This window comes from Streptomyces varsoviensis (genome assembly GCF_000718635.1).
GTDB lineage: Bacteria > Actinomycetota > Actinomycetes > Streptomycetales > Streptomycetaceae > Streptomyces > Streptomyces varsoviensis.
In genome coordinates this window covers 55,602-113,272 of the sequence record NZ_JOBF01000008.1, presented here as the reverse complement: position 1 = coordinate 113,272, position 57,671 = coordinate 55,602, and the positions used below count along the sequence as shown (strand labels likewise).

Annotated in this window: 49 protein-coding genes and 4 tRNA genes (2 of these 53 cut by a window edge); 38 read left to right on the top strand and 15 right to left on the bottom strand. The window is 71.3% G+C overall.

Annotated features, from left to right (window positions below; genetic code table 11):
- Positions 1–86: the 5' portion of a LysR family transcriptional regulator gene (locus IF55_RS14100; protein WP_048831959.1), read on the bottom strand. The gene continues 820 nt to the left of window position 1, outside the view; 86 of the gene's 906 nt are visible here — the first part of the coding sequence; the start codon lies at positions 84–86; the stop codon falls past the left edge of the window.
- An 89-nt stretch (positions 87–175) separates the two neighbouring features.
- On the opposite strand from IF55_RS14100, the gene IF55_RS14095 reads away from it, so the two are divergent.
- Complete coding sequence (locus IF55_RS14095) at positions 176–910, top strand: SDR family oxidoreductase (protein ID WP_030883223.1); 735 nt, start codon at positions 176–178, stop codon at positions 908–910.
- A 234-nt stretch (positions 911–1,144) separates the two neighbouring features.
- Positions 1,145–2,020: a protein-L-isoaspartate O-methyltransferase family protein gene (locus tag IF55_RS14090; RefSeq protein ID WP_078644349.1), complete on the top strand. Its 876-nt coding sequence runs from the start codon at positions 1,145–1,147 to the stop codon at positions 2,018–2,020.
- A 155-nt stretch (positions 2,021–2,175) separates the two neighbouring features.
- Here the strand turns inward: IF55_RS14090 and IF55_RS14085 are convergent, their stop codons facing one another.
- Both IF55_RS14085 and IF55_RS14080 read right to left on the bottom strand, forming a co-directional pair.
- Entirely contained in the window at positions 2,176–4,209 is a 2,034-nt protein-coding gene (locus IF55_RS14085; protein WP_030883219.1) for a CocE/NonD family hydrolase, read from the bottom strand.
- Between the two features lie 18 nt (positions 4,210–4,227).
- Positions 4,228–5,718: a peptide MFS transporter gene (locus tag IF55_RS14080; protein WP_030883217.1), complete on the bottom strand. Its 1,491-nt coding sequence runs from the start codon at positions 5,716–5,718 to the stop codon at positions 4,228–4,230.
- A 556-nt stretch (positions 5,719–6,274) separates the two neighbouring features.
- Here IF55_RS14080 and IF55_RS14075 point away from each other — a divergent pair.
- From IF55_RS14075 to IF55_RS14060, 4 genes are all read left to right on the top strand, one after another.
- On the top strand, positions 6,275–7,285 hold the full coding sequence (locus tag IF55_RS14075; protein WP_030883216.1) for a polyprenyl synthetase family protein: 1,011 nt from the start codon (positions 6,275–6,277) through the stop codon (positions 7,283–7,285).
- A 918-nt stretch (positions 7,286–8,203) separates the two neighbouring features.
- Entirely contained in the window at positions 8,204–9,538 is a 1,335-nt protein-coding gene (locus IF55_RS14070; protein WP_030883214.1) for a LolA family protein, read from the top strand.
- Between the two features lie 104 nt (positions 9,539–9,642).
- Positions 9,643–10,638, top strand: coding sequence for an ABC transporter ATP-binding protein (locus IF55_RS14065; RefSeq protein ID WP_048831958.1), 996 nt, complete (start codon positions 9,643–9,645; stop codon positions 10,636–10,638).
- Positions 10,625–11,551 (top strand): ABC transporter permease, encoded by a 927-nt coding sequence (locus tag IF55_RS14060; RefSeq protein WP_030883211.1) that lies wholly within the window; start codon positions 10,625–10,627, stop codon positions 11,549–11,551. The genes IF55_RS14065 and IF55_RS14060 overlap by 14 nt, the downstream gene beginning before the upstream one ends.
- 102 nt (positions 11,552–11,653) lie before the next feature.
- Here the strand turns inward: IF55_RS14060 and IF55_RS14055 are convergent, their stop codons facing one another.
- The 7 genes from IF55_RS14055 to IF55_RS14025 all read right to left on the bottom strand — a co-directional run bounded on the left by IF55_RS14055 (position 11,654) and on the right by IF55_RS14025 (position 21,387).
- Positions 11,654–13,006: a M28 family metallopeptidase gene (locus IF55_RS14055; protein ID WP_048831957.1), complete on the bottom strand. Its 1,353-nt coding sequence runs from the start codon at positions 13,004–13,006 to the stop codon at positions 11,654–11,656.
- A gap of 57 nt (positions 13,007–13,063) precedes the next feature.
- On the bottom strand, positions 13,064–14,122 hold the full coding sequence (gene rarD / locus IF55_RS14050) for an EamA family transporter RarD (protein ID WP_030883206.1): 1,059 nt from the start codon (positions 14,120–14,122) through the stop codon (positions 13,064–13,066).
- A gap of 242 nt (positions 14,123–14,364) precedes the next feature.
- Positions 14,365–15,444, bottom strand: coding sequence for a 2-oxoacid:ferredoxin oxidoreductase subunit beta (locus IF55_RS14045; RefSeq protein WP_030883204.1), 1,080 nt, complete (start codon positions 15,442–15,444; stop codon positions 14,365–14,367).
- Positions 15,437–17,395: a 2-oxoacid:acceptor oxidoreductase subunit alpha gene (locus IF55_RS14040; protein ID WP_030883203.1), complete on the bottom strand. Its 1,959-nt coding sequence runs from the start codon at positions 17,393–17,395 to the stop codon at positions 15,437–15,439. Before IF55_RS14040 ends, IF55_RS14045 begins: the two co-directional genes overlap by 8 nt.
- Before the next feature lie 279 nt (positions 17,396–17,674).
- Complete coding sequence (locus IF55_RS14035; RefSeq protein WP_106980390.1) at positions 17,675–18,346, bottom strand: response regulator transcription factor; 672 nt, start codon at positions 18,344–18,346, stop codon at positions 17,675–17,677.
- A 225-nt stretch (positions 18,347–18,571) separates the two neighbouring features.
- On the bottom strand, positions 18,572–19,963 hold the full coding sequence (locus IF55_RS14030) for a sensor histidine kinase (protein ID WP_030883199.1): 1,392 nt from the start codon (positions 19,961–19,963) through the stop codon (positions 18,572–18,574).
- 227 nt (positions 19,964–20,190) lie between these two features.
- A complete protein-coding gene (locus IF55_RS14025) occupies positions 20,191–21,387 on the bottom strand; it encodes a sensor histidine kinase (protein WP_030883197.1) in 1,197 nt (398 codons plus the stop codon).
- A gap of 181 nt (positions 21,388–21,568) precedes the next feature.
- Between IF55_RS14025 and IF55_RS14020 the strand changes: the two genes are divergently transcribed.
- The 12 genes from IF55_RS14020 to IF55_RS13965 all read left to right on the top strand — a co-directional run bounded on the left by IF55_RS14020 (position 21,569) and on the right by IF55_RS13965 (position 34,122).
- The gene (locus tag IF55_RS14020) at positions 21,569–21,985 is read left to right on the top strand and encodes an NADH-quinone oxidoreductase subunit A (RefSeq protein ID WP_030883195.1); all 417 of its coding nucleotides are present in this window, start codon (positions 21,569–21,571) and stop codon (positions 21,983–21,985) included.
- The gene (locus IF55_RS14015) at positions 21,976–22,662 is read left to right on the top strand and encodes an NADH-quinone oxidoreductase subunit B (RefSeq protein WP_078644323.1); all 687 of its coding nucleotides are present in this window, start codon (positions 21,976–21,978) and stop codon (positions 22,660–22,662) included. Before IF55_RS14020 ends, IF55_RS14015 begins: the two co-directional genes overlap by 10 nt.
- Positions 22,659–24,317, top strand: coding sequence for an NADH-quinone oxidoreductase subunit C (locus tag IF55_RS35980; protein WP_051776163.1), 1,659 nt, complete (start codon positions 22,659–22,661; stop codon positions 24,315–24,317). Before IF55_RS14015 ends, IF55_RS35980 begins: the two co-directional genes overlap by 4 nt.
- A complete protein-coding gene (locus IF55_RS14005; RefSeq protein WP_030883190.1) occupies positions 24,314–25,279 on the top strand; it encodes a complex I subunit 1/NuoH family protein in 966 nt (321 codons plus the stop codon). The genes IF55_RS35980 and IF55_RS14005 overlap by 4 nt, the downstream gene beginning before the upstream one ends.
- A gap of 128 nt (positions 25,280–25,407) precedes the next feature.
- Positions 25,408–26,034: a 4Fe-4S binding protein gene (locus IF55_RS14000; RefSeq protein WP_048831969.1), complete on the top strand. Its 627-nt coding sequence runs from the start codon at positions 25,408–25,410 to the stop codon at positions 26,032–26,034.
- The gene (locus IF55_RS13995; RefSeq protein WP_048831956.1) at positions 26,031–26,681 is read left to right on the top strand and encodes an NADH-quinone oxidoreductase subunit J family protein; all 651 of its coding nucleotides are present in this window, start codon (positions 26,031–26,033) and stop codon (positions 26,679–26,681) included. The genes IF55_RS14000 and IF55_RS13995 overlap by 4 nt, the downstream gene beginning before the upstream one ends.
- Complete coding sequence (gene nuoK / locus IF55_RS13990; protein WP_030883187.1) at positions 26,681–27,061, top strand: NADH-quinone oxidoreductase subunit NuoK; 381 nt, start codon at positions 26,681–26,683, stop codon at positions 27,059–27,061. The genes IF55_RS13995 and nuoK overlap by 1 nt, the downstream gene beginning before the upstream one ends.
- The gene (locus IF55_RS37140; protein ID WP_048831955.1) at positions 27,058–29,385 is read left to right on the top strand and encodes an NADH-quinone oxidoreductase subunit 5 family protein; all 2,328 of its coding nucleotides are present in this window, start codon (positions 27,058–27,060) and stop codon (positions 29,383–29,385) included. The genes nuoK and IF55_RS37140 overlap by 4 nt, the downstream gene beginning before the upstream one ends.
- A gap of 17 nt (positions 29,386–29,402) precedes the next feature.
- Entirely contained in the window at positions 29,403–30,980 is a 1,578-nt protein-coding gene (locus tag IF55_RS13980; protein WP_030883185.1) for a complex I subunit 4 family protein, read from the top strand.
- Entirely contained in the window at positions 30,980–32,617 is a 1,638-nt protein-coding gene (locus tag IF55_RS13975; protein ID WP_030883184.1) for an NADH-quinone oxidoreductase subunit N, read from the top strand. Before IF55_RS13980 ends, IF55_RS13975 begins: the two co-directional genes overlap by 1 nt.
- Positions 32,618–32,767: 150 nt before the next feature.
- Positions 32,768–33,631, top strand: coding sequence for a zinc metalloprotease HtpX (gene htpX / locus IF55_RS13970; protein WP_030883183.1), 864 nt, complete (start codon positions 32,768–32,770; stop codon positions 33,629–33,631).
- 98 nt (positions 33,632–33,729) lie between these two features.
- Positions 33,730–34,122, top strand: coding sequence for a YccF domain-containing protein (locus IF55_RS13965; RefSeq protein WP_030883180.1), 393 nt, complete (start codon positions 33,730–33,732; stop codon positions 34,120–34,122).
- Between the two features lie 154 nt (positions 34,123–34,276).
- On the opposite strand, the gene IF55_RS13960 is transcribed toward IF55_RS13965, so the two are convergent.
- Positions 34,277–34,765: a YajQ family cyclic di-GMP-binding protein gene (locus IF55_RS13960; protein WP_030883178.1), complete on the bottom strand. Its 489-nt coding sequence runs from the start codon at positions 34,763–34,765 to the stop codon at positions 34,277–34,279.
- Positions 34,766–34,950: 185 nt separating this feature from the next.
- Here IF55_RS13960 and IF55_RS13955 point away from each other — a divergent pair.
- Positions 34,951–35,032: transfer RNA gene (locus tag IF55_RS13955), tRNA-Tyr, on the top strand.
- A 97-nt stretch (positions 35,033–35,129) separates the two neighbouring features.
- Here the strand turns inward: IF55_RS13955 and IF55_RS13950 are convergent.
- On the bottom strand, positions 35,130–35,792 hold the full coding sequence (locus tag IF55_RS13950) for an NAD(P)H-binding protein (RefSeq protein ID WP_030883176.1): 663 nt from the start codon (positions 35,790–35,792) through the stop codon (positions 35,130–35,132).
- Positions 35,793–35,918: 126 nt separating this feature from the next.
- Here IF55_RS13950 and IF55_RS13945 point away from each other — a divergent pair, with 126 nt between their 5' ends.
- Positions 35,919–37,007 carry a hypothetical protein gene (locus IF55_RS13945; protein WP_048831954.1) on the top strand — a complete coding sequence of 363 codons (1,089 nt, stop codon included), beginning with the start codon at positions 35,919–35,921 and terminating at the stop codon, positions 37,005–37,007.
- Between the two features lie 65 nt (positions 37,008–37,072).
- On the opposite strand, the gene IF55_RS13940 is transcribed toward IF55_RS13945, so the two are convergent.
- Entirely contained in the window at positions 37,073–38,383 is a 1,311-nt protein-coding gene (locus tag IF55_RS13940) for an amidohydrolase family protein (RefSeq protein ID WP_030883172.1), read from the bottom strand.
- 192 nt (positions 38,384–38,575) lie between these two features.
- Here IF55_RS13940 and IF55_RS13935 point away from each other — a divergent pair.
- The 8 genes from IF55_RS13935 (at position 38,576) to IF55_RS13900 (ending at position 43,486) form a co-directional block, all read left to right on the top strand.
- Positions 38,576–38,648: transfer RNA gene (locus IF55_RS13935), tRNA-Thr, on the top strand.
- 49 nt (positions 38,649–38,697) lie between these two features.
- A tRNA-Met gene (locus IF55_RS13930) sits at positions 38,698–38,770 on the top strand.
- 84 nt (positions 38,771–38,854) lie between these two features.
- Positions 38,855–39,019, top strand: a complete 165-nt coding sequence (gene rpmG, locus IF55_RS13925) for a 50S ribosomal protein L33 (protein ID WP_003948671.1) — start codon at positions 38,855–38,857, stop codon at positions 39,017–39,019.
- Between the two features lie 162 nt (positions 39,020–39,181).
- Entirely contained in the window at positions 39,182–39,634 is a 453-nt protein-coding gene (locus IF55_RS13920; protein WP_030883171.1) for a MaoC family dehydratase N-terminal domain-containing protein, read from the top strand.
- A 5-nt stretch (positions 39,635–39,639) separates the two neighbouring features.
- Complete coding sequence (locus IF55_RS13915; protein WP_030883169.1) at positions 39,640–40,074, top strand: MaoC family dehydratase; 435 nt, start codon at positions 39,640–39,642, stop codon at positions 40,072–40,074.
- A gap of 148 nt (positions 40,075–40,222) precedes the next feature.
- Positions 40,223–40,786: a TetR/AcrR family transcriptional regulator gene (locus tag IF55_RS13910; RefSeq protein ID WP_030883168.1), complete on the top strand. Its 564-nt coding sequence runs from the start codon at positions 40,223–40,225 to the stop codon at positions 40,784–40,786.
- A gap of 170 nt (positions 40,787–40,956) precedes the next feature.
- Positions 40,957–42,330, top strand: coding sequence for a DHA2 family efflux MFS transporter permease subunit (locus IF55_RS13905; protein ID WP_245661197.1), 1,374 nt, complete (start codon positions 40,957–40,959; stop codon positions 42,328–42,330).
- Positions 42,331–42,430: 100 nt separating this feature from the next.
- A complete protein-coding gene (locus IF55_RS13900) occupies positions 42,431–43,486 on the top strand; it encodes a UDP-N-acetylmuramate dehydrogenase (RefSeq protein WP_030883163.1) in 1,056 nt (351 codons plus the stop codon).
- A 239-nt stretch (positions 43,487–43,725) separates the two neighbouring features.
- Here IF55_RS13900 and IF55_RS13895 read toward each other — a convergent pair whose 3' ends face one another.
- Both IF55_RS13895 and IF55_RS13890 read right to left on the bottom strand, forming a co-directional pair.
- Positions 43,726–44,772 (bottom strand): adenosine deaminase, encoded by a 1,047-nt coding sequence (locus IF55_RS13895; protein WP_048831953.1) that lies wholly within the window; start codon positions 44,770–44,772, stop codon positions 43,726–43,728.
- A gap of 138 nt (positions 44,773–44,910) precedes the next feature.
- Entirely contained in the window at positions 44,911–46,149 is a 1,239-nt protein-coding gene (locus IF55_RS13890) for a pyridoxal phosphate-dependent aminotransferase (protein ID WP_030883159.1), read from the bottom strand.
- Positions 46,150–46,386: 237 nt separating this feature from the next.
- On the opposite strand from IF55_RS13890, the gene IF55_RS13885 reads away from it, so the two are divergent.
- From IF55_RS13885 to IF55_RS13840, 10 genes are all read left to right on the top strand, one after another.
- Positions 46,387–46,459, top strand: a tRNA-Trp gene (locus IF55_RS13885).
- Positions 46,460–46,567: 108 nt separating this feature from the next.
- Entirely contained in the window at positions 46,568–46,858 is a 291-nt protein-coding gene (gene secE, locus IF55_RS13880; RefSeq protein ID WP_030883158.1) for a preprotein translocase subunit SecE, read from the top strand.
- A 77-nt stretch (positions 46,859–46,935) separates the two neighbouring features.
- Entirely contained in the window at positions 46,936–47,829 is an 894-nt protein-coding gene (gene nusG / locus IF55_RS13875; RefSeq protein WP_030883156.1) for a transcription termination/antitermination protein NusG, read from the top strand.
- Between the two features lie 191 nt (positions 47,830–48,020).
- Complete coding sequence (gene rplK / locus IF55_RS13870; protein ID WP_030883153.1) at positions 48,021–48,455, top strand: 50S ribosomal protein L11; 435 nt, start codon at positions 48,021–48,023, stop codon at positions 48,453–48,455.
- Positions 48,456–48,531: 76 nt separating this feature from the next.
- Positions 48,532–49,254 carry a 50S ribosomal protein L1 gene (gene rplA / locus IF55_RS13865; RefSeq protein ID WP_030883151.1) on the top strand — a complete coding sequence of 241 codons (723 nt, stop codon included), beginning with the start codon at positions 48,532–48,534 and terminating at the stop codon, positions 49,252–49,254.
- Between the two features lie 159 nt (positions 49,255–49,413).
- Positions 49,414–50,316, top strand: a complete 903-nt coding sequence (locus IF55_RS13860) for an SCO4651 family lipoprotein (protein ID WP_030883149.1) — start codon at positions 49,414–49,416, stop codon at positions 50,314–50,316.
- A gap of 330 nt (positions 50,317–50,646) precedes the next feature.
- Positions 50,647–51,207 carry a 50S ribosomal protein L10 gene (gene rplJ / locus IF55_RS13855; protein ID WP_030883147.1) on the top strand — a complete coding sequence of 187 codons (561 nt, stop codon included), beginning with the start codon at positions 50,647–50,649 and terminating at the stop codon, positions 51,205–51,207.
- Positions 51,208–51,313: 106 nt separating this feature from the next.
- The gene (gene rplL / locus IF55_RS13850) at positions 51,314–51,700 is read left to right on the top strand and encodes a 50S ribosomal protein L7/L12 (RefSeq protein WP_030883145.1); all 387 of its coding nucleotides are present in this window, start codon (positions 51,314–51,316) and stop codon (positions 51,698–51,700) included.
- A 547-nt stretch (positions 51,701–52,247) separates the two neighbouring features.
- The gene (gene rpoB / locus IF55_RS13845) at positions 52,248–55,730 is read left to right on the top strand and encodes a DNA-directed RNA polymerase subunit beta (RefSeq protein ID WP_030883142.1); all 3,483 of its coding nucleotides are present in this window, start codon (positions 52,248–52,250) and stop codon (positions 55,728–55,730) included.
- A 95-nt stretch (positions 55,731–55,825) separates the two neighbouring features.
- Positions 55,826–57,671, top strand: partial view of a DNA-directed RNA polymerase subunit beta' gene (locus tag IF55_RS13840; protein WP_030883140.1) — the start only. 2,063 nt of this gene lie beyond the right edge of the window; 1,846 of the gene's 3,909 nt are visible here — the first part of the coding sequence; it begins with the start codon at positions 55,826–55,828; the stop codon falls past the right edge of the window.

The following is a 57,671-nucleotide window of genomic DNA, read 5'->3' as shown; positions in this document are numbered from 1 at the left end:
GCGGCCCGGCCGAAGTTGGCGTGCTCCGCGACCGCCGTGAAGTAGCCGACGAGCCGAAGATCGAGGTCCGAGCCGGGAATGCGCACACCGCCAGGTTACCTCCATGCGGTGCGCGCATGACGGGTTGCAATTCAGGTCTTGGACGCCGTCCGCGAGGCCGGTATTTCATCGAGGCATGGGAAATTACGAAGGAAAGCGCGCCCTTGTCACCGGCGGCAGCGAGGGAATCGGACTGGCGATCGCGCGGCTGCTGACGGCCGAGGGCTCTCGGGTGATGATTACCGGGCGCAAGGAATCCGCACTGGAAACGGCGGCCAAAGAGGGGCTGATCGCGGTGCGCGGCGACGTCACCTCGAAAACCGACACCGAGGCCCTGGCCGGGAGGATCGAGGACGAATTCGGGCAGTTGGACGCGGTGTTCCTGAATTCCGGCGTCACCACATTGGTGCCGTTCAACGCGGTGACCGAGGAAATGTACGACACCATTTTCACGGCCAACACCAAGGGCCCCTTCTTCACATTGCAGCGGCTCCTCCCGCTGCTCGCCGAGGGCAGCGGCGTGGTGCTGACCACCTCCATCTCCAACGAACTGGGCCTGCCCGACCACACCGTCTACTCGGCCAGCAAGGCTGCCCTCCGCTCACTGGCCCGCAGTTGGGCCCGCGAACTCCAGCCGCGCGGCATACGCGTCAACGCGGTCAGCCCAGGCCCGATCGACACGGGAATCCTGTACAAGACCCTGCCCGCCGAGGTCGTGGAAGAAATGCGGGAGAACTTCGCCGCCCTCATCCCGATGGGCCGCATGGGCACCCCGGAGGAGGTCGCACGAGCCGCCGCCTTCCTCGCCTTCGACGCCACCTTCACCACCGGCGCCGAACTCACAGTCGACGGCGGCGGCACCCAACTGTGACCCCGCCCGCCTGAACCCCGCCCCAGGGCCTGCGGCCCCGCCTTGCTCGCGGTTGATGCGCGAGTCACTCGTTCGGGTTGCACATCAGTAAGTGTGTTCCCCCGCCGGGCCGTTGAGGCCACGATGGAGCCCTGGCCTCGTTGAGGGGCAAGAGGAGCAAGAGGGGCAAGTCGAGGGGGACGTTGTGGGGGAAGCGGTGTGGAGCCGGGGGGCTCGTTCAGTTCCTCCTCCTCCATGCCGAGTCTGGTGTTCTCGATGCTGCGGGATCTCGATGTGCGGCCGGGGCAGCGGGTCTTGGAGGTCGGGACGGGCACGGGGTGGAATGCCGCGTTGCTCGCGCACCGGGTCGGGGCGGCGAATGTCGTCACGGTGGAGGTGGACGGGGCCGTCGCCGCGCGGGGGCGGGCGGCCCTGGAGCGGTTCGGGGCGCCCGTGGAAGTGGTGCACGGGGACGGGGCCCTGGGGTGCCCTGAGCGGGCTCCGTTCGACCGGGTCATTGTCACGTGTGGGGTGCGGGATGTTCCCGGCGCGTGGGTTCGGCAGACCCGGCCCGGCGGGGTCGTCCTGGTTCCGTGGGGGACCTATTACGGGGCCGACGAGGCCACGGCACGGCTTGTCGTCGATGAGGACGGGCGGATCGCCTCCGGGGCGTTCACGCGTTCCGTCGCGTTCATGCGGATGCGGTCCCAGCGGTTCGTATGGCCCCGGCACGACGCCTACGTCTCCGGGGCCGAGGCCATGGACGCCGCGGAGGTCTCGTACACCGACGTGCCGGAAGACGGCTTGCGGCGGGCCGGGTTCGTCGTCGGGCTCCGCGTGCGGTACGTCGCCCGCAACGCCGACCGCGACCGCGGCGGCCGGCGTGCGGTCTGGTTCTACGGGCTCACGGACCGGTCCTGGGCTGTCGTCGTCTTCCGGGACGGCCGCGAGCGGGCCAAGGTGTACCAGTCCGGGGCGCGGCGGCTCTGGGACGAAGTGGAGGGCGCCTTTCGCTGGTGGGAGGGGCACGGGCGGCCCGGGCCCGAGCGGTTCGGGCTCACCGTGGGAGCGGACGGGCGGGCCCCCGCCGCCTGGTGGGGCGCGGACCGCGACGCGGCCTGGCCGGTCTGACGGGACCGCGACGCGGCCTGGCCGGTCTGACGGGACCGCGACGCGGCCTGGCCGGTCTGACGGGGCCGCGACGCGGCCTGGCCGGTCTGACGGGACCGCGACGCGACCTGGCCGGTCTGACGGGGCCGCGACGCGGCCTGGCCGGTCTGAGGAAATCAGCCCGCCGTGCGCGGGATTCGCTTGCGCCATTCGCGTTCGAAGACGATGTCCTCGCCCTCGCGGCAGGTCACCTTGTTGTAGGTCTCGAAGTCCGTCGCGTCGGCGGTGATCTGCGACTCCGTGTCGATGCGTACGTCCCAGCCGATGTCGGGGCGGTGCAGGCGGATGTGCCAGTCGGAGCGGGTTCGGGCGGTGAGGGGGTCGTAGGTGCGGATGCGGTAGGTCTCCAGGGCGTCTTCGGTGAAGTGGAGGCCGTCGGGGTAGACGCGGGTGCCGCCATAGCGGGGGTCGACCTCCAGGGTCCAGTCGGCGGTGGCGACGTCGCGGATGACGCGGCGTTCCGGGCGGGGGGTCTCCGACTCGGGGGGCTCCGGGTATTCGACGGCGAGGGGTTGCGACTGTTCCGGGGCGGCGAAGGCGATCGCCGGCCTGGTCGAGTCCCCCGACGCGTCCCTGACCGGCAGGTCCATCGCGCTGTGGGACGGGTGCACCGTCCAGCCGTCGCCGTCCGGCTGCGGCCAGATCCACGGCCAGTACGCGGAGGAGAGCGAGAGCCGGATGCGGTGGCCGGGCGGGAAGGCGTGGCCGATGCCGTTGAGGTCGAAGGCCACGTCCTCCGTCGTGCCGGGAGCCCATTCGACGGGGTGGTCGCGGCCGTGCCGGGCGGCGAGATTCAGGACGCCGCGCGTCACCAGCGTCGACGAGCCGTCCGGGGCCACGTCGCAGACGCGGGCGATGACCTGGCCGCGCCGCGCCTGGGAGGTGAGGCGGAGCCGGACGCGGGGGCGGCCGAGGATCTCGACGCGCTCGGTGAGCGGGGCGGAGTCGAAGGAGACCGAGCGGCCGTCCTCCTCGCGCTGGTCCGGCGGCAGGTCGGCGTCGTTGCCGAAGGGGAAGAAGCGGCCCGCGTCGACGCCGGTGTGCTGCGGGGAGGCGACCTCGACGGGCGCGTCGCCGGGCAGCGCGTAGGCGGTCGTGCGGATGGCGGGGGAGGGCCAGGAGGTCTCGCCGACCCAGCGGCCGGGCAGTTCGGTGTAGACGGTGGCCGGCGGGTGGGATTCGCTGATCCAGGCCCGTAGCAGCGGGTCGTCCATGACGCCGGTGTCGGCGTCCTTGAGCCAGTGGTCCCACCAGCGCAGGGTCTCCTGGAGGAAGCCGATGGCGGGGCCGGGCGGCAGGCCGCGGTCCGGGTACTGGTGCGACCAGGGCCCGATCAGCCCGCGTACGGGCGCGCCGCCGTCGCCCGAGAGGTGTTCGACCAGGCGCAGCACGGTGTCCCGGTACGGGTCGTGCCAGCCGCCGACCGCGAGCACGGCGGCGTCGATCGCGGAGTAGTCCTCGCTGACGCTGCCGTGCCGCCAGTAGTCGTCCCGCGACTGGTGGGCCAGCCAGGTGTGGATGAAGGGCTCCACGGCCTCCAGCCGGTCCAGCCACATCCGCCGCCAGTCGTCGCCCACATGGGTGGGGTCCGGCGGCCGGCAGACGAAGGCCAGCATGGTGGCGGCCCAGGCGTGCATGTCGACGGCGAGCACGGAGCCGCCCATGTAGTGCACGTCGTTGTCGTAGCGGTCGTCCGCCGAGCAGACGGTGACGATCGCCTTGAGCGCCTCGGGGGCGCGGGCGGCGATCTGGAGGCTGTTGAAGCCGCCCCAGGAGATGCCGAACATGCCGACCCGGCCGCTGCACCAGGGCTGCGCGGCGAGCCATTCGACGACTGCGACGCCGTCGGCCAGCTCCTGCTCGTCGTACTCGTCGCCCGGCATGCCCCGCGAGTTGCCGTGGCCGCGCACGTCGACCCGTACGGACGCGTAGCCGTGCCCCGCGTACCAGGGGTGGCGCTGCTCGTCGCGCGGCGCGGTCCAGTCGCCGAGCCGGTACGGCAGGTATTCGAGGAGGGCGGGTACGGGCTCGGAGCCGTACGGGCGCCAGATCCGCGCGTACAGCTCGGTGCCGTCCGCCATGGGGATGCGGACGTCCTCGCGGAAGACGCGGTGCGGGAAGTCGGTGCGGATGTGCGGGGTGTTCTGCATGGCGGGGTCCCAACAGCCTCAGTGGACGGGGTGCATGGTGCGGCGCAGCCAGGGGCCGAGGGCGATGACGGCGATGCCCGCGAGGACGGCGACGGCCCCGTTGGCGCCGAAGTACAGCGCGTTGGAGATCTCGCCGAAGAGCTTCACGGTCTGCGCCTGGATGCCGTTGGCGAGGGCCAGCGAGAGGAACCACAGCGCCATCGTCTGACTGGCGAAGGCGGCCGGCGCGAGCTTGGTGGTCGCGGACATGCCGGTGGTCTCCAGCAGGATGTCGCCGAGGCCGAGGAGCACGTACGAGACGACCAGCCACCAGGCGGCCATCTTCCAGTCCCCGGCGCGGCCGGTGGTGGCGGGCACCATCACCAGGAAGGACAGGCCGCCGAGGATCACGCCGTAGGCGATCTTGTGGGAGGCGTGCGGCTGGCGGCGGCCCATCCTGACCCAGAGCGCGGCGACGAACGGCGCGAGCACCACCTCCACCACGCCGAGCACGGAGTTGTACCAGGTGGAGGGGAAGTCGAAGCCGAGGACGGAGGTCCGCGCGTGGTCCGCGGCCAGCAGCGTCATCGTCGAGTACGACTGGAAGAGGATGAAGTTGAAGACCACGGACGCCGCGAACAGCACCACGTACGGGCGCAGCCGGCCGCGTTCCGGCGCGGTCACCCGCGGGCTGCGGAACATGACGGTGAAGTAGACGACCGGCGCGAGCACGGAGACGACGGTGACCGCGTCGACCGTACGGTCCATCGTCAGCCAGCCCGCGGCGTGCAGCGCGAGGCCGATGACGGCCAGCGCGACCACGCCGCCGGCGGTCAGCAGCCCCGCGCGGCGCATGGCGGTCGGCGGCAGCGCGAACTCGGCGCTGTGCTTGCGGCCCACCAGGCCGCGGCGGCCGAGCACGTACTGGGCGATGCCGAAGGTCATGCCGATGGCGGCGGCGGAGAACCCCCAGTGCCAGCCGATCTTCTGGCCGAGCCAGCCGGTGATCAGCGGGCCGAGGAACGCGCCGATGTTGATGCCCATGTAGTACAGCGCGAACCCGGCGTCGCGCCGCTCGTCGTCGGTCGCGTACAGCTTTCCGACCATGGTGGAGACATTGGGTTTGAGCAGCCCCGTACCGGCGATGATCAGCCCTAGGCCGACCCAGGTCATGGCGCCCGCGGGCACGGCCATCGCGTAGTGCCCGCAGGCGATGAGGACGCCGCCCCACAGGACGGCGCGGTAGGTGCCGAGGACGCGGTCGGCGAGCCAGCCGCCCGCGACCGAGACGAGATAGACCAGGGTGCCGTAGGCGGCGGTGACGGAGGCGGCGGTGTTCGAGGCCATGCCGAGGCCGCCGTGGGCCAGGGTGTCCGCGAAGTACAGGACCAGGATCGCCTGCATGCCGAGGAACGAGAACCGCTCCCACATCTCCAGGCCGAAGAGCGTGAGCAGGCCGCGGGGGTGCCCGAAGAAGGAGTGGTCGGCTTTGGTCGGGGGTCTCTCGTCGACCGGCGCGGTCTCGGTCAAGGTGCTGGCTCCAAGGTCATCAGTGGTCCGACTGCCGCTGCTGCCCCTTCCTTTCCGGGCAAAACCCATTGCTCCGGGTGATCAAGAACATACCGGGTCGAACGGCGGGGTGCGCGGCGGCGGCGGACGGCGGAGGGGGCCGACGGGAGAGGGGGTGCGGGCCGTACGGAGAGGGGGTGCGGGCCGTACGGAGACCGGCCGGATACGGACCGGACGCCGACCTGGACGCCGACCGGGCGCCGACCTGGACGCCGCCCGGGCGCCGACCTGGGCGCCGCCCGGACGCCGGCCGGGGCCGACCGGATGCGGACCTGGACGCCGACCGGATGTCGACCGGGGGAAGGGTCCCTTCCCGGCGGAGGCCGACCGCGCGCCGATCCGGCGGCAAGCGGAAGGGACACGGAGCGGTCACGGAGCGGTCCTCGGCGCCACGGCCCGGCCACTTCGCCGGGCGGGCGGCCACGGTGATCCATACGGGACCGGATACGCTGACTTTCGGTGGAGACAGCGATACATCGACAAACCTCGTGATCGCAGGCAGACAGGAGTAACCCTCGTGACCGTCGTAGGGCCCTTCGGGCTGAGCGTGCGGGACCAGGCTCTTGAAGCCGATGTCCAGGCCGGGCTGGCCGCCGTCGAGGAGGGCCTCCTGGAGGCCACCAAAAGTGAGGTGCCATTCATCACCGAGGCCGCGCAGCATCTGGTGCGGGCCGGCGGCAAACGGTTCCGGCCGCTGCTGGTGATGCTCGCCGCCCAGTTCGGCGACCCGTACGCGCCGGGGATCGTGCCCTCGGCGGTCGTCGTGGAACTCACCCACCTGGCGACGCTCTACCACGACGACGTGATGGACGAGGCCGAGGTACGGCGCGGCGTGGACAGCGCCAACGCCCGCTGGGGCAACTCCGTCGCCGTCCTGACCGGCGACTTCCTCTTCGCGCGCGCCTCGCACATACTGGCCGACCTGGGCCCGGAGGCGGTCCGCATCCAGGCCGAGGCGTTCGAACGGCTGGTCACCGGGCAGATCCTGGAGACGGCGGGCCCCAGCGACGGCCGCGACGAGGTCGAGCACTACCTCGACGTCCTGGCCGGCAAGACCGGCTCGCTGATCGCCGTCGCCGGGCGGTTCGGCGCGATGATGGCCGGGGCCGACGAGGGCACGGTCGACATCCTCACCCAGTACTGCGAACGGCTCGGCATCGCCTTCCAGCTCGCCGACGACGTCCTCGACATCGCGAGCGAGGGCCACGAGTCCGGCAAGACGCCGGGCACGGACCTGCGCGAGGGCATCCCCACCCTGCCGGTGCTGCGGCTGCGCGAACAGGCCGCGGCCAGCGGCTCCGCCGACGACCGCGAACTCGTCGAACTGCTCGGCGGCGACCTCACCGACGACGCCAGGCTCGCGCACGTGCTCGGCCGCCTCCGCGTCCACCCCGCCCTCGAACAGGCCCGCCGCGACACCGTCCGCTACGCCCAGGACGCCCGAACCTGCCTGGCCCCCCTCCCCGACTGCTTCGCCAAGTCGGCCCTTGAGGAGCTGTGCGACGCGGTGGTCCACCGCGCCGGCTGACGATGCGGGCGAAGCCCGCGTCGTCCGTCCATAGGGGCGGACCCGATGCGGGCGGGCGCCCGCATCGGGTCCGCCCCTGCCACCACCTCCGGCCCGGGGCCGCCACCCCGGGCCCCTCCAACCTCCGCGGTTGCACGGCCCGCTCTGGGCCTGCCTCGCCGACGGCCTACGGTCGGGGGCCCGCCGACGGGAGCACGGCCGGCCGCGCCCGGCGGGGGGTGCCCGTGAACTTCGTCAGTGGCCGCACGGGCCTCACGCGCCCGCGGGGATACAGGGGTACCTGACCTCGCCGCCGGTCATACGGATTCGCCTCGCCGGGGTCGTTGGGGCGGGCTTGCCCGCGGTTGTAGGCGTCGGGCGGTGCCGTCCGACGTACGGTTGGGTCTCGTCTGTTGCTCCGCGCGGCGGCATTCGTCGGTGGCCGTACGAGCCGGGCTCTCGTCGGCATACGGGCTCGGCTCGCCCGGGGCGTCGGGCCGGGCCTTGCCCGCGACCGTAGGCGTCGGGCCGCGCTGCCCGCTGTACGGCCGGGCCCCGCCCGTTGCTCCGCGCGGCGGTCTTCGCCGCCGGTCGTACGAGCCGGGCTCGCTCGTCCGCGTGGGGGGAATGGGCCCCGCCCATTGGGGTACCGGCCGTGGCGGGGTGGCGTAGGTGGGCCCGTAGGAAATGTGGTGGAGGCGGGGCGTCCCCTAAGGGGGCGGGAGCGGGGGGTGCGCCCGTAGGCGCACGCGGAGCGGCCCGGCGGCGAGCCACCGTCATACCGGAGGGTGACATGGAGTTGATCCCCGGGGCTGACGTTTCTTACCGGCCGTTTTGGTGGGATTGCTAGCGCCACCACAGGGCGGTCGGGCGACAATGGCCCGAGGGTGGACGAGTGCAGGACGCGACAGACCGCCGCCGACGACGGAGGTAGAGCAGATGCCACGAATCCGACCGACACACGAGGCCGATGGCGCGGACGGGGCCGAGGGGCCGCGTACGGGCCGTCGCAAGGCCGTCCGGTACGGGGTACCGGTCGCGGTGGCGGGGGTGGCGGCGGCGACGATCGGGCTGGTCCCGGCGCTCGCCAGCAGCGGGGACCCCGACCTCCCGCAGATCACCGCACAGGACCTGATAGCCAAGGTCGCGGCCTCCGACACCCAGCAGCTCTCCGGTTCGGTGAAGGTCTCGACCGACCTGGGCCTGCCCTCGCTGCCGTCCGGCATGTCCTTCGGCGGCAGCGGCAGCGGCAACGGCGGCAAGGGCGGCGGCGGCTCCGACGCCTCCCCGCAGTCCAAGCTCACCGAGCTCGCCGCCGGTACGCACACCCTGCGGGTGGCCGCCGACGGGCCCGACAAGCAGCGCCTGTCCATCGAGGAGAAGGCCGCCGAGTACAGCCTGATCCACAACGGCGACCAGCTCTGGGGCTACGACAGCGCCAGCAACTCCGCCTATCACGCGACCGTTCCCAAGGACGTCGGCAATGGCGGTCACGGCAAGGGCTCCGACGCCGCGAAGGGGCTTCAGAACGCCTCCCCTCAGGAGCTGGCCAAGCAGGCGCTCGCCGCCGTCGACGGTTCGACCTCCGTCTCCGTGGACGGCACGGCCAAGGTCGCCGGCCGGGACGCGTACCAGCTCTCGGTCAAGCCCAAGCAGAGCGGTTCGACGATCGAGTCGGTCCGGATCGCGGTCGACGCGAAGAACGGCGTGCCGCTGAAGGTCACGGTCAACGCGAAGAGCGGCGGCAAGCCGGTCGTCGACGCGGGCTTCACGAAGGTGGACTTCGGCAAGCCGGCCGCCAGTACCTTCGACTTCTCGCCGCCGAAGGGCGCGAAGGTCACGGAGGCGAAGGACGCCAAGGCCGACGCCGAGCGCAAGGGCGGCTCGGACCTCTTCACCGGCAAGGGCAAGGGCGACGGCAACGGCATTGGCGCCGGTCAGGCCGAGGACTGGGCGAAGAGCTTCGGCGGCGGCGCCAAGGGCGACTCCGAAGTCAACGTCACCGGCCAGGGCTGGGCCTCGATCGCCGAGATCTCGATGCCCAAGGGCAGCACCCCCGGCAAGAGCGGCGAGACCGGCAAGACCGGTAAGGGCAGCGGCGACGACGCGTCCGGCCTGATGGACTCCTTCGGCACGAAGGTGTCCGGGAAGTTCGGCTCCGGCCATGTCTTCAGCACCCGGCTGGTCAACGCCCTGCTGACCGACGACGGCAAGCTCTACGTCGGTGCCGTCGACAAGGACGCGCTGGTCAACGCGGCGAACAACGCCAAATAGGCCGAGTGGGCGAGTACTCCGAGTACTCGCCGCCCGCGTCAACCCTGCCCCGGCCGCCCGTCGGCCGGGGCAGGCCCGTAACGGAACGAAAGCCGCAGACGAAGGTGGAGCCCGTGAACGACGCGCCCCCGGCCGTTCCCGCCCCCGGCGGCGACGCCGTCATCGCCACGCGCGGGCTCAGCAAGCGGTACCGCGGCGGGCAGCTCGCCGTCGACGGGCTGGACCTCACCGTGCCGCGCGGCAGCGTCTTCGGGTTCCTCGGGCCCAACGGCTCCGGGAAGACGACCACCATCCGGATGCTCGTCGGGCTGATCGAGCCGACCTTCGGCGTGGCGCGCGTGCTGGGCGAGCAGATGCCGCGCGCGGGGCGGCGGGTGCTGCCGAGGGTGGGCGCGCTCATCGAGGGCCCCGCCCTCTACGCGTTCCTCAGCGGCCGCGACAACCTCGCCCGGTACGACGCCGCCGACCCCACCGCCGATCCCCGCACCCGTTCTGCCCGGGTCTCCGCCGCCCTGGACCGCGTGGGGCTCGCCGCCGCCGCGGGAAAGAAGGCGCGCGCGTACTCGCTCGGCATGAAGCAGCGGCTCGGGCTGGCCGCGGCCCTGCTCCAGCCGCGCGAACTGCTCGTCCTGGACGAGCCGACCAACGGCCTCGACCCGCAGGGCATGCGCGAGATCCGCACCCTGGTGCGCGAGCTGGCCGCCGAGGGCACCACCGTCTTCCTCTCCTCCCACCTCCTCGACGAGATCGAGCAGGTCTGTACGCACACCGCGGTCATGGCGCGGGGCCGGCTGCTCACCCAGGGCACGGTCGCCGAGCTGGCCGGGGCGGCCCGCGGCAGGCTGGTCGTGACCACCCCCGACACGGCGGACGCGATGCGCGTCCTCAAGGAGCACGGCGTGAGCGACCTCGTCGTCACCGACGACCGGATCACCGGCGAACTGCACGTGGCGGGCCCCGGCGGCCCGCTCGATCTCGCCGACCTCAACGCCGCTCTCGTACGGGCCGACGTGCGGGTGCGCGGCTTCGGCACGGAGCGGGCCTCGCTGGAGGACGCGTTCGTCGCGCTCACGGGGGAGGGCTTCGATGTCGCGGGCTGAGACTGATGAGGCCGCTGAGGCTGAAGTTTGGGCAGGGGGCGGGGCCGGAGCCCGGGCCGGAGCCGTACGGGCGCCGAATCCGCTGTGGCGGCTCGGGCTCGTACGCAGCGAGATCGGTACGGTCTTCCGGCGCTGGCGGACGCTGGCGCTGCTGGCCGTGCTCGCGGCCGTACCGGTCCTGGTCGGCATCGCCGTGAAGATCCAGACGGACGACGGCGGCTCGTCGGGCGGCGGCGCCGGCGGGCCCGCGTTCATCGCGCAGGTCACCAACAACGGGCTCTTCCTGGTCTTCACCTCGCTCGCGGCGACCCTGCCGTTCTTCCTGCCGATGGCGATCGGCGTGGTGGCGGGCGACGCGATCGCGGGCGAGGCCGGCTCCGGCACGCTCCGCTATCTGCTGGTCGCCCCCGCGGGCCGTACGCGCCTGCTGCTCGCCAAGTACGCGACCGTGATCACGTTCTGTCTGGCCGCGACCCTGGTGGTGGCCGTCTCGGCGCTCGCGGTGGGGGCGCTGCTCTTCCCGCTGGGCGATGTCACCCTGATCTCCGGCACGACGGTCTCCTTCGCGGACGGCCTGCTGCGGGCCGGGGCGATCGCGGTCGTCGTCGCGGCGTCACTGGTGGGCGTCGCGGCGGTCGGGCTGTTCATCTCCACGCTCACCAACAGCGGCATCGCCGCGATGGCGGCGACCGTGGGGCTGCTGATCACCATCCAGATCCTCGACCAGATCCCGCAGTTGCACGCCGTGCAGCCCTATCTCTTCCCGCACTACTGGCTCTCCTTCGCCGACCTCCTGCGGGACCCCGTCTACTGGGACGAACTGCTGAAGAACCTGGGCCTCCAGGCCCTGTACGCGGCGGTCTTCGGCTCGGCCGCCTGGGCGCGCTTCACCACCCGCGACATCACGGTGTAGTGCCGGCGGACACGGACGGCGAAGAGGAGCCGGGGCGGGCGCGAGCGGACACGGGAAGGGGCCGGGGCGCGAGCCGCCGGCCCCTTCGCGTGGGGGCGGTCGTCAGAAGGTCAGTTTCCAACTGTCGATATAGCCGGTGTCCTGCGCGCCGGTGTCCTGCACGCGCAGTTTCCAGGTGCCGTTCGCGGTCTCGGACGACGCGTCGACGGTGAAGGTGTCGATGACATTGTCGGCCGAGTCGTTGCCGCTGGCGCTCTTGAGGCCGAAGGTGCGGCCGCTGGGGCCGACCAGGGCGATGGTGAGGTCGCCGCGCCAGGTGTGCTTGATGTCGACGGCCACCTTGAGGGCGGTGGGCGCGTTCCCGGGGATGCCCGTCACGGTGACGGGCGACTCCACGGCCGGGCCGGCGTCCGGGATCTGGACGTTGTCGGCGTTCTCGAAGCTCTTGCCGTCGGGCGGGTTGGTGGAGCCGCCGCTCAGGGACCAGACGGCGCTCGCGATGGCGTCGCTGTTGTTGTTGAGGGCGGCCTCGTTGATGTTCGCGGAGGTGTCGCAGGAGCGGTGGTAGCAGGCGTCGAAGGCGCGGCCGGAGGTGCCGCCCCACTTCTGGGCCTGGGCCGCGGTCTTGATGTAGTCGGCGCCGCTGAAGAGGCCGCCGACGCGGATGCCCGCGTTCTTGAAGGGCGCGTGGTCGGAGCGGCCGTCGCCCTCGGTCTCGATCTCGGTGGGGATGTTCTTGCTCGCGTAGAAGTCCTTGAAGACCTTCTCCAGCCGCGCGTCGTCGTCGTAGACGAAGTAGCCGGGGTTGGGCGAGCCGACCATGTCGAAGTTCAGATAGCTTTCGATCTTGGAACGTTCGGCGCTCGGCAGGGTGCTGACGTAGTGGCGGGAGCCGAGCATGCCCAGCTCCTCGGCGCCCCACCAGGCGAACCGCAGGTGCTTGTCGGGCTTGTAGCCCTCGCGGGCGACGGCGAGGGCGACTTCGAGTATGGCCGCCGAGCCGGAGCCGTTGTCGTTGATGCCGGGGCCCGCGCCGACGGAGTCCAGGTGCGAACCCGAGAAGATCACATGGCCCGCGTCGCCGCCGGGCCAGTCGGCGACGAGGTTGTAGCCGGTGGCGCCGCCGGCGGTGAACTGCTGCACGGTGGTGGTGAACCCGGCGGCGTCCAGCTTGCCCTTCACATAGTCGAGGGACGCCCGGTACCCGGCCCGGCCGTGGGCGCGGTTGCCGCCGTTGGAGCTCGCTATCGACTGGAGCTGGGACAGGTGGGCCTTGACGTTGGCGACCGGGATGTCGGGCGCCGCGAGGGTGGGTGTCGCGGCAGGTGCGGGCGCCGGGCCCGCGGCCGATGCGGGGGCCGTGCCGAGGAGGGCGGCGGTCGCCGCGGCCCCGGCGGTGAGCAGGGCGAGGCCACGGCATCTTCGGTGCAGGGGCTGTCCGGTGCGGTGAGGCATGGGGGGCTCCCAACTCGTTTGACGTGGGCATGATGCTGGGGGCGCCCCATGCCACCGTCAAGGGCGGGATTCGGACAGGGAATCCCGGATATCGGGCCCTTCGGAGGGCCCGTCGGAAGGCCCCTCGGAGGGGCTGTCGGAAGGCCCGTCCGAGGGCCCGTCGCAGCGGCCTTCGGCGCCGCCGGCGCGTACGGCCGCCAGCCCCGCCCGCGCCGCCGCCAGCTCCGCCCGCCCCTTGCGGGCCGTACGCAGCGCGTCCCAGCTCAGCACCGCCAGCGCCAGCCAGACCAGCGCGAACCCGGCCCACCGCTCGGGCGGCATCGACTCGTGGAAGACGAAGAGCCCGAGCAGGAACTGCAGCGTCGGCGCCAGGTACTGGAGCATCCCCAGCGTCGAGAGCGGCAGCCGCACCGCCGACGCCCCGAAGCAGATCAGCGGCAGCGCGGTCGCGATGCCGCACCCCGCCAGCAGCAGCGCGTGCCCGGCACCGCCGGAGGCGAAGGTGGACTCGCCGCGCGCGCCCAGGAAGACCAGGAAGCCGAGGGCGGGCAGGAACTGGATGGTGGACTCGGCGGCCAGCGACTCCAGCCCGTCCAGCCCGATCTGCTTCTTGACCAGGCTGTACGTGCCGAAGGAGAGCGCCAGCGTGAGCGCGATCCAGGGCAGCTTGCCGTAGCCGACGGTCAGCACCGCGACGGCGAGCACCCCGACGCCGACGGCCGCCCACTGCGCGCGCCGCAGCCGCTCGCGCAGCACGATCACGCCGAAGGCGATGGAGACCAGCGGGTTGATGAAGTAGCCGAGGGCCGCCTCGACGACATGGCCGCTGTTGACGCTCCAGATGTAGAGCCCCCAGTTCACGGAGATGACGGCCGCCGCCACCGCGACGAGCGCGAGCTTCCTCGGCTGGCGCAGCAGCGGGCGCAGCCGGGACCAGCGGCGCAGCGCGAGCAGGGCGAGCCCGACGGCCACCATCGACCAGGCCATGCGGTGGGCGAGGATCTCGATCGCGCCGGACGACTGGAGCAGGTGCCAGTAGAGCGGGAGCAGTCCCCACATGCCGTAGGCGGCGAAGCCGTAGACGAGTCCGGTGCTGGTGTCGGAACGCGACGTCAAGAAGTCCTCCCCGTGGACGTGGTGACACCCGTTGACGGTAGCGCCGCCGAGATCACCTGTCAGGTGCGTGCTGTGTCACAGCCGTCACCTCGGGTAGGCGGAGGCGGTCGGTACGGATCGGCGTAAGCCGGCTGCGGCCCGGCACAAGGCCCGGCACAAGGCCCGGCACAAGGAAGCGGTGCCGGTACGGGGAGGTGTGCCGCTCCCCGTACCGGCACCGCGAGAGCCCGTACGGCCGTGTGTCAGCCGACGACCGTCCATGTGTCGTTGCCGGCCAGGAGGGTCGCCAGGTCGCCCTTGCCGTTCTGGACGACGGCGGCTTCGAGCTGGTCGGACATCTGGTCGTCGTAGACGGGGCGGTCGACGCTGCGCAGCACGCCGATCGGCGTGTGGTGCAGGGTGTCGGGGTCGGCGAGGCGGGAGAGGGCGAACGCGGTGGTCGGGGACGCGGCGTGCGCGTCGTGGACCAGGATGCTCGCCTCGTTCTCCGGGGTGACCTCCACGACCTTCAGGTCGCCGGTGGCCGGGTCGCGGACGACGCCCTTGGCGCCGTCGGCGCCGAAGCGGATCGGCTGCCCGTGCTCCAGCCGGATCACGGCCTCCTCGGCCTGCTGCTTGTCCTTGAGGACCTCGAAGGCGCCGTCGTTGAAGATGTTGCAGTTCTGGTAGATCTCCACGAGCGCGGTGCCGGGGTGGGCGGCGGCCTCGCGCAGTACCGAGGTGAGGTGCTTGCGGTCCGAGTCGACCGTACGGGCGACGAAGGACGCCTCGGCGCCGATCGCCAGCGACACCGGGTTGAAGGGCGCGTCGAGGGAGCCCATCGGCGTCGACTTGGTGATCTTGCCGACCTCGGAGGTGGGCGAGTACTGCCCCTTGGTGAGGCCGTAGATCCGGTTGTTGAACAGCAGGATCTTGAGGTTGACGTTCCGCCGCAGCGCGTGGATGAGGTGGTTGCCGCCGATGGACAGCGCGTCCCCGTCACCGGTGACGACCCAGACGGAGAGGTCGCGGCGGGAGGAGGCGAGGCCGGTGGCGATGGCCGGGGCGCGGCCGTGGATGGAGTGCATCCCGTAGGTGTTCATGTAGTACGGGAAGCGGGAGGAGCAGCCGATGCCCGAGACGAAGACGATGTTCTCCTTCGCCAGGCCGAGTTCGGGCATGAAGCCCTGTACGGCGGCGAGGATCGCGTAGTCGCCGCAGCCGGGGCACCAGCGCACTTCCTGGTCGGACTTGAAGTCCTTCATGGACTGCTTGGCCTCGGCCTTGGGCACCAGCGAGAGCGCTTCCGGCGTCGTTGAGCCCTCCGACAGCGTCTCAGTCATTGATGGCCTCCTTGAACACATCGGCGAGCTGCTCGGCCTTGAAGGGCATCCCGCTGACCTGGGTGTAGGAACGGGTTTCGATCAGGAACCTCGCCCGCAGCAGGGTGGCGAGCTGGCCGAGGTTCATCTCCGGCACGACGACCTTGTCGTAGCGCTTCAGCACCTCGCCGAGGTTGGCCGGGAAGGGGTTGAGGTGGCGCAGATGGGCCTGGGCGACGGCGCGCCCCTCGCCCCGCACCCGCCGCACGGCCGCGGTGATCGGCCCGTACGTCGAGCCCCAGCCGAGCACCAGGGTGTCGGCCTCGCCGGTGGGGTCGTCCACCGTGAGGTCCGGGACCGCGATGCCGTCGACCTTGGCCTGCCGGGTGCGGACCATGAAGTCGTGGTTGGCGGGGTCGTAGGAGATGTTGCCCGTGCCGTCCTGCTTCTCGATGCCGCCGATGCGGTGTTCGAGGCCGGGGGTGCCGGGCACGGCCCACGGCCGGGCCAGGGTCTCGGGGTCGCGCTTGTACGGCCAGAAGACCTCGGTGCCGTCCGCCAGCTCGTGGTTGGGGCCGTGCGCGAACCGCACCCGCAGGTCCGGCAGTTCGCCGATGTCCGGCACCCGCCACGGCTCGGAGCCGTTGGCCAGGTAGCCGTCGGAGAGCAGGAAGACCGGAGTGCGGTAGGTGAGCGCGATACGGGCCGCGTCGAGCGCCGCGTCGAAGCAGTCCGCCGGGGTCTTCGGGGCCACGATCGGCACCGGGGCCTCGCCGTTGCGCCCGTACATCGCCTGGAGCAGGTCGGCCTGCTCGGTCTTGGTGGGCAGCCCGGTGGACGGGCCGCCGCGCTGGATGTCGACGACCAGCAGCGGCAGTTCGAGGGAGACGGCGAGCCCGATGGTCTCGGACTTGAGGGCCACGCCCGGGCCGGAGGTGGTGGTGACGGCCAGCGAGCCGCCGAAGGCCGCGCCGAGCGCCGCTCCGATGCCCGCGATCTCGTCCTCGGCCTGGAAGGTGCGTACGCCGAAGTTCTTGTGCCGGGACAGCTCGTGGAGGATGTCCGAGGCCGGGGTGATCGGGTACGAGCCGAGGTAGAGCGGCAGGTCCGCCTGGCGGGAGGCGGCGATCAGCCCGTAGGCGAGCGCGAGGTTGCCGGAGATGTTGCGGTACGTGCCGGCCGGGAAGGCGGCGGTGGCCGGGCCCACCTCGTAGGAGACGGCGAAGTCCTCGGTGGTCTCGCCGAAGTTCCAGCCCGCCCGGTACGCGGCGACGTTGGCCTCCGCGATCTGCGGTTTCTTGGCGAACTTCTTGCGCAGGAACGACTCGGTGCCCTCGGTCGGCCGGTGGTACATCCACGACAGCAGGCCGAGCGCGAACATGTTCTTCGAGCGCTCCGCCTCCTTGCGGGAGAGCCCGAACTCCTTCAGCGCCTCGATCGTCAGCGTCGTCAGCGGCACCGGGTGGACGTTGTACGCCTCCAGCGAGCCGTCCTCCAGCGGGCTGGTCTCGTAGCCGACCTTCGCCATCGGGCGCTTGGTGAACTCATCGGTGTTGATGATGATCTCCGAGCCGCGCGGCACGTCCGCGAGGTTCGCCTTCAGGGCCGCCGGGTTCATGGCCACCAGGACGTTGGGCGCGTCGCCCGGCGTGAGGATGTCGTGGTCGGCGAAGTGGAGCTGGAAGCTGGAGACGCCGGGCAGGGTGCCGGCGGGAGCGCGGATCTCGGCGGGGAAGTTCGGCAGCGTGGACAGGTCGTTGCCGAACGTCGCGGTCTCGGAGGTGAAGCGGTCGCCCGTGAGCTGCATACCGTCACCCGAGTCCCCCGCGAACCGGATGATCACTCGGTCGAGCCGACGGACCTCTTTGTCGCCCGGCCCGCCGGGTTTGCGTTGCCCGGTGAGGTTCTGCGACTCGCTCTGCTGCTCGGCTGGTTCGGCCTGCTCGGCCGGGCTACTGACCTGGCTGGTCACTGCTTCGGACCTCCCTAGAGGCGGCGGCTGCACACGGTGGTGTCGACCGGTGTTCCCACAGCCATCGTACGGGCGTAAGGGTGACCTTCCTTGGACGGATCACCTGCTGATCGCAGCCGCGAGGTACCGTTCTGTCGTGGTTTGCCATGCTCTGCTCGCCCCCCGAGCCCTTCTCTAGAGACGCTCCCCACTCCGTCTTTGGTTCTACGACCATGGTCCTCGGTCCCGGACACCACCGGGCCGCCGCCCCGTGCGGCGACCGGACGGCGGGCCGGAGCGTCAGTTCCTGAGGTAGGTCAGCACCGCCAGCACCCGTCGGTGATCCCCGTCACTCGGCGACAGGCCCAGCTTCAGGAAGATGTTGGAGACATGCTTCTCCACCGCGCCGTCGCTCACCACCAACTGCCGGGCTATGGCCGAGTTCGTCCGCCCCTCGGCCATCAGACCCAGAACCTCGCGCTCCCGCGGCGTGAGCCCCGCCAGCACATCCTGCTTCCGGCTGCGGCCCAGCAACTGCGCGACGACCTCCGGGTCCAGCGCGGTGCCGCCTTCCGCCACCCGCACCACCGCGTCCACGAACTCACGCACTTCGGCTACCCGGTCCTTGAGGAGGTAGCCGACGCCACGGCTGGATCCGGCCAGCAACTCCGTCGCGTACTGCTCCTCGACGTACTGCGACAGCACCAGGACGCCCAAGCCGGGGTGGTCCCGGCGCAGCCGCACCGCGGCCCGTACGCCCTCGTCGGTGTGGGTGGGCGGCATCCGGACGTCGGCGACCACCACATCCGGCAGCTCACCCTCGGCCGCGAACTCCGCGATGGCCTTCAGCAGCGCCTCCGCGTCGCCGACCCCGGCCACGACGTCATGCCCGCGGTCGGTGAGCAACCGGGTCAGGCCTTCCCGAAGCAGCACCGAATCCTCGGCGATGACCACCCGCACCCTGTCCTCCACGATGTACGTCCCCCCATGCTTGGCATGACCCCCTAAGCATCTCAGGATTCCGCCACGGAACGGGACGCTCCGGGGCGGAATCCAAGGAAAGGGAGGCGGGGAGGGGCATCAGGAGCCAGGGGGCAGGCGCGGCGGGTCGGGGCGGGGGCCGGCTGTGCCGCGGCCGGTCGTGCCGCGGCGGGTCCGGGGCGTACGAGCGAGGCGGGCCGGCGTCGGCCGTTGGCGTCAGCCGCGCCAGGGCAGCTCGGCCGTGATGACCGTCGGGCCGCCGGCCGGGGAGTCCACCACCAGCAGGCCGTCCACGGCGTCGAGCCGTTCGGCGAGCCCGGCCAGGCCGCCGCCCCGCTCGGTGGAGGCCCCGCCCCGGCCGTCGTCGCGCACCTGGAGCATCAGCCGGTCCTGCGACCTCCACACGTCCACGTTCGCGGTCCGGGCGCCGCTGTGCTTGCTGATGTTCTGGAGCAGCTCGGAGACGGTGAAGTACGCGCTGCCCTCGATGGCCGCCGCGGGCCGGGACGCCAGGTCCACGTCGACGGTCACCGGCACCGTGCACCGCGAGGCCAGCGCGGACAGGGCCGGGCCGAGGCCGCGGTCGGTGAGGATCGCCGGGTGGATGCCGCGGGCGAGGTCGCGCAGCTCCTGAAGGGCGGTCTTCACCTCGCCGTGCGCCTCGTCGACCATCCGGGCGGCGGCCTCCGGGTCCTTCTCCAGCTTCTCCTTGGCGAGACCGAGGTCCATGGCGAGGGCGACGAGCCGGGCCTGCGCGCCGTCGTGCAGATCGCGCTCGATGCGCCGCAGGTCGGCGGAGGCGGTGTCGACGACCACGACGCGGTCCGACTCCAGCTCCGTGACGCGGTACGCCATCCGGGACGGGCCCAGCAGCCCCAGCACCAGCAGCCGGTCCACCTGCGCCAGGCCGCGGATCACCCACGGGGTGCCGAGGACGACGACCAGGCCGGCCGCGCTGGTGACGGCGGTCTCGAAGGGGTTGTCGAGGTAGAAGGCGGTGCCGTCGCTGTCCCCGTAGAGCTGCATGCCCGGCTGGCCCCAGTAGCGCGGGTACATCCACTGGTACGCCGGGTACAGGAAGACCGCCCAGCCCATGGCCCACAGCGTCAGCGACGTGACGAACGAGGCCATGGCCCAGGGCAGGTGCAGCAGCGCGTAGAGCAGATGGCGCCAGGAGACGCCGCTCTTGAGCAGCGCGCCCAGCCAGGCCGTCGGCCCGCTGCGGCCCTTCGCGGGGCGCAGCGGCTCCGGGGAGGCCACATCCAGGCGGAGCAGGGCGCGGGCGCGGGTCCGCTCCACGGCACCCAGCGCCCGGCAGCCGGCGAGCCCGGCGGCGAGCACCGGGACGCCGACGAAGGTGACCAGCAGCCCCGCGCCGGCGGTGAGCATCACGATCGCGTAGGAGAAGCCGACGACGGCTATCGGCAGGTTCAGCAGGAGGTGCAGGAACTCGCGCCAGGTGCGGCCCTCCAGAGGCGCGCGCAGCACGGCGGGCACCCGGTGGTCCCGCGCCCGCGGCCGGTAATCGCCGCCGTGGCCGTCGTCGCCGTAGCCGCGGTACCCGCCGCGAGCGCCCTGATCGACGTACTCGCCGTGATCGATGGCCATCTGTCTGTCCGATCTCCAAGGTCTTCGTGACGGGGGACTGATCCGTGACGGGGGTCTGGTTCGTGACGGGGGCTGATTCGTCACGGGGGAGTGAGGGGGAGGAGGTCTTCTCGCTGAGCTCTACGCTCCCCGAACGCCGCGTTCGGGGCCATGGAGTGTGTCGGCGTCTGGGGGGTGGGGCTGGCCCTACCCCGGTCCGGGCGGTGGCCCGTGCCCCCCCGGCCCGTTCAGCCCGCCGCGCGCTCGCGCCACGGCAGCTCGGCCGTGACGAGCGTAGGGCCGCCCTCCGGCGAATCCACCACGAAGAGCCCGTCCACCGAGCCCAGCCGCTCGGCGAGCCCCGCCAGGCCGCTGCCCTTCGCGGTGGAGGCGCCGCCGCGCCCGTCGTCGCGCACCTGGATGAGCAGCCGGTCCTCCGCCCGCCACAGCTCGACGTCGGCGGTGCGGGCGCCGCTGTGCTTGCTGATGTTCTGGAGCAGTTCGGAGACGGTGAAGTAGGCGATGCCCTCGATCGCCGGCGCGGGGCGGGACGCGAGATCCACCGATACGTCCACGGGCACCGTGCACCGTCCCGCCACCGACGACAGGGCCGGGCCGAGTCCGCGGTCGGTGAGGATCGCCGGATGGATGCCGCGGGCGAGGTCGCGCAGCTCCTGGAGCGCGGTCTTCACCTCGCCGTGCGCCTCGTCGACCATCCGGGCGGCCGCCGCCGGGTCCTCCAGCAGCTTCTCCTTGGCGAGGCCGAGGTCCATGGCGAGGGCGACGAGCCGGGCCTGCGCGCCGTCGTGCAGGTCGCGTTCGATGCGCCGCAGGTCGGCGGCGGCGGTGTCGAAGACGACCCCGCGGTCCGACTCCAGCTCCTCGATCCGCTGCTCCAGCTCGCTGGAGGGGGAGAGCAGCCCGCGCACCATCGCCCGGTCCGCGTTGCTCAGCCCGCGCGCCACGTACCCCAGCACCGGCCAGCCGAGAACCACGGTGAGGAGGGTGATGACGAAGGTGAAGATGCCCCATGGCAATCGTATGAACAAATACAGGGTGGCCCGCCAGCCCACCGGGTCCTTCAGCGCCGACCACAGCCAGGGGAAGAACCCCCGGCCCTGGCGGTGCCGCCGCAGCGGGCTCGGCTCCTCGATCCCCAGCCGCAGCAGCGCCCGCGCCCGGCCCCGCTCGACCCGGCCGAGCCCGCGCGAGCCCGAGAGCCCCAGCGCGAGCATCGGCAGCCCGACCACGGTGACGGACAGCGCGACGCCCGCGTACAGCCAGAGGGAGACGTAGCCGAAACCGACGAGGGCCATGGGCAGATTGACGAGCAGATGCGCGACTTCGCGCCACGTCTGCCGGTGGAAGGCGAGGAACGCGGGGGCCGGCCGGTCCTCCTCGAAGGCGCGGCCGCCGGTGGCGCGCGCTCTGCTGCTGGCGGTCATACCGCCAAGATTGCCGGGCCGCCCGGCCGCGCGCCATGGGGTTCGTCGGCGACCGGAAGTAGGGATAACCCCACCTTCGCGGTGACGGGGCGGCTCACCGGAGAGGGCCCAGGGCCTAGAATCCCGTGCGTACAGATCGTCGAATGCGGATGCGCAGCAGCAAAGGGAGCGAGGGGCGGACGTGCCGGAGACGACCGTACGCACCGCCGATGCCGGGCTCGGGCTCGCGGCCGGCTACTTCCACAGCTACTCGGTCGTCGGTCTGCTCGCCGTGGTGGGCGTGGTCTTCGTCGCGGTGGCGTTCGCGTCCGGGCGGCTGCTGCGGCCGGTCGTGCCGACGCGCGAGAAGATGCTGACGTACGAGTGCGGCGTGGACCCGGTCGGCGAGGGCTGGGCGCACACCCAGGTCCGCTACTACGTTTACGCGTTTCTGTATGTGATCTTCGCCGTCGACTCGATCTTCCTGTTCCCGTGGGCGACGGTCTTCGCCGCGCCGGGCTTCGGCTCCACCACGCTCGTGGAGATGTTCGTCTTCCTCGGCTTCCTCGCCGTCGGCCTGTTGTACGCATGGAAGAAGGGCGTCCTCGAATGGACGTGACACCCGCTCCGGCACCCGCCCCGGTGGACCTCCCCGAGCCGCGCCGGCTCGGGACGCTGGCCCGCCTCGCCCCCGAGCCCATGAAGGTCGTCCTCAACTGGGGCCGCCGCTACAGCCTGTGGGTCTTCAACTTCGGGCTGGCCTGCTGCGCCATCGAGTTCATCGCGGCCTCCATGGCGCGCCACGACTTCATCCGGCTCGGCGTGATCCCCTTCGCGCCCGGGCCGCGCCAGGCCGACCTCATGATCGTCTCGGGCACGGTGACGGACAAGATGGCCCCGGCCGTCAAGCGGCTGTACGAGCAGATGCCCGAACCCAAGTACGTCATCTCCTTCGGCGCCTGCTCCAACTGCGGCGGCCCGTACTGGGACTCGTACTCCGTCACCAAGGGCGTCGACCAGATCATCCCCGTCGACGTGTACGTACCGGGCTGCCCGCCCCGGCCGGAGGCGCTGCTCCAGGGCATCCTCAAACTCCAGGAGAAGATCGCCCGCGAGTCCCTGGGCGAGCGCTACCAGGCGGTGGCCGCTCCCTCGGCGGCTGCTCTGCGTACGGGCCTGGTGACACCGCCGGCGCCGCCGGGGGCCAGCGGGCCGGATGCCGCTGACCCCGCGTCCGCCCCGCCGCGCTCCGCCGATCCGCAAGCCACCCCACCGACCGGGGAAGACGAGAGATGACAGCCTCCGCGCCTGAGCCCGACCCCGCGCCCGGGGACGCACCCGACGACGGGTCCGCTGCCGCGGCCTCCGACGGCTCCGGGGCCCCCGGCACGGAGGAGCCCGAACCCGCGGCGGCGCCGCCCGTCGGCTGGCTGCCGGGGCCGGCGGAGGAACTGTTCGGCGCGGGCGCGAGCGCCGAGGACTCGTACGGCCTGCTGACCGTCGACGTCCCGCCGGCCGCCTGGCTCACCGCCCTCGAAACGGCGCGGACCGCCCTCGGCTGCACCTACTTCGACTGGCTCAGCGCGGTCGACGAACCCGGCACGGGCTTCCGGGTCTGCGCCCATGTGGTGGCACTGGGCCCGCTTCCGGCGGGCGCGGCTTCCGGCGAGACGTCGACGGTCGGTACGGCGGCTTCCGGCGCGGCGCCGACGGCCGGAGCGGCGGCCTCCGGCGGCGCGGGCGCCGGCGGCGCGGGCGCCGGCGCTTCGGCGGCTGGTACGGCGGCTTCCGGCGGCGCGTCCGGCGCGGTCGCGCAGGGCGGCACCGCCTCGGCGGGCGCCGCGTCGTCGCCCGCGGGCGCGACACCGCCCCCTGGCGGGAGGGTGCGGCGGTTGCTCGTACGGACGACCGTGCCGCACGAGGCGCCGGTGCTGCCGACCGCGGTCGGCGTGTACGCCGGGGCGGCGTGGCATGAGCGTGAGACGCACGAGATGTTCGGGGTGGACTTCACCGGCCACCCCCACCTGGCCCCCCTGCTGCTGCCCGACGGCTTCGAGGGACACCCGCTGCGCAAGGACTTCGTACTCGCGGCCCGCGTCGCGAAGGCGTGGCCCGGGGCCAAGGAGCCGGGGGAGTCGGAGCACGGGGGGCCGAAGCGGCGTCAGATGCTGCCGCCCGGCGTACCCGACCCGAACGAGTGGGGCCCCCTCAAGGGCCAGTTGCCGCCCGCCCCCGCGCGCCCGGCGCGTGGTGCCCGCGCGGCCGGGGCCGCCGGCGGCGCCGAGCGGCCGCCCCGGCGCACCCGCAGCGCGAGCGCGGGGTCGGCCGGCCAGCAGGCGGGGGGCCCGGATTCCGCCGCGAACCCGGCCGCCGCCGACCGGCCCGTACGGCGTTCGCGTTCCGCGTCGGAGGGCTCGGCGAGCCAGCAGGCGGGCGCTACGGAGGCGTCCGGAAGTTCTCCCGCCGACCGGCCCGTACGGCGTTCGCGTTCCGCGTCGGAGGGCTCGGCCAGTCAGCAGGCGGGAGTGTCGGACGCGTCGGGCGCGTCGTCCGCGGGGGCGCCTGCCGCCGAGCAGCCCGTACGGCCCGTACGGCGTTCCCGCTCCGCCTCGGGGGGCTCGGCCAGTCAGCGGGCGGAGCCACCGGCCGCGCCCGCCCGGCCTTCGGCGCCGGAAGGTTCCTCCGGGACGGAGACCGGCACAGGCTCGTCCGACGCGCCGTGGCACAACGCCCGGCCCGCCTTCGAGGAGCCCGCGCGCGGGACGCGCGACGGCGGGGAACGAGGCAGCGGGACACGCGACGACCGGAAACGCGACGACCGCCAGGACTCGAACGCCACGGAGTCGCCCGCCGAAGACGCACCGGGCGCGCCTGACGCACCGGACGCACCGGATGCCCCAGACGCCCCGGACACCGCGAACGAAACGGAAGCAGGGGGTGAGAACCGGTGACCGGCACGCTCGACGTGGTCGTACGCCTGCTCGCCGTCTTCGTCGCCTTCCTCGTCCTCCCGCTCGTCGTCGGCCAGACCGAGCACAAGGTGATGGCGCACATGCAGGGCCGCCTCGGCCCGATGTACGCCGGCGGGTTCCACGGCTGGGCCCAGCTCGTGGCGGACGGGGTGAAGTTCGCGCAGAAGGAGGACGTCGTCCCGGCGGGCGCGGACCGGCGGATCTTCCAGCTCGCGCCGGCCGTCGCGCTGCTGCCGTATCTGCTGGTGCTCGTGGCGATCCCGATCGGCCCGGGGAACCAGGTCGGCCAGTCCGTCGACGCGGGCATCTTCTTCGTGCTGGCCGTGATGGGCGTCGGCGTCCTCGGCTCGATGATGGCGGGCTGGGCGTCCGCCAATAAGTTCTCGCTGCTCGGCGGCTTGCGTACGGCCGCGCAGCTCCTCGCGTACGAGCTGCCGATGGTGCTGGCCGCCGCGTCCGTGGCGATGGCGGCGGGCACGGTCTCGCTGGTCGGCGTGCTCGACGCGTTCCACTGGTGGTGGGTGCCGTGGCAGATCGTCGGGGGGCTGGTCTTCTTCACGGCGGGCCTCGCGGAGCTGCAGCGGCCGCCGTTCGACATGCCGGTGGCGGACTCCGAGATCATCTTCGGCGCGTACACCGAGTACACGGGGCTGCGCTTCGCGCTGTTCCTGCTCTCCGAGTACGCCGGGATCGTCGTGCTCTGCGGTCTGACCACCGTGCTCTTCCTCGGCGGCTGGCACGGCCCGTTCGGCGCCGACGGCCTCGGCTGGCTGTGGACCCTGCTCAAGACGGCCGTACTCGCCTTCGTGGTCATCTGGCTGCGCGTCAGTTACCCGCGGCTGCGCGAGGACCAGTTGCAGAAGCTCGCCTGGACCGTGCTCATTCCGCTCGCCCTCGCGCAGATCGCGCTCACCGGCGTCGTCAAGGTGGTGATCCAGTAATGGCCGAGCCGCAGCAGCCACAGCAGCAACACCAGCAGCCACAGCAACACCAGCCGTCGCAGCAGCCCGCCCGGTCGCGCATCCCCGGCAGCGGCCTCGCCAAGGGCCTCGCCGTCACCCTCCGTACGATGACCCGGCGCTCCGTCACCGCGCAGTACCCGGACGCGCAGCCCGAGCTGCCGCCCCGTACCCGCGGCGTGATCGGCCTGTTCGAGGAGAACTGCACGGTCTGCATGCTGTGCGCGCGCGAGTGCCCGGACTGGTGCATCTACATCGACTCCCACAAGGAGACGGTGCCGCCCGCCGCCCCCGGCGGGCGCGAGCGCAGCCGCAACGTCCTGGACCGCTTCGCCATCGACTTCTCGCTCTGCATGTACTGCGGTATCTGCATCGAGGTGTGCCCGTTCGACGCGCTCTTCTGGTCCCCGGAGTTCGAGTACGCGGAGACCGACATCCATGAGCTGACCCACGAACGCGACAAGCTCCGCGAGTGGATGTGGACGGTGCCCGCGCCGCCCGCCCTCGACCCGGCGGCCGAGGAGCCCAAGGAGGTCGCGGCGGCCCGCAAGGCGGCCGAGAAGCTCGCCGCCCAGGAGGCCAAGGCCGCGGCCGAGGCCGCCGAGGCGGCCGAGGCGACGGGAGCCGCGGACAACGCCGCGGACAACGCCGCGGACAACGCCGCGGACAACGCCGCGGACAACGCCGCGGACAACGCCGCGGGAAACGTCGCGGGAAACACCGAGGGGGACGCGTGACGCTCGCCGCCGCCGGACCCGGCTTTCTGTCCCCGACCGGCGTCGAGATCGCCTTCCTCCTGGTCGGCATCGCGACGCTCGGCGCGGCCCTCGTCGCCGTGACCACCAAGCAGCTCGTGCACGCCGCGCTGTGGCTGGTCGTGGCGCTCGGCGGGCTCGCCGTGGAGTACCTGCTGCTGACCGCCGAGTTCATCGCCTGGGTGCAGGTACTGATCTACGTCGGCTCCGTCGTGGTCCTTCTGCTCTTCGGGCTGATGCTCACCAAGGCGCCCATAGGCCGCTCCCCGGACGCGGACTCCGGCAACCGGTGGGCCGCGCTCGCCGTGGCTGTCGCCTCCGCCGCCGCCCTCGTCTGGGTCGTCGTGGACGCCTTCCGTACGACCTGGATCGACCTCGACGGCGTCGTACAGGGCTCCACCAAGGTCTCCGGGCAGTACCTCTTCCGGCACTGGGTGCTGCCGTTCGAGGCGCTCTCCGTGCTGCTGCTCGCCGCCCTCGTCGGCGCGATCGTCCTCTCCCGGCACAAGGACGGCCGGGCGGGCGCCGCCGGCCCCGCCGACCCGGCCGGCCCCGCCGACCCGGCCGGCCCCGCTGGCCCCGCCGGCTCAGCCGGTGGTTCCGACAGCCGACAGAACGGGGCGCGCTGATGCATCTCGCCTATCCCGCCGTGCTCGCCGTCCTCCTCTTCTGCGTCGGCCTGTACGGCGTGCTCGCCCGGCGCAACGCGATCCTGGTCCTGATCTCCGTCGAGCTGATGCTCAACGCGGTCAACCTCAACCTCGTCGCCTTCGACGTGTGGCTCCGCGACGAACTGCACGCGGGCCAGGCGCTCACCCTCTTCACCATCGCCATCGCCGCCGCCGAGATCGGCATCGGCCTGGCCATCGTGCTGCTCGTGTACCGCAACGGCGGCACCGCCGACGTCGACAAACTGCGGGACCTCAGCGAGCGGGCGGACGCCCCGAAGGGCGCGGCGGGCAGCGATGAGCAGGACGAGCAGGACGAGAAGGCGGAGGCCGCCGCGTGACGATCACGACCACCGCCGTCCTCGTCCCCCTGCTGCCCTTCCTCGGCGCCGTGGCGGGGCTGCTGCTCGGGCGCCGCGCCCCCGGCTTCGTACGGCCGCTGGCCGTGCTGCCGACCGCGGCCGCCGCCGTGCTCGCCGCCGTCGTGGCCTGGCGGCAGGGCGGCGGGGACGCCGTCGACGCGGCCACCCGGCTCACCCCCACCGGCTCCGTCCCCATCGACCTCGCCCTGCACCTCGACGGCTTCGCGGCCCTCGTCGCGGTCCTGGTCACCGTCGTCGCGTCCTGCGTGCAGCTCTACTCCACGGGGTATCTGCGCGACGACCCCCGCTACCCCTCGTACGCCGCCCTCGTCTCGCTCTTCACCTCCGCGATGCTGCTGGTCGTCTACTCCGGCGACCTGATGGTGCTGCTGGTCGGCTGGGAGATCATGGGCATCTGCTCGTACTTCCTGGTCGGCCACTACTGGGAGACCGAGGCCGCCCGCGCCGCGTCCCTCAAGGCGTTCCTGGTCACCAAGGCCGGTGACGTCCCCTTCCTGATCGGCATCTTCGCGCTGGCCGCCGACGCCGGTACGTTCCGGATCAGCGGCATCGTCGACGCCGCGGCGTCCGGCGGCCTCGACCATCCCACCCTCGTCGCGCTGCTCCTGATCGCCGGCGTCGCGGGCAAGTCCGCGCAGTTCCCGCTGCACACCTGGCTGCCGGACGCGATGGCCGGCCCCACGCCCGTATCGGCGCTGATCCACGCCGCCACGATGGTCGCCGCGGGCGTCTACTTCGTCGCCCGGCTGCTGCCGGTCTTCGCCGCGTCCGCCGCCGCCATGGTCGTGCTCGCCGCGCTGGCCGCGATCACCATGGTCGGCTCGGCGCTCGCCGCCCTCGCCCAGGACGACATCAAGCGCGTGCTCGCCTATTCGACGGTCGGCCAGCTCGGCTACATGACCGGGGCGCTGGCCGCCGGCGACCGCGGCGCGGCCGTCTTCCACCTCCTGTCCCACGGCGCGTTCAAGGCGCTCCTCTTCCTCTGCGCGGGCGTGATCATCCACACCGCCGGCACCAATTCGCTGGCCGCCATGGCACGGATGAGGGGGCTGTGGGGGCGGGCCCCCGACGCCTTCTGGACCATGACCGTGGCGCTGCTCGCCCTCGCCGCCATCCCGCCGTTCAGCGGCTTCTTCTCCAAGGAGGCCGTGCTCGGCGCGGCCGAGCACGCCGCCACCGGGCACACGGACGGCATCCCCGCCGCGGCGGGCTGGACCGTACTGGTCGCCGGACTGCTCACCGCCCTCCTCACCGCCGGCTACGCCACCCGGCTGTGGCTGCTCGCCGGCTCGCCCGCACTGCTGCGCGGCGGCCGCAAGGGCCCCGCCCTCTCCGCCGCCGACCAGGTGCGCCCGGGACCGCCGCCGTCCGACAGCGCTACGGCCGCCACCGGCCCGAGCGCCGGCCCGGCTGCCTCCTCCGCCGGCCCGGCTGCCCCCTCCGCCGGCCCGGCTGCCCCCTCCGCCGGCCCGGCCGCCCCCTCCGCCGACCCGGCCGCCGCCGGTGATCACGCCCCCATTTCCGCCGGTGCTTCCGCCGGCGCGTCCGCCGATCACGCGGCCGGGGCCGCCGACCCCACCACCGGGCCCTCCGGCCCCTCCGCCGCGCCCCCCGCTCCCGCCCTTGAGCCCGCTTCCGCCCCCGCAAGCCACCCCGCCCGGACCCCCGTCGTCATGAACGCCGTCCTGTGGGTGCTGTTCGTCCCCACCCTGGCGCTCGGTCTCGCCGTCGCGGCCCTGCCCGACTGGTTCGACGGCCGTTCGCTCAAGCCGACCCTGTCCACCTCCATCATCGGCACCGGTTTCGCCCTCGTCGGCGTCCTCGTCACCTACGCCGCCTGGCGCCACACCTCCACGCTCGCCGCCCGCGTACCGCTCGGCGCCGTCGCGGCCGACCCGGACGGCGACCCCGCCGTCTCCGAGGCGGAGGCCATCGCCACGCACCGGAGCGCGTACGGTTCCATCGCCGGCGCGCCCGACCCCGCCGACCCGGGCCGCCTCCTCCTCGGCCCCCTGCACCGCCACGCCGCGGCCGGCTTCCACCTCGACGCCCTGTACGCCGCCGTGTTCGTACGGCCCGTGCGCGCCGCCGCGCGGCTCGTACGCTTCCTCGACCGCGAGGTCGTGGACGCCTACGTCGGCGGCGCGTCCGGCGTGCCCCGGCTGCTGGGCGCCGCCGTCCGCCGCGCCCAGACCGGCAATGTGCAGACCTATCTCAGCGCCCTGCTCGCCGGCTCCGTCATCCTGGCCGTCGCCGCCGTTCTCGTAGCCACCGGAGGCTGACCGTGAGCCACGCCGTCATGCAGTCCCTCCTCGCCGCGATCGTCGTCGTCCCCCTCCTCGGAGCCGTCGCCGCCCTCCTCCCGGCCCCGCCCGGACTCAAGGGCAAGAGCCCCGACCAGGCCGTGCTCCGCCACGGCGTCACCGTCAGCGGTGTGATCCTCGCGCTGTCCATCGCCCTGGCCGCCGGCTTCGACCACGACCACCCCGCCCGGATGCAGGCGACCACCGACGTCGGCTGGATCCCGGCCCTCGGCATCCGGCTCCACCTCGGCGTGGACGGCGTCTCGCTCCCCCTTCTCGTCCTGACGGCGCTGCTGACCTTCCTCTGCGCCCTCTACAGCTACGCGCACATGCCCGCCGGCCCGTCACCGAAGGCGTTCGTCGCGCTGCTCCTCGTCCTGGAGTCCGGCACCCTGGCGACCTTCGCCGTCCTCGACCTGGTGCTGTTCTTCCTGGCTTTCGAGATGGTCCTCATCCCGATGTACTTCCTCATCGCCCGCTGGGGCGGCGGCCAGAAGGAGCGCGCCGCCTGGAAGTTCATCCTCTACACACTGCTCGGCTCCGTCGTCATGCTGCTCGGCCTCCTCCTCATCGGCGTCAAGGGCGGCACCTTCGACATGGTGGCACTCGCCACTGACAACGGCTCGAAGCTCAGCCACACCACCCAGCTCCTGGCGGTCCTCGCCATCGGCGTCGGGCTGGCCGTGAAGGCCCCGATGTGGCCGCTGCACAGTTGGCTGCCGGACGCCCACACCGCCGCCCCGACCGCGGGCTCCGTGCTGCTGGCCGGGGTGCTGCTGAAGATGGGCACGTACGGGTTCGTGCGCATCGTGCTGCCCGTCGCCCCCGACGGGGCGCGCGCGTTCGCGCCCTACCTCGCCGCGTTCGCGGTCGTCGGGATCGTCTACGGGTCGCTGGCCTGCCTGGCCCTGGCCCGTACGGGAGCGGGCGGCGACCTCAAGCGGCTGATCGCCTACTCCTCGGTCGGGCACATGGGGTTCGTGCTGCTGGGCATCGCCACCCTCACCCCGACCGGCGTGAACGGCGCGCTGTTCGCCAACATCGCCCACGGTCTGATCACCGGCCTGCTCTTCTTCCTGGTCGGCGCGGTCAAGGACCGGTACGGCACCAGCGACCTCGACCAGCTCGCGGGGCAGGGCGGGGCGGCGCTGTACGGGCGGGCGCCCCGGCTCGGCGGGCTGCTCGCGTTCGGGGCGGTCGCCTCGCTCGGACTGCCGGGCCTCGCCGGGTTCTGGGGCGAGATGCTCGCGCTGTTCGGCGCGTTCCGGCCCGCCGACGGCCTCAGCCGCCCCGCCTTCCTCACCTTCATGGCCATCGCCGCCGTCGGAACCCTGCTGACCGCCGCGTACATGCTGGTCGTCGTGCGCCGTGTGTGCATGGGCGAGCGGCGGCCGGAACCCGCGGCCGGCTCCGGGGGCGCGCCGCCGCTCCTGGCCGTGCCCGACGTCCATACCTACGAGTTCGCGGCCTGGACCCCGCTCGTCGCCCTCACCGTCCTCGCCGGGCTCTGGCCCGCGGCCCTTCTCGGCCTCACCGACCCGGCCGTTCAGCAGCTCCTGCGCGGAGGCGCCTGATGAGCTCCCTGGTCCAGTCCGTCGACTGGCTCGCCATCGCCCCGCCCACCATCACCGCCGTGGTGGCGCTCGCCGTCCTGGTCGCCGACCTCTTCCTCCCCGACGGGAAGAAGGGGGCGCTCGGCTGGCTCGCCATCGGCGGCCTGGTGCTGGCCGGGCTGTCGCTGCTGCCGCTCCTGGACGGCGACCGGTCCACCTTCTGCCTGACCTCGGGCGCCGAGGCGTGCAGCTATACGGCGGACCATTTCGCCCTCGTCATCCAGTTCCTGGTGCTCGGCGGCGCCCTCCTGACGGCGCTGCTCTCCATTAACTCGATCACCGATCTCAAACTCCCCGCGGGCGAGTTCTGGTTCCTGCTGCTCTCGTCCGCGGCGGGCGCGGCCCTGCTGCCCGCCGCCCGCGACCTCGCGACCCTGGTGATCGCCCTCGAAGTGGCCTCGCTGCCCGCGTTCGCCCTGGTGGGCCTGCGCCGCGGGGACCGGCTCTCCTCCGAGGCCGCCCTGAAGTTCTTCCTCTCCTCGGTCACCGCGACGGCCGTCATGCTGCTCGGCGTCAGCTTCGTGTACGCGGCCACCGGCAGCCTGCACCTCACCCAAATCGCCGAGGGGCTGACCCATGTGGACCCGCGCCTCCACGTGCTCGCCCAGGCGGGCGTGGCCCTGACCCTGGTGGGCTTCGCCTTCAAGACCGCGGCCGTCCCCTTCCACTTCTGGGTGCCCGACACCTACGTGGGCGCGCCGCTGCCCGTGGCCGCCTACCTCTCGGTGGTCGGCAAGGCCGTCGGCTTCTCCGGGCTCATCCTGGTGACCGTCGTCGCCTTCCCGTCGTACGGGCGGGTCTGGGGCCCGGCGCTGGCCGTACTCGCCGCCCTCACCATGACGGCCGGCAACGTCGCCGCCCTGCGCCAGCGCCCGGACCGTACGCACAGCGCCGTACGCCTCCTCGCCTGGTCCTCGGTGGCGCAGGCCGGCTATCTGCTGGTCCCGATCGCGTCCGCCGCGTACACCGCCGACTCCTCCGGCGGCGCGGCCCACGCGGTGGGCTCCACGGTCGCGTACGCCCTGATGTACGCCGCCGTGAACCTCGGGGCCTTCGCGGTCGCCGCCCTCGTCGCCCGTACGAGCCCGGCCAACCGCGTCGCCGACTACCGGGGCCTGTCCGCGCGCCGCCCGCTCGCCGCCCTCGCGCTGGCCTTCTTCCTGCTCTGCCTGGCCGGGCTGCCGCCGGGGATCATCGGCCTGTTCGCCAAGGTCACGGTGTTCTCCGCGGCGGTCGACGCCGGGCTGGGCTGGCTCGCCGTCGTGATGGCCGTCAACGTGGTGATCGCGCTCTACTACTACCTCCAGTGGACGGCGGTCCTCTTCCGCGCGCCGGAGGGGGCGCCTGCCGCGGAAGGTGCCCCCGGGCCCGTACCGACGGCGGCGCATCCGGAGGGGGTCCCTGGAGCCGTACCGACGTCGGCGCATCCGGAAGGGGTCCCTGCGCCCGTATCGGCGGTCGCGCAAGAGCCGGAACCGGCCAAAGCGAAGATCCCGGCCACGCTCACCGCGGCCATCGGCCTCGCCGCCGTCCTGGGCATCGCCCTGTCCGGCGCGCCGCAGCTCGTCCTGCGCTTCGCCTCCGGCGTCCTCCTGTAGCCGGCCGCTCACCCGTACGGACGTACGACCGCCTCGGTGCACAAGGGAACTAGCGGCCTCCATCTGGCGTTGACCAGTTCGGAAGGGTCCACTGGAGGGTGGAAACGCCAAGCAAAGGGTTCCCCTGCCGCACCACTTGGAGGGCGTACCGTGCACCGCCGGCACAACGGGCTCAAGACCGCCGTACTCCTCGGCGGACTCTCGGCCCTCATCATCGTCATCGGCAGCCTCTTCGGGCGCACTGGCCTGATCGTGGCCGTCCTCGTGGCGCTCGGCACCAACGCGTACGCCTACTGGAACAGCGACAAACTGGCGCTGCGCGCCATGCGCGCCCGCCCGGTCAGCGAGTTCGAGGCCCCGCAGCTCTACCGCATGGTCCGCGAGCTCTCCACGGCCGCGCGCCAGCCCATGCCCCGGCTCTACATCTCGCCCACCGACGCCCCCAACGCCTTCGCCACCGGCCGCAACCCGCGCAACGCCGCCGTCTGCTGCACCGACGGCATCATGCGCCTCCTCGACGAGCGCGAGCTGCGCGGAGTCATCGGCCACGAGCTGAGCCATGTCTACAACCGGGACATCCTGATCTCCTCGGTGGCCGGGGCGCTCGCCTCCATCGTGATGTTCCTGGTGAACTTCGCCTGGCTGATTCCCATCGGCCGATCCGACGACGACGAGGGCCCCGGCTTCATCGGCATGCTCATGATCATGCTGCTCGGCCCCATCGCCGCCTCGCTCATCCAGCTCGCCGTCAGCCGCTCCCGCGAGTACGAGGCCGACGCCTCCGGCGCCAAGCTCACCGGCGACCCGCTGGCCCTCGCCGACGCCCTGCGCAAGCTCGACGCCGGCACCAAACAGCTCCCGCTGCCGCCCGAGCCCCGCCTGGAGACCGCGAGCCACCTCATGATCGCGAACCCGTTCCGGCCCGGCGAGGGCATGTCCAAGCTCTTCTCCACCCACCCGCCGATGGCCGAGCGCATCAGCCGCCTGGAGCAGCTCGCCGGCCGCCGCCCGTGACCGCGCCCCGGCCCCTCGCAACCACGCCGCCGCATGCGGGCGTCCTGACCACTGGAAGAGGGTTCGCACGCAGGAACACGTAGGAGGCTGTTCGCACCATGAGGCTCATCCTGAACATCATCTGGCTGGTTCTCTCCGGCTTCTGGATGGCCGTCGGATACGTGGTCGCCGGCATCATCTGCTGCGTCCTCATCGTCACCATCCCCTTCGGCATCGCCAGCTTCCGCATCGCCGGCTACGCCCTGTGGCCCTTCGGCCGCACCACCGTCGAGCGCCGCGACGCGGGCGCCGCCTCCTGCGTCGGCAACGTCGTCTGGCTCGTCTTCGCGGGCTGGTGGCTCGCCCTCGGCCACGTCATCACCGGCATCGCGCTCTGCGTCTCGATCATCGGCATCCCCCTGGGGCTCGCCAACTTCAAGCTCATCCCCATCTCCCTCATGCCCCTGGGCCGCGAAATCGTCCCGACGGACCAGCCCTTCGCCACCCGCTGAGCGTCCTGCCGAGCGCCCGCGGCAGACGACGAGGGCACAACGGGGGACCGCCTACGGCGGCGTTCCCACGTTGTGCCCTCGTCGTGTCCGCGTCGATTCCGCGGTGCGCCCTCGCGACTGCCCGGTACCCTCCGCGACGGCCCGGGCGGCGGGGTCAGCGGTAGTTCACGAACTGGATCGCGAAGTCCAGGTCCTTGCCCTTGAGGAGCTGCTGCACGGACTGGAGGTCGTCCCGGCTCTTCGACGTCACCCGCAGTTCGTCGCCCTGCACCTGCGCCTTGACGCCCTTGGGGCCCTCGTCGCGGATGATCTTGGCGACCTTCTTCGCGTTCTCCTGCGAGATCCCCTCCTCCACCGAGGCGAAGATCTTGTACTCCTTGCCGGACGCCTGCGGCTCGCCCGCGTCCAGCGACTTCAGCGAGATGCCCCGCTTGACCAGCTTGGACTGGAAGATGTCGAGGACGGCCTTCACCTTCTCCTCGGAGTTGGCGCGCATCTCGATCTTCTCGCCGGACCAGGCGATCGAAGCGTCGACGCCCTTGAAGTCGTAGCGCTGCGAGATCTCCTTCGCCGCCTGGTTGAGGGCGTTGTCGACCTCCTGCCGCTCGACCTTCGAGACGATGTCGAAACTGGAGTCGGCCATATTGAGTTGGCTCCTCGTACGTAGATCCATCAGGGGGTACGGCCCGTGGGCCGCCCTGCCAGCCTAGTCATCCGCGCCGGATCCGGCGGTGCCGAATCGAGTGGCGAACCACCCCTGGTCATCGGGTATGGTTTACGTCGTTGCCACAGAGCGCTGCGAACCAGCGGTCGCAGGCAGCAACCCTTGGCGGTGTGCCCGAGTGGCCAAAGGGAGCAGACTGTAAATCTGCCGGCTCAGCCTACCCAGGTTCGAACCCTGGCGCCGCCACGGTCCAAGGAACGGCCCCTGATCCGCGAATCGCGGATCAGGGGCCGTTTTCGTGTGCGGGCGGCGGGGCGTGACGAGGGTCATGGGCCCCCGCGCGTCAGGTTCTGGCTGCTGCCTCGACCGCCTCCGCGACGGGGGTGTCGCCGCCGATGAGCTCCAGGGTGCGGCCCGCCGTGGCCGGGGCGTACAGGAGGGCGGCGAGGGTCGCCGCCACGTCGTCGCGGGTGACGTCGGAGCGGCCGGTGGACTCGGCGAGGGTCACCAGGCCCGTGCCCGCGTCGTCGGTCAGCCGGCCCGGGCGCAGCACCGTCCAGTCGAGGCCGAAGCGGGCTCGTACGTCGTCGTCGGCGGCGCCCTTGGCGCGGAGGTAGGCGGCGAAGACGGGGTCGGTGCCGGGCGGCGGGCTGTCGGAGGCGCCCATGGAGGAGACGATCAGGAAGCGGCGTACGCCCGCGCGCTCGGCGGCGTCGGCGAAGAGGGCCGCCGCGCCGCGGTCCACGGTGTCCTTGCGCTCCGCGCCGCTGCCCGGGCCCGCGCCCGCCGCGAAGACGGCGGCGTCCGCGCCCTCCAGGTGCCGGGTGACGTCCTCGACGGAGGCCGACTCCAGGTCGCAGACCACCGGCTCGGCGCCCGCGGCGAGCAGGTCCCCCGCCTGTTCGGGTCTGCGGATGATGCCCGCGACCTCGTCGCCCCGCGCGGCGAGCAGGCGTTCGAGTCGGAGTGCGATCTGTCCATGTCCACCAGTGATGACAATGCGCATAATTCCGACCGTACGCGGTACAACCCTCTCCGCCACTCAAGAGTCTCCTTTTTTGATCAACGCGTGGCTTGACTTTGCCGCGCGCTAGGTACGAGGGAGTCCGTCATCACCGCCATACGCAAGACCATGACCGCCGTCGGCTGCGTCGCAGCCCTGACCGCCGGCGCCGTCGCCTGCGGCACGGAGCAGGAGCTGTCCCCCGGGAAGCAGTTGTCGAACGCCTTCGACGCGATGGGCAAGCAGCGCTCGCTCTCCGTCGAGATGGGCTTCGACGCCTCCCCGGATCAGCTCGTCGCGCTGACCAAGGGCGGAGACGAGCCGATGCCGCCGGCCATGGCCAAGGCGTTGTCGAAGCTGAAGGTCACCTTCTCCGCGGAGTCGAAGAAGGCCCTGGCGGACTCGGAGCAGGGCGACGTCACCGGTTCCCTGATGAAGGTCTCGGGCGCCGAGGGCGACCTGGTGGAGGGCCGCTTCGTCGGCGACAACGTGTACTACCGCGTCGACGTGAAGGCCATCGCGAAGACGACCGGCTCGCCGGCGCCGTCCAAGGAGGAGCTGCACGCGAAGCTCCCCCAGGGCCTCGAATTCGTCGACAAGGTCCTCGACGGCCAGTGGGTCAAGGTCGACACCAAGGAAATGAAGAAGGTCGCCGAGAAGCAGTCGGAGGCCAAGGGCGGCAAGAAGCCCTCCGCGGAGCCCACGCTCAGCGAGAAGACGCAGAAGAAGATCCTGGACGAGATCAAGGGCGTCGTGAAGAACGAGGTCACGATCAAGGACGGCGGCAAGCGCGACGGCGCCGACCACGTGGTCGCCACCGCCCCCTTCCGTACGGTCCTCCAGAGCGTCTTCGACAAGCTGCGGCCGTTCGCCGACGAGATGTCGCCCGGCGGCGCCGCCAACATGCCCAAGGAGAAGGACTTCAAGGACATCCCGAACACGAAGGTGTCCGTCGACTTCGCCATCAAGAAGGGCAAGCTCTCCGCCGCCTCCGTGGACCTCGCGCCCCTCGCGGAGAAGGCGAAGGTCAAGGGCGAGGTGCCGCTGCGGATGACGTTCGGCGACGGCGACGCCAAGGTCGCCGCCCCCGAGAACGCCACCGCGGTCGACCCCGAGAAGCTGATCGCCGGCCTCATGTCCATGGCCTCGGAGGCCCGCGGCACCGTCGGCCGCGGCGGCGCGCACGGCGCCGGCACCTCCTCCCTGTTCACGGGCTGACCGCCTCGCGTAAGGGGCCGGCTCCATTGCGGGCCGCCCCTTACGCCGGCACCACGGCGGGCTTCTTACGCCATTCCGCCGCCGCTCCCGCCCCCGCGCGCCGACTGCCGGGGCAGGTCGAGGGCGATCACCGCGGCGGAGTCGCAGTACTCCCGCACCGCGCTCGTACGGGCCACCACCCGCCCCCGGTGCACCACCGTCCGGCTGTAGGCCAGCGAGAGGACCCCGGCGACGCTCTCGCCGCGCACGGCCAGCAGCTCCGCCGGGAACCCCGCCTCCACCCGGACCCGCGGCAGCCCCAGCGCCGCCCGCGCGGCCGTGCTGACGGCGTCGTACGCCTCGTACGGGCGCAGCTCGCCGCGCGATGCCAGCAGATAGGCGGCCTCCAGGGGGTCGCCGCGCCCCACCGGGTTGGCGGCGTCCCGCAGCGCGCCGCTCCCGGCGGCCACCGCGACGCCGGCCGCGCGCAGCAGCCGCACCGGCGCGCACCGCGAGACACGCGCCTCCCGCTGCTCCAACGCGCAGCAGTCGCCCTGCGGCAGGCAGACGACCCCGACGCCCGCCGCCGCGAGCTGCTCGGCGGCGCGTACGGCCAGGTCGTGCGGGAGCCGGGCGAGGCCGCCGCACGGGCCCAGGGTGACGCCGGGCCGCAGCCGGCCCGCCATCGCCGCGAGCCGGGCCAGCCGCGCCGGGTCGTCACCGTCCGTGTGCAGATCCACGGCGCAGCCGTGCTCGGCGGCGATCTCCAGCACGGTCTCGGTGTAGCCGGTGGGGTCCGGGTCGAGGTCCGGGCAGCCGCCGATCACCGTCGCGCCCATCTTCACGGCGTCCCGCAGCATGGCGAGGCCGTCCGCGCCGGCCGCGCCGGTCAGCAGCCGGGGGACAGCGACGGCGGTGAGGTCCGTGAGCCCGCGCAGCGCCCGGCGGGCCAGCAGTACGGCCTCCAGCGAGCGCAGCCCTTGTACGTCGCCGATCCGCACATGGCTGCGGAGCGCCGTGGCGCCGTGGCCGAGGTGCAGGAGGGCGGCCTCGGTGGTGCGGCGCTGCACGTCTTCGAGGGTGTGCGGGACGGGCCCGGCGGCGTCCGCGTCGGCGGTGAGGGCGGTGTCGGTGTGCGCGTGCGGCTCGGCAGGGGCGGGCAGCAGCAGATAGCCGTTCAGGTCGACGCGGGTGCCGGGGACGAGGCTGCCGGGGGTGCCGACCGCCTCGATGGTCCCGCCGCTCAGCCGTACGTCCACGGTGCGGCCGTCGGCGAGCCGGGCGCCGCACAGGACGAGGGCGCTCCAGTCGGGGGCGGCGGGCCCGGCGGCACCGTCGGCGCCCCCGGCAGCCTCGCCGTCGGGGTTCTTGGGGGGCTGCGGCTGGCTGTCGGGCATCGCGCTCCTCGAAGGGCCGGGGCGTGCATGATCACGCAGCGTGGTCCGAGCCTAGGGCGCGGCCGGTGCGGCTTCGAGCAAGCGCCGAATAGTCGTACCGGTGTGGTGCGAGGGGCGATTGGGGCGGCAGGCGACGGGGAACGGATACGGATTTCACGATCGGCGGCCGAGCGTGTAATGTCTTCATCGCTCGCCCCAATAGCTCAGTCGGCAGAGCGTCTCCATGGTAAGGAGAAGGTCTACGGTTCGATTCCGTATTGGGGCTCTGGTGTGTGAAGTTCCTCGCCTTCGGGCGAGGTCCTCTCTCGCATCACAGCGGTGTAGCTCAGTCGGTAGAGCAAGCGGCTCATAATCGCTGTGTCACCGGTTCAAGTCCGGTCACCGCTACACACAGTAGCCGATTGTGGGGTCGGTCCTCCGGTCGGCTACTCTTTTATGCGTTAACCCTTCCATCCGTCAAGGAGCACTCACGTGGCTGCCACCGACGTCCGCCCGAAGATCACGCTGGCCTGCGTGGAGTGCAAGGAGCGGAACTACATCACCAAGAAGAACCGGCGCAACAACCCGGACCGTCTTGAGATGAAGAAGCACTGCCCGCGTTGCAACGCGCACACCGCGCACCGCGAAACGCGATAACAAAGGCTCGTCGACGAGGCCGTCCCCATTTTGGGGGCGGCCTCGTGGCGTTGGCATGCCCGCGGCTGCCCGCCCGAGTCCACCCGAACCTGTTCGAGATACCTGTACGTGCCTGTGGTACCTGTACCGCACCGCACGCAAACAACAGGAGGTGCCGAGCCGATGGCGCTCGACCAGTCCTTCGTCGGACGGACCTATCCGCCCACCGCACCGTACGAGGTCGGCCGGGAGAAGATCCGTGAGTTCGCCGAGGCGGTCGGCGACGCCAATCCGGCGTACGTCGATGCCCAGGCCGCGCGGGCCCTCGGGCACCCCGATGTGATCGCCCCGCCGACCTTCGTCTTCGCGATCACCTTCAAGGCCGCCGGGCAGGTCATCGAGGACCCCCAGCTCGGCCTGGACTACAGCCGGGTGGTGCACGGCGACCAGAAGTTCGGCTACACCCGGCCGGTGCGGGCGGGGGACCGGCTCACCGTCACCTCGACCATCGAGTCGATCAAGTCGCTGGCCGGCAACGACGTGCTGTCCGTGCGGGGCGAGGTGCACGACGCGGACGGCGCGCACGTGGTGACCGCGCACACGATGCTGGTGGCGCGCGCCGCCGAGGGGGAGTGAGGCAGATGGCAGCGAAGGTCTCGTACGACGCCGTCGAGGTCGGCGCCGAACTCCCGGCCCAGTCCTTCCCGGTCACCCGCGCCACGCTGGTGCGCTACGCGGGCGCCTCCGGCGACTTCAACCCGATCCACTGGAACGAGAAGTTCGCCAAGGAGGTCGGGCTGCCGGACGTCATCGCGCACGGCATGTTCACCATGGCCGAGGCGATCCGGGTGGTCACCGACTGGGCCGGCGACCCGGCGGCGGTGATCGAGTACGGCGTGCGGTTCACCAAGCCCGTCGTGGTCGCCAACGACGACCGGGGCGCGGTCATCGAGGTCAGCGCCAAGGTCGCGGCCAAGCTCGACGACGAGGCCCGTACGGTCCGCGTCGACCTCACCGCGACGAGCGCGGGCCAGAAGGTGCTGGGGATGTCCCGCGCGGTGGTCAAGCTCGCCTGAGCCGTACGGACGACATGCGTGGGTAAGGGGCGGTCGCAATGGGTGGCCGCCCCTTACTTCTCGGGCCCTTACCTCTCTGCCCCCACTTCTCGGCGGTCCCTCCCGGCCGCCCTTGACTTGGTTAGTGATTGAGTACTAACTTAGCCGCATGGTCAGGATGAGTGCGGAGGAGCGGCGCGAGAGCGTCATCCGCGCGGCGATGGCGGAGTTCGCCCGGGGCGGCTACAAGGGCACGTCCACCGAGGCCATCGCCAAGCGCGTGGGGGTCTCGCAGCCGTATCTCTTCCGGCTCTTCCCGAACAAGCAGGCCATCTTCCTCGCCGCCGCCGACCGCTGCATCCAGGAGAACCTGGAGGTCTTCGTCAAGGCCGCCGAAGGGCTGGAGGGGGCCGAGGCGCTGCACGCCATGGGGGCGGCGTACCAGGAGCTCATCGGCAGCGATCCGGACAAGCTGCTCCTGCAGATGCAGGTGTACGTGGCGGTGGCGTCGGCCGAGGCCGCGGGCGACCGCGAGTTCGGCGACTCCGTGCGGGCCGGCTGGCAGAAGCTGTGGGACGCGGTCCGGCTGGCCGCCGGGGGCGACGTGGGGGAGGCCACGTCGTTCTTGGCGCACGGGATGCTCATCAACGTCTTCGTGGCGCTGGGCTTCCCGCCCGAGCACCGCCTGTGGGAAGGCATCCACGAGACGGTGCCCTGCAAGCCGAGGGACTGAGCGACGCCCAAGGGGCGCGGTCTTCGCCGCGCCCGTTTTTTATGGCCGCAGAAATTAGTCATCAATAACTAATCAACTGGGGGAGAAAAGTGATCCATCCACCGGAACCGGCCCGGAGCGGCCGCTCCATCACCGTCTGGGCGCTGATCATCACCAGCGCCGCCGGCTTCATGGCGGCCCTCGACAACCTCGTCGTCACCACCGCCCTGCCCTCCATCCGCGAGGACCTCGGCGGCGACCTGGCCGACCTCGAATGGACCGTCAGCGCCTACACCCTCACCTTCGCCGTCCTGCTGATGTCCGGCGCCGCGCTCGGCGACCGGTTCGGCCGCCGCAAGCTCTTCATCGCCGGCACCGCCCTCTTCACCGCCGCCTCCGCCGCCGCGGCGCTCGCCCCCGGCATCGACGGCCTGATCGCCGCCCGCGCCGTACAGGGCGTCGGCGCCGCCGTCATGATGCCGCTCACGCTGACCCTGCTCACCGCCGCCGTGCCCGCCGCCCGCCGCGGCATGGCGTACGGCATCTGGGGCGCGGTCAACGGGCTCGCCGTCGCCTCCGGCCCGCTCATCGGCGGCACCCTCACCGAACACATCTCCTGGCAGTGGATCTTCTGGCTGAACGTCCCGATCGGCGTCGCCCTGCTCCCGCTCGCCCGGCTGCGACTGAACGAGAGCCGCCGCGCGGACGCCCGGCTCGACCTCCCCGGCACCGCGCTCGCCAGCCTCGGCCTGTTCGGCATCGTCTACGCCCTGGTCCGCGCCAACCCGGACGGCTGGTCCAGCGGCCCGGTCCTCGCCGGACTCATAGCGGGCGCCGTGCTGCTCGTCGCCTTCGTCGCGTACGAACTCCGCGCCGCCCACCCCATGCTCCCCATGCGGCTCTTCCGCAACCGCGGCTTCTCCGCGATCAACGCGGCCAGCATGCTGATGTTCGTGGGGATGTTCGGCTCGATCTTCCTGCTCAGCCAGTTCCTCCAGAACGTTCTCGGCTACTCGCCCACCGAGGCCGGGCTGCGCATGCTCCCCTGGACCGGCATGCCGATGATCGTCGCGCCCCTCGCCGGCTACCTCTCGGACCGCGTGGGCGGCCGGCCCGTCGTCGCCGTGGGCCTCGCCCTCCAAGCGCTCGGGCTCGCCCTGTTCGCGCTGGTGCTCAGCCCCGACGTCTCGTACGCGGAGCAGCTCCCGGGCCTGATCGTCAGCGGCGTCGGCATGGGGATGTACTTCGCGCCCGCCGCCAACCTGGCGATGTCCAGCGTCCGCCCCAGCGAACAGGGCATCGCCTCCGGAGCCAACAACGCGCTGCGCGAGGTGGGCGGCGCGCTCGGCGTCGCCCTGCTCGCCACCGTCTTCTCCTCCCAGGGCGGCTACGAGAGCGGACAGCGGTTCGTGGACGGTCTGGAACCGGCCCTCTGGGCGGGCGCCGGAGCCGTCGCGCTCGCGGCCGCCGCGGCGGTCCTGATACCCGCCCGCCGTACGGGCCGGGGCCCGGACGAGCAGGGCGGCCAGGCACCGGCGGAGCGCAGGTCCCCGGTCGCCGCCTGAACCCGGCCCCGTCCGTACCGCGCGGACCCCGTCCGTACCGCCGCGGGCCCCGGCGACCGCCGCCGAGGGCCCGCGGTGCCGTCCCCGTACTCTTGAGCCCGTGCAGGAACTCCATGACGCCCCGCTCGCCCCGCTGACCACCTTCCGGCTCGGCGGCCCCGCGACCCGCCTGATCACCGCCGTCACCGACGACGAGGTCGTCGCCGCCGTACGGGAGGCCGACGCCGCCGGCACCCCGCTGCTGATCATCGGCGGCGGCAGCAACCTGGTCATCTCGGACGACGGGTTCGAGGGCACCGCCCTGCGCATCGCCACCGCCGGCCGCACCCTCGACGGCACCCGCCTGGAGCTGGCCGCCGGCGAGAACTGGTCCGACGCCGTCGCCCACGTCGTCGAGGCGGGGCTGGCCGGCATCGAGTGCCTGGCCGGCATCCCCGGCTCCGCCGGCGCCACCCCGATCCAGAACGTCGGCGCGTACGGCCAGGACGTCTCCGCCACCATCACCGAGGTCGTCGCGTACGACCGGCGGGCCGGCGAAGTCGTGACCGTGCCCAACGCCGAGTGCGGCTTCGCCTACCGGCACAGCCGCTTCAAGGCCGACCCCACGCGCTACGTCGTGCTGCGCGTACGGTTCGAGCTGGAGGACACCGACGGGCTGTCCGCGCCCATCAAGTACGCCGAGACCGCCCGCGCCCTCGGCGTCGAACCCGGCGACCGGGTGCCCGCCGCCACCGCCCGTACGGCCGTACTCGCCCTGCGCGCGGGCAAGGGCATGGTCCTCGACCCCGACGACCACGACACCTGGTCGGCCGGCTCGTTCTTCACCAACCCCGTCCTCACCGAGGCCGAGCACACCGCCTTCCTCGCCCGCGTCGCCGACCGGCTCGGCCCCGACGTCGCCGCCCCCGCCTTCCCGGCGGGAGAAGGCCACGTGAAGACGTCCGCCGCCTGGCTCATCGACCGGGCCGGCTTCACCAAGGGGTACGGGACCGGGCCCGCCCGCATCTCCACCAAGCACACCCTCGCCCTCACCAACCGGGGGGCCGCCCGGACGGCGGACCTGCTCGCGCTGGCGCGCGAGGTGCGGGACGGGGTGCGGGAGGCGTTCGGGGTGACGCTGGTGAACGAGCCGGTGACGGTAGGCGTCCGCCTTTGACCGGCCCACCGGGGTGGTGTTGAGCCGGGGCTCCGCCCCGGACCCCGGTCCTCAATCGCCGGACGGGCTGAATTGGGTCGGGCTCCGGTGCCATCAAGCTCCCCCAGCTACCGCTGGGAGGTGCCCCCTGACGGGCTGATTGGGGCTGGGGTGGGGTGTCCTCAATCTCCCCCAGCTACCGCTGGGAGGTGCCCCCTGACGGGCTGAATTTGTGCGGCTTGGGCGTGAAGGTGACGGGCTCACGGCTTCGCCAGCCAGGCGTCGACTTCGTTCAGGAGGTCGGTGCGGAGGGGTTCGGGGGCTACTGAGGCGCGGATGGACTGGCGGGCGAGGTCGGCCAGTTCGGGGTCGGTGAAGGCGTGGTGGTCGCGGGCCAGTTCGTACTGGGCCGCCAGGCGGGCGCCGAAGAGGAGGGGGTCGTCGGCGCCGAGGGCCATGGGGACGCCGGCCTCGTACAGGGTGCGCAGGGGGACGTCCTCCTGCTTCTCGTAGACGCCCAGGGCGACGTTGGAGGCCGGGCAGACCTCGCACGTGACGCCGCGGTCGGCGAGCCGGCGCAGCAGGCGGGGGTCCTCGGCGGCCCGTACGCCGTGGCCGACGCGGACGGCGTGCAGGTCGTCCAGGCAGTCGCGGACGCTGCTGGGCCCCGACAGCTCGCCGCCGTGCGGCGCGGCCAGCAGGCCGCCGTCGCGGGCGATGGCGAAGGCGCGGTCGAAGTCGCGGGCGAGGCCGCGGCGTTCGTCGTTGGAGAGGCCGAAGCCGACGACGCCGCGGTCGGCGTAGCGGACCGCGAGGCGGGCGAGGGTACGGGCGTCCAGCGGGTGCTTCATCCGGTTGGCGGCGACCAGGACGCGGATGCCGACGCCGGTCTCCCGCGAAGCGGACTCGGCGGCGTCGAGAATGATCTCCAGGGCGGGGATGAGGCCGCCCAGCCGGGGCGCGTACGAGGTGGGGTCGACCTGGATCTCCAGCCACCGGGAGCCGTCGCGCGCGTCCTCCTCGGCGGCCTCGCGCACCAGTCGGCGGATGTCGTCGGGGGAGCGCAGACAGGACCGCGCGATGTCGTACAGCCGCTGGAAGCGGAACCAGCCGCGCTCGTCCGTGGCCCGCAGCTTCGGCGGCTCGCCGCCGCTCAGCGCCTCGGGCAGGTGCACGCCGTACTTGTCGGCCAGTTCCAGCAGGGTCGACGGGCGCATCGACCCCGTGAAGTGCAGATGCAGATGGGCTTTGGGCAGCAGGCGCAGATCACGGCGGGCGGCTTCGCCAGGGGTACGAACACTCTCCATTCGGAGATCTTGCCGCACCCGCCCGCGCGCCGGTAGGGGCTTCGCGGGAATAAGACCCTGAACGAGCGGCGGCCCGAAAGCGGATACGGGCCCCCGGCCGGCGGCCGGGGGCCCGTAGCGGGCGGTCGCGTACGGCCGTCAGGCCACGGCCTCCGCCAGGAGCTTCTGGATACGGGAGACGCCCTCGACGAGGTCGTCGTCGCCGAGCGCGTACGACAGCCGCAGGTAGCCCGGCGTGCCGAACGCCTCGCCCGGGACCACCGCGACCTCCACCTCGTCCAGGATCAGCGCCGCCAGCTCCACCGAGGTGGCCGGGCGCTTGCCGCGGATCTCCTTGCCGAGCAGCGCCTTCACCGAGGGGTACGCGTAGAACGCGCCCTCCGGCTCCGGGCACTCGACGCCATCGATCTCGTTGAGCATCCGCACGATGGTGCGGCGGCGGCGGTCGAACGCCTCGCGCATCTTCGCGACGGCCGTCAGGTCGCCGGAGACGGCGGCCAGCGCGGCCATCTGCGCCACGTTGGAGACGTTGGAGGTGGCGTGCGACTGGAGGTTGGTCGCGGCCTTCACGACGTCCTGCGGGCCGACGACCCAGCCCACCCGCCAGCCGGTCATGGCGTACGTCTTGGCGACGCCGTTGACCACGATGCACTTGTCCGCCAGCTCCGGGACGACCACCGGCAGCGAGCAGAACTCCGCGTCCCCGTAGACCAGGTGCTCGTAGATCTCGTCGGTGAGCACCCACAGACCGTGCTCGGCGGCCCAGCGGCCGACCTCCTCGACCTGCGCGCGGGTGTAGACCGCGCCGGTCGGGTTCGAGGGGGAGACGAAGAGCAGCACCTTCGTGCGCTCCGTACGGGCCGCCTCCAACTGCTCCACCGAGACGCGGTAACCGGTCGTCTCGTCGGCGACGACCGGCACGGGGACGCCGCCCGCGAGCCGGATCGACTCCGGGTAGGTGGTCCAGTACGGGGCGGGCACGATGACCTCGTCGCCCGGGTCGAGGATGGCGGCGAACGCCTGGTAGATGGCCTGCTTCCCGCCGTTGGTCACCAGCACCTGCGACGCCTCGACCGCGTAGCCGGAGTCGCGCAGCGTCTTCGCGGCGATCGCGGCCTTGAGCTCGGGGAGGCCGCCGGCGGGGGTGTAGCGGTGGTACCGCGGGTCGCGGCAGGCTTCCACGGCGGCCTCGACGATGTAGTCGGGCGTGGGGAAGTCCGGCTCGCCGGCGCCGAAGCCGATCACCGGGCGCCCGGCGGCCTTGAGGGCCTTCGCCTTGGCGTCGACGGCGAGCGTCGCGGACTCGGAGATCGACCCGACGCGGGCCGACACCCGACGGTCGGTGGGGGACTGTGCGGGAGGAGTAGCAGCGGTCATGAATGCATCGTCCCAGACCCGCAACGGCCCCGGCACGTGAGTTCTCTAACGCCCGCGGGCCCCGTGATCATGGGCCGGGAGCGGTTTCGGGGCGGGTCGCGGCGGGCGGTTCCCACGTTCCTGTTCGACGTCGGTCCCTCCAGCACGTACACTCAGGCGTCGTTGGCCCCTCGGCGGCGGCCCGTCCGTGCGCACTCCGTGCGTCCGGCCGGATGCGGTACGTTGGGGGAACCACAAAGGGTCGTAGCTCAATTGGTAGAGCACTGGTCTCCAAAACCAGCGGTTGGGGGTTCAAGTCCCTCCGGCCCTGCTACACGCATCTTCACCATGGTGCGTGCATGCGTACGTAGTGAATTGCACCGCCGTGCGGCTCAACCGGGCGCGGCACGGACACGACCCGGATTCAGGTGAGGACGTAGTGACGGAAGCCCTTGGCTCCACCGCGACGCCTGAGAGCGGTCGTCCCGAGGACGAGGTGGCGGCCAAGAAGGCACGTCGCGGCGGCAAGCGCGGGAAGAAGGGCCCTTTCGGCCGCCTCGCGCTCTTCTACCGCCAGATCGTCGCTGAACTCCGCAAGGTCGTCTGGCCCACCCGGAACCAGCTCTCGACGTACACCTCTGTGGTGATCGTCTTCGTTGTCATCGTCATCGGCCTGGTGACCGTGATTGACTATGGGTTCAACAACGCCGTCAAGTACGTCTTCGGCTGAGCCCGCGTCGGGCGACGGCAGTCGAGGCGCCGCCCGATGCCTGTTCCACCCCTTGAAGCCAGGAAGAAGCAGCCACAGTGTCTGACCCGAACCTGAACGACGCCGCCGAGCCCGCCGAGGCGGCAGCGGCCGACGTGGACGCGCCGGCTGTCGCGGACGAGGTCGGCGACACCACCGAGCTGCAGATCGTCGAGAACGCCGACGGCGTCGACGAGCTGGACGCCGAGGAGGCCGCGGCCGGCGAGCCCGCCGAGGAGGCCGCCCTCCAGGTGGAGGACGACGCCGCTGCCGCCGCCGAGGTCGCCGAGGACGAGGCCGCGGAGGCCGCCGCGGAGCAGGGCGACCAAGAAGACGTCGACCCGATCGAGGCCCTGCGCCAGGAGCTGCGCGTCCTGCCCGGCGAGTGGTACGTCATCCACACGTACGCCGGTTACGAGAACCGCGTGAAGACCAACCTCGAACAGCGCGCCGTCTCGCTCAACGTCGAGGACTACATCTTCCAGGCCGAGGTGCCGCAGGAAGAGGTCGTCCAGATCAAGAACGGCGACCGCCGCACCGTCCGCCAGAACAAGCTCCCCGGCTACGTGCTGGTGCGCATGGACCTGACGAACGAGTCCTGGGGCGTCGTGCGCAACACGCCCGGCGTCACGGGCTTCGTCGGCAACGCCTACGACCCGTACCCGCTGACCCTGGACGAGATCGTCAAGATGCTCGCCCCGGAGGCCGAGGAGAAGGCCGCCCGCGAGGCCGCCGAGGCCGAGGGCAAGCCCGCGCCGTCCCGCAAGGTCGAGGTCCAGGTGCTGGACTTCGAGGTGGGCGACTCGGTCACCGTCACCGACGGCCCGTTCGCGACGCTCCAGGCCACCATCAACGAGATCAACGCCGACTCGAAGAAGGTCAAGGGCCTCGTCGAGATCTTCGGCCGCGAGACCCCGGTCGAGCTCAGCTTCGACCAGATCCAGAAGAACTGACGCTCTTCGGGATCACCGGCTTCCGGACAGGTCAGATCGGCTCTCGCGTGGGATTCCCCCGGCGATGGGATCCGGTCTGACCTGCTCGGTTTTCTGCCGCACGGCTATACCCGTTATCGTTGTGCGGTATGCCTCCATCCGGATGACCGGATTCGGGGGCGAAACACCTCTCACTAGGACCCGGAGAGAGCATGCCTCCCAAGAAGAAGAAGGTCACGGGGCTGATCAAGCTCCAGATCTCGGCCGGTGCGGCCAACCCGGCTCCGCCGGTCGGTCCCGCGCTGGGCCAGCACGGCGTCAACATCATGGAGTTCTGCAAGGCCTACAACGCCGCGACCGAGTCGCAGCGTGGCATGGTCGTGCCGGTGGAGATCACGGTCTACGAGGACCGCTCCTTCACCTTCATCACCAAGACTCCGCCGGCCGCCAAGCTGATCCTCAAGGCCGCGGGTGTGGAGAAGGGCTCCGGCGAGCCGCACAAGACCAAGGTCGCCAAGATCTCCCGCGACCAGGTCCGCGACATCGCCACCACCAAGATGCCCGACCTGAACGCCAACGACCTGGACGCCGCCGAGAAGATCATCGCCGGCACCGCCCGTTCCATGGGCATCACGGTCGAGGGCTGATCACCCCCGTAGCACCCGTGGAAGGACCACGCGCTGGTCCGTACCACGACTCCACACTCAGCACTGAGGAGAAGCAGTGAAGCGCAGCAAGACTCTCCGCGGCGCGGACGCCAAGGTCGATTCGGAGCGCCTGTACGCCCCGCTTGAGGCCGTCCGTCTCGCCAAGGAAACCTCTGCGACCAAGTTCGACGCGACTGTCGAGGTCGCCATGCGTCTGGGCGTCGACCCGCGCAAGGCCGACCAGATGGTCCGCGGCACCGTGAACCTTCCGCACGGCACCGGCAAGACCGCCCGGGTCCTGGTCTTCGCGACCGGCGACCGTGCTGCGGCCGCGGAAGCCGCGGGCGCCGACATCGTCGGCTCCGACGAACTGATCGACGAGGTCGCGAAGGGCCGTCTGGACTTCGACGCCGTCGTCGCCACCCCGGACCTCATGGGCAAGGTCGGCCGCCTCGGCCGCGTGCTCGGTCCGCGTGGTCTGATGCCGAACCCGAAGACCGGCACGGTCACCCCGGACGTGGCGAAGGCTGTCACGGACATCAAGGGCGGCAAGATCGAGTTCCGCGTCGACAAGCACTCGAACCTGCACTTCATCATCGGCAAGGTGTCGTTCGACGAGGCCAAGCTGGTCGAGAACTACGCCGCGGCGCTCGAAGAGGTCACCCGCCTCAAGCCGTCCGCCGCGAAGGGCCGCTACATCAAGAAGGCGACCCTGACCACCACGATGGGCCCCGGTATCCCGATGGACACCAACCGCACCCGCAACCTCCTCGTCGAGGAGGACCCGGCCGCGGTCTGATCCGGACGCGCCCGCCGCGGGCAGCGCGACGCTGATCGCGGTACGTACGTAACGAGCCGGTCCCCGTACCTCCACCGAGGTGCGGGGACCGGCTCGTGGCGTTGTCGGTGCCCTCCACTACAGTCGTGTCCGACCTTGAAGCTGATTAAAGGGGGAGCGATGAGGATCACGCGACTGGCGACGGCCGCGGCCGGTGTCGTGCTGATGGCGGGGCTCACGGCCTGCGGGGGCGGGGACGCCAAGGACGGCGCCAAGGACCACGCCAAGGACGGGGCCAAGGCGAGCGACCGGGCGTCCGGCGGGGATTCCGCGGCGGGCCAGGGCGCGCTCACGGCGCTCCAGAGCGTGTCGAAGAAGGCGGGCCAGCAGCGCTCGGCCAAGGTCGACGGCACGATGTCGATGGGCGAGATGCACGTCTCCATGAAGGGCGACATGGACTGGTCCGACGGCATACGGGCCAACATGACCATGACCCAGAAGGGCGGTGCGGCGGACGCCGCGCCGACGGCCGGCAAGCCGATGCGCGCCCGCTACCTGCCCGAGGCGATGTATATGAACCTGGGCAGCTCGCTCGGCCCCAAGGCGCAGGGCAAGAGCTGGGTGAAGTACAGCTACGACGCGATGGCCGCGCAGGCGGGCGCCTCCGGGACCTTCCTCAAGGACCAGTTGAAGAACAACGACCCGAGCCGTTCGGTGGATCTCCTCATAGCCTCCGGCAAGGTCAAGGAGGTCGGCAAGGAGGACGTCCGCGGCAAGCAGGCGACCCACTACACCGGAAAGGTCAGCGTCTCCGAGATCGCGGGCCTGCAGTCCAAGTCCCTCTCCAAGAAGGACCTGGACGCTCTGCAGAAGCAGCTCCAGCAGAGCGGCATGGACACCGAGACGGTCGACCTGTGGGTCGACGGCGACCACCTCCTGGTGAAGCGGCAGGAGCGGGCCCAGGGGAAGAAGTTCTCCACGGACACCACGGTCTTCTACTCCGACTACGGCACCAAGGTCTCCGTGGCGCCCCCGGCGGCCTCCGAGACGGTCGACTTCGCGGAGCTCATGCCGAAGCGGTAGGCACGGCTGACGCGCGTACGGGCGGGCCGCGAGCAGACGGGCCGACGGCCGGAGGCAGGCCGATTTGCTTGCCGGCCGCCCGTTCGCGTACCTTTGCGACGAAGCCAAAGACCGCTGGTCGTCGCTGTGCCTCCGTAGGGGGGTGTGGTGGCCGAAGGATTCCGCTAGCTGCGGGCGACCTGCGCAGGTGTTCAGGTCGAACTCCCGCTGTGACCGTGAGGTCCGTGCGGTCGAGTCACGCCCCGTGCGCCCGCGCCGGGGCGTTTCGTTTTGCCCAGGTCCCTTCTCGCGTCTATGCGGTCCGAATCACCCGGAAGGAGGCCGAGGCTCATGGCGAGGCCCGACAAGGCTGCCGCGGTTGCCGAGCTGACGGATCAGTTCCGCAGCTCCAGCGCCGCCGTGCTGACCGAGTACCGCGGTCTCACCGTGGCGCAGCTCAAGGAGCTGCGCCGTTCGCTCGGTGAGAACGCCCAGTACGCCGTGGTGAAGAACACGCTGACCAAGATCGCGGCCAACGAGGCCGGGATCACCTCGCTCGACGACCTGTTCAACGGTCCGACGGCGGTCGCCTTCGTCTCCGGTGACCCGGTGACGTCGGCGAAGGGTCTCCGTGACTTCGCCAAGGAGAACCCCAACCTGATCATCAAGGGCGGTGTCCTCGAAGGTAAGGCGCTGTCCGCCGATGACTTCAAGAAGCTCGCGGACCTCGAGTCCCGCGAGGTGCTGCTCGCCAAGCTGGCCGGCGGCATGAAGGCGTCCATGGCCAAGGCCGCGGCGACCTTCCAGGCCCCGCTCACGAAGTTCGTCCGCACCACGGACGCCCTTCGCAGCAAGGTCGAGCAGGGCGGTGCCGGTACGCCGGCTCCCGCCGAGGCCGAGACCGCCGAGTAGGGCGCGCCCCGCGCTCGCCCCACTCGCGTCCGTCACGGTCGCAGCGGGCCCGTACGCCCGCCGAAATGTACATCCGGCACCCGCCGATTAGTGGAAGGACGCCATCATGGCGAAGCTCACCCAGGAAGAGCTGCTGGCGCAGTTCGAAGACATGACCCTCCTTGAGCTCTCCGGCTTCGTGAAGGCCTTCGAGGAGAAGTTCGAGGTCGAGGCCGCCGCTCCGGTCGCCGCCGTCGCCGTTGGCGGTGCCGCCGGCGGTGCCGCCGAGGCCGTCGAGGAGCAGGACGAGTTCGACGTCATCCTCACCGGCGCCGGCGAGAAGAAGATCCAGGTCATCAAGGTCGTGCGCGAGCTGACCTCGCTGGGTCTGAAGGAGGCCAAGGACCTCGTCGACGGCACCCCGAAGCCGGTCCTGGAGAAGGTCGCGAAGGAGGCCGCCGACAAGGCTGCCGAGTCCCTCAAGGCCGCCGGCGCCTCCGTCGAGGTCAAGTGACCCGCGGAGTCCGCTGACTCCTGAGCTGTTTCTCAAGGGCGATCACCCATGTGGGTGGTCGCCCTTGGGCGTTCCCGCCCTGGCTGCGTTGCCTGTGCGGCCAGGGCGAGTATGGTGATCTTCGTTGTCCCGCAGTGCGCCCCGTGACGATCGCAACGGGGTGGGGGGCCTTGACGAACGGCACACAGCGCGCAATTCTCAGGACGCGTCGTCACATCGGTCCTAGGTCCGAGGCATGGAACGAGGGCGAAGCGGGAAGCCTTGCGGCAGGCGTTGGAGAACGCACAGCAGAACAACGAGGGGGAGACCCCTCCCGGAGGGAGAGGGTGGCGCTGCCGGTCTCCGGAAACCCGGGCTGGACATCAGTGTGGCTAGTGGCTACACTGACCCTTTGCGCTGCCTGTTAGCTGCTCCCTGCCCGTCACCAGGGGCATACCCACTGCTGAGCACGGCTGGTTGAACGTCCCTGACCTGGGATTTCTCTCGGTGTGCACGGAGTGGGACCGGTACGCGCGTAGTGAGTCCGAGCCCTCGGAAGGACCCCCTCTTGGCCGCCTCGCGCAACGCCTCGACTGCCAATACGAACAACGGCGCCAGCACCGCCCCGCTGCGCATCTCATTTGCGAAGATCAAAGAGCCCCTTGAGGTTCCGAACCTCCTTGCGCTGCAGACCGAGAGCTTCGATTGGCTGCTCGGCAATGCCGCATGGAAGGGTCGTGTCGAGGCTGCGCTGGACAGTGGCCAGGACGTCCCCACGAAGTCCGGTCTGGAGGAGATCTTCGAGGAGATCTCCCCGATCGAGGACTTCTCCGGGTCGATGTCCCTGACCTTCCGCGATCACCGCTTCGAGCCCCCCAAGAACTCCATCGACGAGTGCAAGGACCGCGACTTCACGTACGCGGCCCCGCTCTTCGTCACCGCCGAGTTCACCAACAACGAGACCGGCGAGATCAAGTCCCAGACGGTCTTCATGGGCGACTTCCCGCTCATGACCAACAAGGGCACGTTCTGCATCAACGGCACCGAGCGTGTCGTCGTGTCGCAGCTCGTCCGCTCGCCCGGCGTCTACTTCGACTCCTCCATCGACAAGACGTCCGACAAGGACATCTTCTCCGCCAAGGTCATCCCCTCCCGCGGTGCCTGGCTGGAGCTGGAGATCGACAAGCGCGACATGGTCGGCGTCCGCATCGACCGCAAGCGCAAGCAGTCCGTGACCGTCCTCCTCAAGGCCCTCGGCTGGACGACCGAGCAGATCCTGGAGGAGTTCGGCGAGTACGAGTCCATGCGCGCCACCCTGGAGAAGGACCACACCCAGGGTCAGGACGACGCGCTGCTCGACATCTACCGCAAGCTGCGTCCGGGCGAGCCGCCGACGCGCGAGGCCGCGCAGACGCTGCTGGAGAACCTCTACTTCAACCCGAAGCGCTACGACCTCGCGAAGGTCGGCCGCTACAAGGTGAACAAGAAGCTCGGCGCGGACCAGCCGCTGGACGCCGGCGTGCTCACCACCGACGACGTCATCGCGACCATCAAGTACCTGGTCAAGCTGCACGCCGGCGAGGTCGAGACGGTCGGCGAGAACGGCACCACGATCGTCGTCGAGACCGACGACATCGACCACTTCGGCAACCGCCGCCTGCGCAACGTCGGCGAGCTCATCCAGAACCAGGTCCGCACGGGTCTGGCCCGTATGGAGCGCGTCGTCCGCGAGCGGATGACCACGCAGGACGTCGAGGCGATCACGCCGCAGACCCTGATCAACATCCGGCCGGTCGTCGCCTCCATCAAGGAGTTCTTCGGCACCAGCCAGCTCTCGCAGTTCATGGACCAGACCAACCCGCTGTCGGGCCTGACCCACAAGCGCCGCCTGTCGGCGCTGGGCCCCGGCGGTCTGAGCCGTGAGCGGGCCGGCTTCGAGGTCCGTGACGTGCACCCCTCGCACTACGGCCGGATGTGCCCGATCGAGACGCCCGAAGGCCCGAACATCGGTCTGATCGGCTCCCTCGCCTCGTACGGCCGGGTCAACGCGTTCGGCTTCGTCGAGACCCCGTACCGCAAGGTCACCGACGGCGTCGTCACCGACCAGGTGGACTTCCTCACCGCCGACGAGGAGGACCGCTTCGTCATCGCGCAGGCGAACGCCCCGCTGACGAACGAGAACACCTACGCCGAGGACCGCGTCCTCGTCCGCCGCCGCGGCGGCGAGATCGACTACGTGCCCGGCGCGGACATCGACTACATGGACGTCTCGCCGCGCCAGATGGTGTCGGTCGCGACCGCCATGATCCCGTTCCTGGAGCACGACGACGCCAACCGCGCGCTCATGGGATCGAACATGATGCGCCAGGCCGTGCCGCTCATCAAGGCGGAGGCCCCGCTGGTCGGCACCGGCATGGAGTACCGCTGCGCGGTCGACGCCGGCGATGTCATCAAGGCCGAGAAGGACGGTGTGGTCCAGGAGGTCTCCGCGGACTACGTCACCGTCGCCAACGACGACGGCACGTACAACACGTACCGGGTCGCGAAGTTCTCCCGCTCGAACCAGGGCACGTCCTTCAACCAGAAGGTCGTCGTGGACGAGGGCGCCCGAGTGATCACCGGTCAGGTGCTCGCCGACGGCCCGTCCACGGACGAGGGCGAGATGGCGCTCGGCAAGAACCTCCTCGTGGCGTTCATGCCGTGGGAGGGCCACAACTACGAGGACGCGATCATCCTGTCGCAGCGCCTCGTCCAGGACGACGTCCTCTCCTCGATCCACATCGAGGAGCACGAGGTCGACGCCCGCGACACCAAGCTCGGCCCGGAGGAGATCACCCGGGACATCCCGAACGTCTCCGAGGAGGTCCTCGCCGACCTCGACGAGCGCGGCATCATCCGCATCGGCGCCGAGGTCGTGGCCGGCGACATCCTGGTCGGCAAGGTCACGCCCAAGGGCGAGACCGAGCTGACCCCCGAGGAGCGCCTGCTCCGCGCGATCTTCGGCGAGAAGGCGCGCGAGGTGCGCGACACCTCGCTGAAGGTGCCGCACGGCGAGATCGGCAAGGTCATCGGCGTCCGCGTCTTCGACCGCGAGGAGGGCGACGAGCTGCCCCCGGGCGTCAACCAGCTCGTCCGCGTCTACGTCGCGCAGAAGCGCAAGATCACCGACGGTGACAAGCTCGCCGGCCGCCACGGCAACAAGGGCGTCATCTCCAAGATCCTGCCGGTCGAGGACATGCCGTTCCTGGAGGACGGCACCCCGGTCGACATCATCCTCAACCCCCTCGGTGTGCCGTCCCGAATGAACCCGGGACAGGTCCTCGAAATCCACCTGGGCTGGCTCGCCAGCCGGGGCTGGAAGGTCGAGGGCAGCGAGGAGTGGATGCAGCGGCTCCAGTCCATCGGCGCCGACGACGTCGCGCCGGGCACCAACGTCGCGACCCCGGTCTTCGACGGCGCCCGCGAGGACGAGATCGCCGGTCTCTTCGAGTCCACGATCCCCAACCGCGACGGCGAGCGCATGGTGCTCCCGTCCGGCAAGGCCCGGATGTTCGACGGCCGCTCCGGCGAGCCGTTCCCGGACCCGATCTCGGTCGGGTACATGTACATCCTCAAGCTGCACCACCTGGTCGACGACAAGCTGCACGCCCGGTCGACCGGTCCGTACTCGATGATCACCCAGCAGCCGCTGGGTGGTAAGGCCCAGTTCGGTGGCCAGCGCTTCGGTGAGATGGAGGTGTGGGCGCTGGAGGCGTACGGCGCCGCGTACGCCCTCCAGGAGCTGCTGACCATCAAGTCCGACGACGTGACCGGCCGCGTGAAGGTCTACGAGGCCATCGTCAAGGGCGAGAACATCCCGGAGCCCGGCATCCCCGAGTCCTTCAAGGTGCTCATCAAGGAGATGCAGTCCCTCTGCCTCAACGTGGAGGTGCTGTCGTCGGACGGTATGTCCATCGAGATGCGCGACACCGACGAGGACGTCTTCCGCGCGGCGGAGGAGCTCGGCATCGACCTGTCCCGGCGCGAGCCGAGCAGCGTCGAAGAGGTCTGACGGGTCTGGCCGGGGCCCCTCGCCAGGAGCCCCGGCCGTCCCAGGACCCCCAGACCACGATGAAGACACGACCCTGAAAGAGGGATTGACGACCAGTGCTCGACGTCAACTTCTTCGACGAGCTGCGGATCGGCCTGGCCACCGCGGACGACATTCGGACCTGGTCCCACGGCGAGGTCAAGAAGCCGGAGACCATCAACTACCGCACCCTCAAGCCCGAGAAGGACGGACTCTTCTGCGAGAAGATCTTCGGTCCGACCCGGGACTGGGAGTGCTACTGCGGCAAGTACAAGCGTGTCCGCTTCAAGGGCATCATCTGCGAGCGCTGCGGCGTCGAGGTCACTCGTGCCAAGGTGCGCCGTGAGCGGATGGGCCACATCGAGCTGGCCGCTCCCGTCACCCACATCTGGTACTTCAAGGGCGTCCCGTCGCGCCTGGGCTACCTGCTCGACCTCGCCCCGAAGGACCTTGAGAAGGTCATCTACTTCGCCGCCTACATGATCACGTGGGTGGACGAGGAGCGCCGCACGCGCGACCTGCCCTCGCTGGAGGCGCACGTCTCCGTCGAGCGCCAGCAGATCGAGCAGCGCCGCGACGCCGACCTGGAGGCCCGCGCCAAGAAGCTTGAGTCGGACCTGGCCGAGCTGGAGGCCGAGGGCGCCAAGGCCGATGTGCGCCGCAAGGTGCGCGAGGGCGCCGAGCGCGAGATGAAGCAGCTCCGCGACCGCGCGCAGCGCGAGATCGACCGCCTCGACGAGGTGTGGAGCCGCTTCAAGAACCTCAAGGTCCAGGACCTGGAGGGCGACGAGCTGCTCTACCGCGAGCTGCGCGACCGCTTCGGCACGTACTTCGACGGCTCGATGGGCGCCGCCGCGCTGCAGAAGCGGCTGGAGACCTTCGACCTCGACGAGGAGGCCGAGCGCCTCCGCGAGATCATCCGCACCGGCAAGGGCCAGAAGAAGACCCGCGCGCTCAAGCGCCTCAAGGTCGTCTCGGCCTTCCTCCAGACCAGCAACAGCCCCAAGGGCATGGTGCTGGACTGCATCCCGGTGATCCCGCCGGACCTGCGTCCGATGGTGCAGCTCGACGGTGGCCGCTTCGCGACCTCCGACCTGAACGACCTGTACCGCCGTGTGATCAACCGCAACAACCGCCTGAAGCGGCTTCTCGACCTCGGCGCGCCCGAGATCATCGTGAACAACGAGAAGCGCATGCTCCAGGAGGCCGTGGACGCCCTCTTCGACAACGGTCGTCGCGGTCGTCCGGTCACCGGTCCCGGCAACCGGCCGCTGAAGTCCCTGAGCGACATGCTCAAGGGCAAGCAGGGCCGCTTCCGCCAGAACCTGCTCGGCAAGCGAGTCGACTACTCGGCGCGTTCCGTCATCGTCGTCGGCCCGCAGCTCAAGCTGCACCAGTGCGGTCTGCCGAAGGCCATGGCGCTGGAGCTCTTCAAGCCGTTCGTGATGAAGCGCCTGGTGGACCTGAACCACGCGCAGAACATCAAGTCGGCGAAGCGCATGGTCGAGCGCGGCCGTACCGTCGTGTACGACGTGCTGGAAGAGGTCATCGCCGAGCACCCGGTGCTGCTCAACCGTGCTCCGACCCTGCACCGCCTCGGCATCCAGGCCTTCGAGCCGCAGCTCGTCGAGGGCAAGGCCATTCAGATCCACCCGCTCGTGTGCACCGCGTTCAACGCGGACTTCGACGGTGACCAGATGGCCGTGCACCTGCCGCTGTCCGCGGAGGCGCAGGCCGAGGCCCGCATCCTGATGCTGTCCTCGAACAACATCCTCAAGCCGGCCGACGGCCGTCCGGTCACCATGCCGACCCAGGACATGGTGCTGGGGCTCTTCTTCCTCACGACCGACGAGAAGGAGCGCGAGGTCAAGGGCGAGGGCCGGGCGTTCGGCTCGACCGCCGAGGCCACCATGGCGTTCGACG

Excerpts from the sequence above, each read along its gene's own strand:
- IF55_RS14090 (WP_078644349.1), top strand. The coding sequence starts at position 1,145 with ATGCCGAGTCTGGTGTTCTCGATGCTGCGGGATCTCGATGTGCGGCCG.
- IF55_RS14045 (WP_030883204.1), bottom strand. The coding sequence starts at position 15,444 with ATGACTGAGACGCTGTCGGAGGGCTCAACGACGCCGGAAGCGCTCTCG.
- IF55_RS13920 (WP_030883171.1), top strand. The coding sequence starts at position 39,182 with ATGGCGCTCGACCAGTCCTTCGTCGGACGGACCTATCCGCCCACCGCA.
- IF55_RS14030 (WP_030883199.1), bottom strand. The coding sequence starts at position 19,963 with ATGGCCATCGATCACGGCGAGTACGTCGATCAGGGCGCTCGCGGCGGG.
- IF55_RS13910 (WP_030883168.1), top strand. The coding sequence starts at position 40,223 with ATGGTCAGGATGAGTGCGGAGGAGCGGCGCGAGAGCGTCATCCGCGCG.
- IF55_RS14015 (WP_078644323.1), top strand. The coding sequence starts at position 21,976 with ATGGACGTGACACCCGCTCCGGCACCCGCCCCGGTGGACCTCCCCGAG.
- IF55_RS14085 (WP_030883219.1), bottom strand. The coding sequence starts at position 4,209 with ATGCAGAACACCCCGCACATCCGCACCGACTTCCCGCACCGCGTCTTC.
- IF55_RS14000 (WP_048831969.1), top strand. The coding sequence starts at position 25,408 with ATGACCCGGCGCTCCGTCACCGCGCAGTACCCGGACGCGCAGCCCGAG.
- IF55_RS13905 (WP_245661197.1), top strand. The coding sequence starts at position 40,957 with ATGGCGGCCCTCGACAACCTCGTCGTCACCACCGCCCTGCCCTCCATC.
- nuoK (WP_030883187.1), top strand. The coding sequence starts at position 26,681 with ATGCATCTCGCCTATCCCGCCGTGCTCGCCGTCCTCCTCTTCTGCGTC.
- IF55_RS13895 (WP_048831953.1), bottom strand. The coding sequence starts at position 44,772 with ATGGAGAGTGTTCGTACCCCTGGCGAAGCCGCCCGCCGTGATCTGCGC.
- IF55_RS14095 (WP_030883223.1), top strand. The coding sequence starts at position 176 with ATGGGAAATTACGAAGGAAAGCGCGCCCTTGTCACCGGCGGCAGCGAG.
- IF55_RS13980 (WP_030883185.1), top strand. The coding sequence starts at position 29,403 with ATGCAGTCCCTCCTCGCCGCGATCGTCGTCGTCCCCCTCCTCGGAGCC.
- IF55_RS35980 (WP_051776163.1), top strand. The coding sequence starts at position 22,659 with ATGACAGCCTCCGCGCCTGAGCCCGACCCCGCGCCCGGGGACGCACCC.
- IF55_RS13945 (WP_048831954.1), top strand. The coding sequence starts at position 35,919 with ATGACCGCCGTCGGCTGCGTCGCAGCCCTGACCGCCGGCGCCGTCGCC.
- IF55_RS13940 (WP_030883172.1), bottom strand. The coding sequence starts at position 38,383 with ATGCCCGACAGCCAGCCGCAGCCCCCCAAGAACCCCGACGGCGAGGCT.
- IF55_RS13890 (WP_030883159.1), bottom strand. The coding sequence starts at position 46,149 with ATGACCGCTGCTACTCCTCCCGCACAGTCCCCCACCGACCGTCGGGTG.
- rplJ (WP_030883147.1), top strand. The coding sequence starts at position 50,647 with ATGGCGAGGCCCGACAAGGCTGCCGCGGTTGCCGAGCTGACGGATCAG.
- IF55_RS13915 (WP_030883169.1), top strand. The coding sequence starts at position 39,640 with ATGGCAGCGAAGGTCTCGTACGACGCCGTCGAGGTCGGCGCCGAACTC.
- rplL (WP_030883145.1), top strand. The coding sequence starts at position 51,314 with ATGGCGAAGCTCACCCAGGAAGAGCTGCTGGCGCAGTTCGAAGACATG.
- IF55_RS14025 (WP_030883197.1), bottom strand. The coding sequence starts at position 21,387 with ATGACCGCCAGCAGCAGAGCGCGCGCCACCGGCGGCCGCGCCTTCGAG.
- IF55_RS13960 (WP_030883178.1), bottom strand. The coding sequence starts at position 34,765 with ATGGCCGACTCCAGTTTCGACATCGTCTCGAAGGTCGAGCGGCAGGAG.
- IF55_RS14070 (WP_030883214.1), top strand. The coding sequence starts at position 8,204 with ATGCCACGAATCCGACCGACACACGAGGCCGATGGCGCGGACGGGGCC.
- IF55_RS13965 (WP_030883180.1), top strand. The coding sequence starts at position 33,730 with ATGAGGCTCATCCTGAACATCATCTGGCTGGTTCTCTCCGGCTTCTGG.
- IF55_RS14055 (WP_048831957.1), bottom strand. The coding sequence starts at position 13,006 with ATGCCTCACCGCACCGGACAGCCCCTGCACCGAAGATGCCGTGGCCTC.
- IF55_RS13860 (WP_030883149.1), top strand. The coding sequence starts at position 49,414 with ATGAGGATCACGCGACTGGCGACGGCCGCGGCCGGTGTCGTGCTGATG.
- rplK (WP_030883153.1), top strand. The coding sequence starts at position 48,021 with ATGCCTCCCAAGAAGAAGAAGGTCACGGGGCTGATCAAGCTCCAGATC.
- IF55_RS13950 (WP_030883176.1), bottom strand. The coding sequence starts at position 35,792 with ATGCGCATTGTCATCACTGGTGGACATGGACAGATCGCACTCCGACTC.
- IF55_RS13975 (WP_030883184.1), top strand. The coding sequence starts at position 30,980 with ATGAGCTCCCTGGTCCAGTCCGTCGACTGGCTCGCCATCGCCCCGCCC.
- IF55_RS14060 (WP_030883211.1), top strand. The coding sequence starts at position 10,625 with ATGTCGCGGGCTGAGACTGATGAGGCCGCTGAGGCTGAAGTTTGGGCA.